This is a genomic window from Pseudomonas promysalinigenes (assembly GCF_014269025.2).
Lineage (GTDB): Bacteria > Pseudomonadota > Gammaproteobacteria > Pseudomonadales > Pseudomonadaceae > Aquipseudomonas > Aquipseudomonas promysalinigenes.
In genome coordinates this window covers 3,482,182-3,539,852 of record NZ_CP077094.1, presented here as the reverse complement: position 1 = coordinate 3,539,852, position 57,671 = coordinate 3,482,182, and the positions used below count along the sequence as shown (strand labels likewise).

Below are 57,671 nucleotides of genomic sequence, written 5' to 3'. Positions count from 1 at the left end.
GCGCCGGGGTATGTGCGGCTACGGGTTGGATGGCCTGTGGCTCAGGCTTGGGCGCAACGGTTGCACTGGGAGCCTGCGCCACGTTGGCCTGCGGCACCTCGACATGGTTGCCGCCGCCTTCGACCTCGATGCGGATCAGCTCGCTGCCGACCGCCATCACTTCGCCCGGCTGGCCGCCCAAGGCCAATACTTTGCCGCTGACCGGCGAGGGGATTTCCACCGTGGCCTTGTCGGTCATGACGTCGGCCACTACCTGGTCCTCAGCGATGATGTCACCGACTTTGACGAACCATTCCACCAACTCGACCTGCGCGATGCCTTCGCCAATGTCCGGCATCTTGATGACGTGCGTGCCCATTCAGACCTCCATGACCCGTTTCAATGCCGCGCCCACCCGCGATGGGCCTGGGAAGTACGCCCATTCCTGTGCGTGGGGGTAGGGGGTGTCCCAACCGGTGACACGCTCGATCGGCGCTTCGAGGTGGTGGAAGCAGTGCTCCTGCACCAGCGACACCAGTTCGGCGCCGAAGCCGCAGGTACGCGTGGCCTCGTGGACCACTACACAGCGGCCGGTTTTTTTCACCGACGCGACGATGGTTTCCAGGTCCAGCGGCCACAAGCTGCGCAGGTCGATGACTTCAGCATCCACACCGGTTTCCTCAGCAGCCACCTGGGCCACGTACACCGTAGTGCCATAAGTCAGCACGGTCACGTCGTTGCCGGGACGGGTGATAGCCGCCTTGTCCAGCGGTACGCTGTAGTAACCGTCGGGCACAGCGCTCTGCGGGTGTTTCGACCAGGGGGTGACAGGGCGGTCGTGATGGCCGTCGAACGGGCCGTTGTACAGGCGTTTGGGCTCCAGGAAGATCACCGGGTCGTCGCATTCGATCGAAGCGATCAGCAAGCCTTTGGCGTCGTACGGGTTGGACGGCATGACCGTGCGCAGGCCGCAGACCTGGGTGAACATCGCTTCGGGGCTCTGGCTGTGGGTCTGGCCGCCGTAGATGCCGCCACCGCAGGGCATGCGCAAGGTCAGCGGGGCGATGAACTCGCCGGCCGAGCGGTAACGCAGGCGGGCCATTTCCGAGACGATCTGGTCGGAGGCCGGGTAGAAGTAGTCGGCGAACTGGATTTCCACCACCGGGCGCAAGCCATAAGCGCCCATGCCAACGGCAGTGCCGACGATGCCGCTTTCCGAGATCGGCGCGTCGAACACGCGCGACTTGCCATACTTGGTCTGCAGGCCTTCGGTACAACGGAAAACCCCGCCAAAGTAACCGACGTCCTGGCCGTATATCACCACATTGTCGTCGCGTTCGAGCATGACATCCATGGCCGAGCGCAAGGCCTGGATCATGGTCAGTGTGCTGGTGGCCATGGCGGTTTCCGGGTTGATGCTGTTGTTGTGATCGTTCATTTCAGACCCCTAGTTCCTGGCGCTGACGGCGTAGGTGCTCAGGCATGTCCTTGTAGACGTCTTCGAACATCGACGCCGCGCTGGGAATGTGGCCATTGGCAAGCGTGCCGTACTGTTCCGCCTCTTTCTGCGCCGCGATCACTGCTGCTTCGAACTCGGCGGTGGTGGCCTGATGTTCTTCCTCGGACCAGTTACCGGTCTTGATCAGGTGCTGCTTGAGGCGGGCGATCGGGTCGCCCAGTGGGAAGTGGCTCCAGTCATCGGCGGGGCGGTACTTGGACGGGTCGTCGGACGTCGAGTGCGGGCCGGCGCGGTAGGTCACCCACTCGATCAGCGACGGGCCAAGGCCACGGCGGGCGCGTTCGGCGGCCCAGCGCGAGGCGGCGTAGACGGCGACGAAGTCATTACCGTCGACCCGCAGCGAGGCGATGCCGCAACCCACACCACGGCCGGCGAAGGTGGTCTGTTCACCACCCGCGATCGCCTGGAAGGTGGAGATCGCCCATTGGTTGTTGACCACATTGAGGATCACCGGGGCGCGGTAAACGTGGGCGAAGGTCAAGGCGGTGTGGAAATCCGACTCGGCGGTGGCGCCGTCACCGATCCAGGCCGAAGCGATCTTGGTATCACCCTTGATCGCCGAGGCCATGGCCCAGCCCACTGCTTGCACGAACTGGGTCGCCAGGTTGCCGCTGATGGTGAAGAACCCAGCATCGCGTACCGAGTACATGATGGGAAGCTGGCGGCCCTTGAGCGGGTCGCGCTCGTTGGACAGCAGCTGGCAGATCATGTCCACCAGGGACACGTCGCGGGCCATCAGAATGCTTTGCTGGCGGTAGGTGGGGAAGCACATGTCGGTGCGGTTGAGCGCCAGCGCCTGGGCGCTGCCGATGGCTTCCTCGCCCAGGCTCTGCATGTAGAACGACATCTTTTTCTGGCGCTGGGCAACCACCATGCGGCTGTCGAAGATGCGTGTCTTGAGCATCGCACGCATGCCTTGGCGCAGCACCTGGGGGTCGATGTCATCGGCCCATGGGCCCTGGGCATCGCCGTGCTCATCGAGTACGCGGACCAGGCTATAGGAGAGGTCGGCGGTGTCGGCGGCGTCTACATCGATTGGAGGTTTACGAACTTTGCCTGCGTCGTTCAGGCGCAGGTAGGAGAAATCTGTCTGGCAGCCTGGCCGGCCGGTGGGCTCGGGCACATGCAAACGCAGGGGGGCGTACTCGTTCATGCTTTTTACGCTCGCTCGGATGTTGTTTTTGTGAGCTCTGAAGCGGTCGCCGCTGACTACCGGCTTGTGACTGGCAGGTCAGCGTCACTTACATCTTAGTGGCAGGGCGAAAGAATTTTTCTCTCAAGTTGATTGCCTTTGTCTGACAGGGGAGATAAACATTCCGCATAAGCACAAAAAACCGGTGAATTTGTCTCATGCGCAAGCTCGATCGTACCGATATCGGCATTCTCAACAGCCTTCAGGACAACGCCCGCATCACCAATGCCGAGCTGGCGCGCTCGGTGAACTTGTCGCCGACGCCCTGTTTCAACCGGGTCAAGGCGATGGAGGAGCTGGGGGTGATTCGCCAGCAGGTCACCTTGCTGTCGCCCCAGGTGCTGGGCCTGGACGTGAACGTGTTCATCCATGTCAGCCTGGAGAAACAGGTCGAGCAGGCCTTGCACCGCTTCGAGGAAGAAATCGCCGAGCGGCCAGAGGTGATGGAGTGCTACCTGATGACGGGAGATCCGGACTACCTGCTGCGGGTGCTGCTGCCGAGTATCCAGGCCCTGGAACGGTTCCTCGATTATTTGACGCGCTTGCCAGGGGTGGCCAACATCCGCTCAAGCTTTGCCCTCAAGCAGGTGCGCTACAAGACCGCTTTACCGTTGCCTGCCAATGGCATGACCTTGCGCGAATAGGCCGGCACAGTCTATGCGAGAGGGTGCTTGATATTTTAAACACCCCTAGCCTATGTTGTGGCCAGCCCATAACAACAAGGACAAGCGTCATGACCACCGCCGCCCACCGCTCGCCTGCCGAGATCCTCCAGGGCATTGACCAGATCGAATGCGTCACCCCCGACCTCAACGGGGTCCCCCGTGGAAAAGTGATGACCGCCGAAGGCTTCCTCGAAGGCCGCCGCTTGCAGATGGCCCGGGGTGTGCTTTTGCAATGCATCATGGGGGGTTACCCTCCAGCGCGTTTCTACGGCAGTGACGACGGTGACCTGGCGTTGGTGGCCGAGCCTGCACAGATCCATCGCCTGCCATGGAGCGAAGAGGGCCTGGCGCTGGCTATCTGTGATGCCAACGAACTTGACGGCATGCCCTCTGGGCTGTCCACGCGGGGCCTGCTAAAAGCGGTGATCGCCCGCTATGCAGCCCTGGGGTTGGCACCGGTGGTGGCGACCGAGCTTGAGTTCTTCGTCTTTGCCCACAACGCCGACCCGCTGCAGCCCTTCCAGCCCCCGCTTGGCAGGGACGGCCGCCGTGAGCTTGGGCATTCGGCGTTCAGCGTCAGCTCCAACAACGGCCTGCGCCCATTCTTCCAGGAGGTCTACCAATGCATGGCGGCCCTGGGCCTGCCACGCGACACCTTCATGCATGAAATGGGCGTGAGCCAGTTCGAGATCAACTTGCTGCACGGCGACCCGCTGCTGCTGGCCGACCAGACCTTCCTGTTCAAGCACCTGCTCAAAGAGGTGGCCCTAAAGCACGGGCTGACTGTGGTGTGCATGGCCAAACCGTTGGCACATACCCCGGGCAGTTCCATGCATATTCACCAGAGCCTGGTGGAGATCGCCAGCGGGCGGAATGTATTCAGCGACCAGAAAGGCGAGGCGACCGAGGCGTTTTACCACTTCATCGGTGGCCAGCAGGCGTGCATGGCCGACTTCACCGCGTTGTTCGCGCCCAACGTCAACTCCTACCAGCGCTTGTGCCACCCTTATGCTTCGCCGAACAATGCCTGCTGGTCCGAGGACAACCGCGCTGCAGGCCTGCGCATCCCTGCCAGCGCCCCGGTGGCGCGACGGGTGGAAAACCGCTTGCCGGGCGCCGACGCCAACCCCTACCTGGCCATCGCTGCCAGCTTGGCCGCGGGCCTGCATGGCATCGAACAGCGCCTGCAGCCCACCCCGGCGATCCAGGGCGAGTTCCAGGTGCCGGAGCACTTGAGTCTGCCTTGCACCTTGCATGCAGCACTGGAGCGCCTCAAGCGCAGTGCGTTGGCCCGGGAACTGTTCGGCAATGAGTTCATCGAAGGCTACGTTGCGAGCAAGACCCTTGAACTTACGGACTTCTTCAACGAAATCACGCCATGGGAGCGACGCGTGCTGGCCGCACAGGCCTGAGCGCGACACCCTTGGCACTGGCCGCGCCGCTGTCAGCCGATTTGGCTGGCGCAGGACTGCATTACGGCCGTTTTGCTTTTATGCTTGCGGCAAGCCAACGCCACCTGACCAGGGAGTTCGACGGGACGTATGCGAAACATCTGGAAGCCCTTTCAGTCGCTGTATTTTGCCGCCTTGATGATGCTGATCGGCTCCGGCCTGCTGAGCACTTACCTGGCGCTGCGCCTGGCGGCCGAGCATGTCGATAGCCTGTGGGTAGGTGCGTTGATGGCAGCCAACTACTTTGGTCTGGCGGTAGGCGGCAAGGTCGGCCACCGGCTTATCGGTAGGGTTGGGCACATTCGAGCCTATGCCACGTGCGCCGGCATCGTCGGTGCGGCGGTGCTCGGCCATGGCCTGACCAGCTGGCTGCCGGTATGGGTCGGGCTGAGGATGATCGTCGGCCTGGGCATGATGTGCCAGTACATGGTCATCGAAAGCTGGCTCAATGAGCAGGCCGACGCCAAGCATCGGGGTGCGGTGTTCAGCGGCTACATGATCGCCTCCTACCTTGGCCTTGTGCTTGGCCAGCTGATTCTGGTGGTACACCCGCAACTTGGCCCTGAGCTGCTGATGCTGGTAGCCATGTGCTTCGCCTTGTGCCTGGTGCCGGTAGCGATGACCCGGCGCATCCACCCAGCGCCGCTGCGCCCGGCACCGATGGAACCAAAGTTCTTCATCAAGCGGGTACCGCAGTCGCTCAGTACGGTACTGGGTTCGGGCCTGATCGTCGGCTCGTTCTATGGCTTGGCGCCGCTGTACGCGTCCAGTCAAGGCATGTCGACCGAACAGATTGGTCTGTTCATGGGTTGCTGCATCTTTGCCGGGCTGCTGGTGCAGTGGCCGCTTGGCTGGCTGTCCGACCGGTATGACCGTGCTGTGCTGATTCGTAGCGTCGCAGTGGGTTTGGCAGTGGCGTCGGCGCCGCTCGCGCTGTTGCCCAGCGTGCCGCTTGAGGTGCTGTTCGGCATTGGCTTCGTGATTTCCCTCCTGCAATTTTGCCTGTACCCGCTGGCGGTGGCGTTCTCCAATGACCATGTCGAGAGCGAGCGGCGGGTTTCGTTGACGGCCATGCTGCTGGTCACCTATGGCGTGGGTGCCTGTATCGGGCCCTTGGCGGCGGGTGTTCTGATGAAAGTATTCGGGGCGCAGATGCTCTACGCATTCTTCGCATTCTTCGCCCTGGTGCTGGTCTGGCGCATCCGGCCAAAAGCCGTTACCGGGCTGCACCAGGTGCAGGATGCTCCACTGGGGCACGTGGCCATGCCAGCGGCCGGCTCGCCACTGTCGGCGGCCCTTGACCCCCGTGTGGATGAGCAGACCGTACAGGACGTGATGCAGACCCCAGTTGCGGCTGAGGATACCGAAGAAGAGGAAAAGGCGGGGGTAGAAGCGGCGCCGGGGCACGTCGAGCGGCCATTGTAATCGAACTGCCAGCAAGCAGGCCCCGTGCCTGATTGCTGGCAGGCGGCAAGGTCACTAGTGCTTGAGCTCTATATTGCGCAGCTGCAGCGTCAGCACTTCGCCCTGTTTGTCGCCGGCATTGAGAAACCACAAACGCAGATTGTCACTGTCCTTGTTGCTGACGTGCCTATAGGGCACAACTGACACCCTGTGGCCCTGCAAGTCGCGCAGGTGGAAATCGATATGCTCGGCGCTTGCCACATCACCGTCCCAGGGTTGCAGCAATTCGATCTTCCATTTGTTGCGCGACTGCGAAAACAGATCGTGGGGCAAGTCCAATAACCTGCCCAACACGTGAGTGCCGTAAAGGCCCAGCCAGCCATTGCCGTTTTTGGCGAGCCTTGCGTCTTGGTACTCCCAGGAAGTGTCGCATTTGATCTTGTAGTAGATGCGGTTACGTCCTTTTTCCACGAAGGCGAACTCGAAGCGTATGGGCTTGAAGCTGGAGGTGCCCCGCAAGTGGTGCTCTGTGCACAGCCAGCCATCGACGTCCAAAGAGAGCGTTGGGTGCACCCAGATGGGGGTTTCAACTACCCCGATACGGCCATAGTGGCAATGCAGTTCAGCGGTGAATGTCGATTGAATCATGCTAGGCCTCGTTCCTGATGCGCCTGTTGCAGGCTTAGGGCGCTCTACAGTAGGAAGTCGGTCAATCACGCGTAATGGGGAAACCCTACGCCAATCGGCAAACGAAAACGCCACCCGGTGGGTGGCGTTCGGCGAGTGCGGCTCGGTTCAATAATCGTCTTTATCGAAACGCCGAGCCTCACGCTGTAACTGGTAGACGAAACTTTCGACCTTGCGCTGGGCTTGACCTGTGAGGTTATGAAAGCGCACGCCAGCAAAGGTGGTGTTGATCCGCTCTTCGAAGTGCAGATGGCGCAGTTCCACCATGGTATCAACCAGGCCTAGCGGGTTGCTGGCCTTGAAGCGTTCGTACACTTGGCCCAGTTGCAGGCGGTCCTCGACGTTACCGTCGAAGCGCAGCTTGCAGCCGGTGGCCGAAATATCCAGCAGCTTGCCGCGCAAGGCACCGTTACCCTTGAGGTAGCTGCCATCGAGAATGATGTCGACCAACTGCGACAGCTTGAGCGCTGCACGGAATGCGTTGCGGCGCTGGTGGTAGGTCATTTCTTCGGGCATCGCACCGCGGTAGCAGCGATGACCATCGACCTCACTGATTTTCAACTGCTGGTCGCATTCCCAGGCGATGCGCACACCGTCGTGGAAGCCTTCGATGCGGAACGCTTCGCCGTTCTCGATGAATTTTTCGCCATCGCGCGGAATCATTTCATCCAGGGCCAGCGCATTGCTGTCACGGTCTACGTGCACCACGTAACTCTGGAACCGCTGGCTGCGCTCGTGGAAGGTGATGATCAGCGGATCGTGGCTTTCTTGTAGTAGGCGCAGGTTGGCCGCGATCTCCAAGGGCGTGTTCAGCACCTTTGGCGGTTGCGGGGCATCGGCTTCATTGAACACGGGTTATCAATCTCCAGGCAAAAACGACACACGCAAGTAACGGCATTTTGCCAGTATGTTCCGTGCCTTGATAGAAATAATCACACCTGGCTGAGCGCCCGGGGCTTGGCTAGTGGGGAGGTGGTGCCACGGCTGTCGTAGAGCGATGGCGCTTCACCGCCCTGAAGGATATTGATCTGGTTGGCCGTGACGTGTTGTTGCACTTGAATCATCCGGCCGTTGGTCTCGTTGACCTTCTGGCACGCCGTCATCAACTGGTTCAGCACTTCGAGCTGCTGCATGATCAGCTCGCCGTTGTCCGACTGAGCGGCCAGTGCCTGCACACCGGCACGGTTGGCACTAAGGCCAAGGCTGGTGAGCAGGTTGTTGCGACGCATGCCTTGCTGCTCGAGCAGAACGATCAGCGACTGCTTGCGCGCCAGGATACCCTCCAGCGGAGCCATGTCGCGGCCGTGCAGGGCGATCGACTCCTGCTGGAGCAGGTCGAGCAGTTCCTGGGTCGGTGCGATGTCGTCTTCGATCAGTTGCAGCAAAGTGATGTCGTGCATGGCTAACTCTTTGGCTTTACATAGCGTCCGTGAAGTCAGCGCGACGAACGGTCAGCGCTGGGCTTCGAAATCGAGCAGTTTGCTGGCGACACGGCCGGCGTCGACCTGGTAGCTGCCGTCTGCGATGGCCTGCTTCAACTGCGCCACGCGGGCACTGTTGACGACGGGCTGGTCGCGCAGCTTGTCGCTGACCTGTTGCAACTGCTGGGCCTCTTGGCTGAGGTGTACCGCTTCTCCGCTGGCGCTGGCGCCTTTGGGCGCTTCTTTGGCTTCGCCGGTTTTTTCGGCGTTGCCGGACGTGGCGTTGCCACGAACGCCACCCGTGATGGACGGAGAGTTGTTCAAACGACTTAAGTCGATGGCCATGATCGCAAACCTCTGGGTATTTGGACGCTTGCCTTGTTTTCGGCCAACCCGAAATAAACTTTAGGCATTAATGCGTAGCCGCCTGTCAGCAAGCCCGCGAACCCGTTTGCGCACAGTTTAGGAAAAGCCGCAGCGCACTGCCAGCGTAATCTACATGGCGACCTCGACGTGGCCTGGGCCGGTCACCCGGGCTTTGACCACCCGCTGCGAATTGAGGTTGCGCACGCGGATCTGCTCGCCTTCACCACCTTTGGCCAGCGCTTCGCCGGGCATGCGCACGCTCAGCGAGCCACTGCGCGCGGTAATCACGACATGATCGCCCTTGCGCACCACCTCAGCCTGTTCAAGGTGCTGCGGCGTGAGTACCTGGTCGAGCACTGTGGGGCGTAGCATTTTCATGCCCACCGCCTGATCCAGTTCGGTGAGAAAACCCTGGTTCAGCGTGCCGACATCGCGCTCGCGCAACGCGACATCGTTCTCGCCGACCACGTTGTCACGTTTGAGTGGCCGAGTGACCACCACCACCTCGCGAAATAGCTTCACCGTTGCCGGTACGAAGATGGTCCAGGGCGCGCTGCCGTTGCAGCGCACCCGCACGGTCACCCGCCCCAGCGGTTGTGCAGGGCTTTCCAGCGACGCGTCCAGTTGCTGACTGCACAGGGGCATGCGTAGGCGCGGGTCGAGCGGGTTGACCTGAATTTCGTAGCGCCCTGGGGTTTGCGTGGTCGCCAGATAGTCCTCGACACTGAATTCAAGAAACCCTTGGGTGACACCGATAAGCTGTTCAGGCAAGGTAACCGCGTCCGCCAGTGTGCGAGCGCCAGGTGCCAGCAGGCATAGCGTGGCGAGCAAGCCGCTCAGCAGGTGCGTCAGTCGTCGGAAATTTGTCGTTTTCGTGTACATGACGCTCAAAAAAGCAAAGCCCGTGCCGACTTGCTGAGCAAGTGGCACCAAAAAGGCAGAAAGCATAAGGAGTCAGGCATGGCGGGGGTAATGGATTCAGTCAACCAGCGTACGCAGCTGGTTGGGCAGAATCGCCTGGAATTGCTGCTGTTCCGTCTCAATGGAGCGCAGCTTTACGGCATCAACGTGTTCAAGGTCCGCGAGGTGCTGCAATGCCCTGAGCTGACCCTGTTGCCCAAGTCTCACCGAGTTGTGCGAGGTGTGGCCAACATTCGCGGGGCGACCATCCCGATCCTCGATTTGTCGATGGCGACCGGCTTGCCAGGCTTGCAGGAAGACACGCGCAACAGTTTCGTGATCATCACCGAGTACAACACCAAGACCCAAGGGTTTCTGGTTCATTCGGTCGAGCGTATCGTCAACATGAACTGGGAAGAGATCCATCCACCACCCAAGGGCACTGGGCGCGACCATTACCTGACGGCCGTTACCCGGGTCGACAACCGCATGGTCGAAATCATCGACGTGGAGAAGGTGCTGGCCGAGGTGGCACCGTCGTCCGAATCGGTGTCTGCCGGTGTGGTCGATGCCGAGGTGCAGGACAAGGCCACTTTGTTGCGCGTGCTTACCGTCGACGATTCGTCGGTGGCGCGCAAGCAGGTCAGCCGCTGCCTGCAGACGGTGGGGGTGGAGGTGGTTGCACTCAACGATGGTCGTCAGGCCCTGGATTACCTGCGCAAGCTGGTGGAGGAGGGCAAGCGGCCGGAAGAAGAGTTTCTGATGATGATTTCCGACATTGAAATGCCGGAAATGGACGGCTATACGCTTACCGCAGAGATCCGTAGCGATCCGCGTATGCAAAAATTGCACATCTGCCTGCATACTTCGCTGTCCGGGGTATTCAACCAGGCGATGGTCAAGAAAGTCGGTGCCGATGATTTCCTCGCCAAATTCAGGCCGGATGACCTGGCCCAGCGCGTGGTCGACCGAATCAAGGCAACGCATTGAAGCAGCCGGGGGCAGCCCCCCGGCACCAGTGATTGAAAAGAGGCGGCAGTAGTGTCTACGGGTAATTTGGAATTCGAACAGTTCAGGGTATTCCTGGAAAAAGCCTGTGGCATCCTGCTGGGGGAGAATAAGCAGTACCTGGTTTCCAGCCGTCTCAACAAGCTGATGGAGCAACAGGGTATCAAGAGCCTCGGCGAGCTGGTGCAGCGCATTCAGACCCAGCCGCGCGGCGGCCTGCGTGAGCAGGTGGTGGATGCGATGACCACCAACGAGACCCTGTGGTTTCGCGATACCTACCCGTTCGAAGTGCTGAAGAACAAGGTCATACCCGAGTTCATCAAGAACAACCCCGGCCAGCGTCTGCGCATGTGGTCGGCGGCCTGTTCGTCGGGGCAGGAGCCGTATTCGATCTCGATGGCGATCGACGAATTCGAGCGCAGTAACCTTGGCCAGTTGAAGATGGGGGCGCAGGTTGTCGCCACCGACCTTTCCGGTTCGATGCTGACCAATTGCAAAAGCGGTGAGTACGATAGCCTGGCAATCGCTCGTGGGTTGTCCCAGGAGCGCTTGCAGCGTTATTTCGACACTAAAGGGCCCGGCCGGTGGGCGGTCAAGCCGGCCATCCGTAGCCGAGTCGAGTTCCGCGCTTTCAACCTGCTCGACAGTTACGCGAGCCTGGGCAAGTTCGATATCGTGTTCTGTCGTAATGTGCTGATCTACTTCTCGGCGCAGGTGAAGAAGGACATCCTGATGCGCATCCACAGCACCCTAAAGCCTGGGGGGTATCTATTCCTAGGTGCCTCGGAGGCGCTGAACGGGTTGCCAGACCATTACCAGATGGTCCAGTGCAGCCCCGGTATCATCTACCAGGCCAAGTGAGTGCGATGGCCGGCAATGCAAATTGCCGGCTTTTTTTATTTGCCCATGCCTGCCCTCTCGCGGTTCAACCCGCGAATCGTGGCGTTGCGGTTTGACGTCAAATTTTTGATTTGCCGCTTTTGCCACCCCTCAATTGCCGCTTTTCCCTCGCCAAGCGGAAGCACTTTGCCGCTTTTCTGGCATCGGGCCAGCAGCTGAATACACCGCAGCCCAGTGTTTGCGCAGTTTGAGGTCTTTGGCACAACCCTTGCTATGACTTGCTCAACGAAATTCCGGCCAACCTTCGAAGGTTTACCCGATTATGAGCATCAGTTTCGACAAGGCGCTTGGCATTCACGAAAAAGCCCTGGGTTTTCGCGCCCAGCGTGCCGAAGTGTTGGCCAACAACATCGCCAACGCCGACACACCCAACTACAAGGCGCGTGACTTGGACTTCTCTTCGGTGCTTGCCGCCGAGAGTCAGAAGCAGCAAAGCGGGCGCTTTGCCATGGACCGTACCAATAGCCGGCATATCGAGGCCCAAGGGCTGGCAATGGCTGACGACAGCTTGCAGTACCGCGTGCCAACTCAGCCCTCGGTGGACCAGAACACCGTGGATGCCCAGATCGAGCAATCGAACTACACCGAAAACGCCATCGGGTTCCAGGCCAGCTTCACCCTGCTCAACAGTAAATTCAAAGGGCTGGTGTCGGCCCTGCGCGGAGAGTAATTCATGTCCCTTTCCAGTGTTTTCAACATCGCCGGCAGCGGCATGAGCGCGCAGAACACTCGCCTCAACACCGTCGCCTCGAACATCGCCAACGCCGAAACCGTGTCCTCGAGCATCGACCAGACCTACCGTGCTCGCCACCCGGTATTTGCCACCACCTTCCAGAACGCACAGAACGGCACCAGCCAGTCGCTGTTCGAGGATCAGGGCGAGGCGGGGCAGGGCGTGCAGGTCAAGGGCATCGTCGAAGACCAGAGCAACCTGGAGGCGCGTTACGAGCCTAACCACCCGGCGGCGAACAAGGACGGCTACGTCTACTACCCCAACGTCAATGTGGTGGAAGAAATGGCTGACATGATCTCGGCCAGCCGCGCGTTCCAGACCAACGCCGAGCTGATGAACACCGCCAAGAACATGATGCAGAAGGTTCTGACCCTGGGTCAGTGATAAGGAATCGCGACGATGGCCATCGATACTTCGACCACCGGTGTCAACCTCAATGACGTGCTGGCGGCCTCGGGTGTAAGCACCGGTACCACCAAGAAAACCGCCACAGACACAACTTCCCAGACGGGCAACAGCACGCTGGGCAAGGACGCGTTCTTGCAGCTGCTGGTGACCCAGATGCAGCACCAGAACCCACTCGACCCGCAGGACAACGGTGAGTTCGTCGCCCAGTTGGCACAGTTCAGCAGCCTGGAAGGCATTACCTCGCTCAATGAATCGGTTACCAACATCACCAGTGCCATGGCCTCGTCCCAGGCCCTGCAGGCTTCTTCGCTGGTCGGGCGCTCGGTGATCGTGCAGAACGACAAGGCCGTGGTCGACACCGCCGATAGCTTCAATGGCCAGTTCGTCGTACCCCAGGCCATCGATGGGGCGAAGATCACCGTCAAAGACAAGGACGGCAACACCGTCAAGACCATCGAGGTGGGCGAGCAGAAAGCCGGCTACGCCGACTTCATCTGGGATGGCACCAACGCCAGCGGTGAAAAGGTCGATCCGGGCACCTACACCTTCACCGCCAGCACCACCGTCGACGGTCAGTCGGTGCAGATGAATACCCTGCTGCCGGCCAAGGTCACCAGCGTCAGCTTCAACACCACAGGCGAGATGGTGCTCAACCTCGCTGGCGTCGGCAAGGTTTCCCTCGCTGACGTACAAACCATCGGTATCTAAGGCCAGAACGGCACAAGGAGCAACAGCATGTCTTTCAATATCGGCCTTAGCGGTCTGTACGCAGCCAACAAGCAACTGGACGTCACTGGCAACAACATCGCCAACGTCAACACCACAGGTTTCAAATCGTCCCGTGCCGAGTTCGCCGATGTCTACGCCGGTGCCAACCGCCTGGGCGTAGGCAAGAACCAGGTCGGTAACGGTGTGCGCCTGGCCGCGGTTTCCCAGCAGTTCACCCAGGGTGACGTGAACAACACCGGCAACGTGCTGGACATGGGCATCCAGGGCCAAGGCTACTTCGTACTGTCGGACAACGGTTCGATGGTCTACACCCGTGCCGGCGCCTTCCAGAACAGCAAGGACAACTACGTCGTCACCTCCGATGGCCTGCGCCTGCAAGGTTATGCGGCGGATGCCAACGGTACGATCAAGAAGGGTGTGCTGACCGACCTCAAGATCGATACCTCTGCCCTGCAACCCAAGGCCACCAGCCTGATCGACCAGGGTATCAACCTGAACTCGTCGGCCAAATCCATCCCGCTGCCTTCCACGCCGCCGGTCGCAGGTGAGATCGTCTTCGACCCAACCGACGAAACCTCGTACAGCAAGTCGTTCTCGACCAAGGTCTACGACAGCCAAGGCAACGAACACACCATGGAGCAGTTCTATCGCAAGACCGATACGAACGAGTGGACCATGTACACCCTGATCGATGGCCGCAACCCGATGGACCCGACCACCGATACCCCATTGACGGGCACCATCAGCTTCAACAGCGATGGCAGCGTGGCCTCGATGACCACTGACACCACCGGGCTACCGGCGGGGGCGGAGTGGAGCGTGACCAACAACACCTTCACGCTCAAGGGCTGGATTCCAGCCACTCAGGATGCCAGCGGTAACTGGATCGCCAACGGTTCCACCGAGAACACCACTGGCATGCGTCTGTCGATGAACAGCACCACCTCGTACAATACCGAGACCGCGCGCATGTCGCAGTCCCAGGACGGCTACGCCACCGGCATTCTCTCCAGCCTGAGCATCGACTCCACGGGTGTGCTGTTCGCCAGTTTCAGCAACCAGCAATCCCGGGCCATTGGCCAGGTGGCGCTGGCCAGCTTCGCCAATGACCAGGGCCTGCAGCAAATCGGTGGCACCCGTTGGACGGAAACCTATTCCTCGGGCATTCCGGGCATCGATTCGCCGAAAACCGGCACCCTGGGCAGCGTTGAGTCCAACTCGCTGGAAGCCTCCAACGTCAACCTGACGCAAGAACTGGTCGAGTTGATCAAGGCGCAGAGCAACTACCAGGCAAACGCCAAGACCATCTCTACCGAAAGCACCATCATGCAGACCATCATCCAGATGACCTGATGATGACGCGCTGGGGCCGTCGAGCGGCCCCGGCGATCTGGAGCACCCATGAACAAGCTGGCCATCCTGTTGCTCGCCGCCTTCTACCTGTATCAGGCCCACGCCGGCACCGCGCCTTGGTGGCGTTGGGAAAGCCAGGCGGACGGGCGGCTGGTGTGTTCGCAATGGCCGCCGGGGCAGGGCTGGAAAAAATTCGCCGGCCCTTACAGCAACGGCGGTTGCCGCGAACCGTAAGGCGTTGCCGCTATCGGCAAACCGGCGCCGGATAACCGGCGGCAGGCAGCTGGCAAACCCTGAATAAGCCCGTGAATACGGGCTTTTTCATGAATTCGAAAAGTTGGTTCGGAACTTGCTTTAAAGCCTGCACAGCAGCGGCGAGCGGCAATCGATCGTCAGTGCAGCGGAGGATGACTGTGGACAAGATGCTTTACGTGGCCATGACCGGCGCCAGCCAGAACGCGCTGGCGCAAAAGGCCCACGCCAACAACCTGGCGAACGTTTCCACCAATGGCTTTCAGCGTGATCTGGAACAGGCACGCTCCATGCCGGTGTTCGGTGACAGCTTTCCGTCGCGGGCATTTGCCATGACCGAGCGCCCGGCTACCGACTTCAGCGAAGGGCCGATGGTCGAGACCGGGCGTGACCTGGACGTGGCGGTGAGCGGCCAGGGCTTTATCGCCGTGCAGGCGCCCGATGGCAGCGAAGCTTACGTGCGCACCGGCAGCCTGAACATCGATGCCCTTGGCGTGCTGCGAGCTGGCAATGGCATGCCGGTGATCGGCAACGGTGGCCCTATCGCCATTCCACCAGAGCAGAAAGTCGAGGTCGGTGCCGATGGCACCCTCAGCATCCGCTCGATGGGTGAAGGCCCGCGGGTGATGGCCGAAGTCGACCGTATCAAGCTGGTCAACCCGGACATCAAAACCATGACCAAAGGTCTGGATGGCTTGATTCACACCCAGAGCGGCCAACCGGCGGCTGCCGACGTCAATGTGCGGGTGGTGTCGGGCTTTCTGGAAGGCAGCAACGTCAATGCCGTCGAAGAAATGACGTCGGTGCTGGCGCTGTCCCGCCAATTCGAGCTGCACGTGAAAATGATGAACGCGGCCAAGGAAGGCGATGAAGCCATGGCGCGTGTTTTGCAAATCGGCTAACCAACTGTGAACGGGTGCCGTAAAACAGGCGCACGAGGAGAATACTGATGCTTCCGGCTCTTTGGGTCGCTAAAACCGGCCTGTCCGCCCAGGACACCAACCTGACCGTTATTTCCAACAACCTGGCCAACGTTTCGACCACAGGCTTCAAACGCGATCGCGCCGAATTCGCCGACCTGTTGTACCAGATCAAGCGTCAGCCTGGCGCGCAGTCGACCCAGGACAGCGAGCTGCCATCGGGCCTGCAGGTAGGTACCGGTGTGCGCATCGTCGGCACCCAGAAAAACTTCCAGACAGGCAGCCTGCAAACCACCGAAAACCCGCTGGACATGGCGGTCAATGGCCGTGGCTTCTTCCAGGTGTTGCAGCCCGATGGCACTGTCTCCTATACCCGTGACGGTACTTTCCATCTCAACTCCGATGGCCAGATCGTCACTGCCCAGGGCTTCGCTCTGGAGCCTGCGGTGGTGGTGCCCAACGATGCCCAGACCTTCACCGTCGGCCAGGACGGCACCGTGTCCATCACCACTGCCGGTAACCCCGCAGCGCAGGTGATCGGCAATATCCAGACAGCCGACTTCATCAACCCCGCTGGCCTGCAAGCCATCGGCGACAACCTGTTCCTGGAAACCGCTGCCAGTGGCGCGCCGCAGGTCGGCACACCAGGCCTCAATGGCTTTGGCACCACCTTGCAGCAGACACTGGAGAACTCCAACGTCAGCACCGTTGAAGAGCTGGTGAACATGATCACCACCCAGCGTGCCTACGAGATGAACTCCAAGGTCATCTCCACCGCTGACCAGATGCTGTCGTTCGTCACGCAACAGCTCTAAAGCGCGGTCGCTGCAAGCCTAAGTGCAGGTTCTACTCCCGTTACACCGTGAGGTATGTGTCATGAAGCGTCTGTTGTCTGTGTTCGCCCTGGGGGGGGCGGTGGTGTTGGCTGGTTGCGTCGCGCCGACGCCTAAGCCGAACGACCCGTACTATGCGCCGGTTCTGCCGCGCACCCCGCTGCCGGCGGCTGCCAACAACGGTTCGATCTACCAGGCCGGTTTCGAGCAGAGCCTGTACACCGACCGCAAGGCGTTCCGTGTGGGTGACATCATCACCATCACCCTCAACGAGCGCACTTCGGCGAGCAAGAACGCAGGGTCGCAGATTCAGAAAAACAGCAAGGCCGACCTGGGCTTGACCTCGCTGTTCGGGGCCAACCCCAATACCAACAATCCGTTCGGCGGCGGCGACCTGTCGCTGTCGGCCGGGTACAGCGGGGACCGCACCACCAAAGGCGACAGCAAGGCCACCCAAGGCAACACCCTGACCGGCTCGATCACGGTCACCGTGGCTGAAGTGCTCCCTAACGGCATCATCGCCGTGCGCGGCGAGAAGTGGATGACGCTCAACACCGGCGAGGAGTTGGTGCGTATCGCCGGGCTTATCCGTGCCGACGATATCGCCACCGATAACACCGTGCCGTCCACCCGTGTGGCCGACGCGCGCATTACCTATTCCGGCACAGGCTCCTTCGCCGATGCCAGCCAGCCCGGTTGGCTGGACCGCTTCTTCATGAGCCCGCTTTGGCCCTTCTGAGTACGGATGAACATGTTCAACCTAAGGCAGCTGATTGCCGCGACCCTGCTTCTGTCCTGTGCGTTCGGTGCCCATGCCGAGCGCCTGAAGGACATCGCCAGCATCTCTGGTGTGCGCTCCAACCAGTTGATCGGTTACGGCCTGGTGGTGGGGCTCAATGGCACGGGTGACCAGACCACCCAGACCCCCTTCACCTTGCAGACCTTCAACAACATGCTGTCGCAGTTCGGCATCAAGGTGCCGGCAGGTTCGGGCAACGTGCAGCTCAAGAACGTCGCCGCCGTGTCGGTGCATGCCGACCTGCCGGCATTTGCCAAGCCGGGGCAGTTGGTGGACATCACCGTATCATCGATCGGTAACTCCAAGAGCCTGCGTGGCGGCAGCCTGCTGATGACGCCGCTCAAAGGTATCGACGGCAATGTCTACGCCATCGCCCAGGGCAACCTGGTGGTCGGCGGCTTCGATGCCGAAGGCCGTGATGGCTCCAAGATCACCGTCAACGTTCCGTCGGCCGGCCGCATTCCTGGCGGAGCATCGGTCGAGCGCGCGGTGCCTAGCGGCTTCAACCAAGGCAACAGCCTGACCCTGAACCTCAACCGCCCCGACTTCACAACAGCCAAGCGCATCGTCGACAAGGTCAACGAACTGCTCGGCCCAGGTGTGGCCCAGGCCGTGGACGGCGGCTCGGTACGGGTCAGTGCGCCCATGGACCCAAGCCAGCGCGTGGACTACCTGTCGATCCTCGAGAACCTGGAGATCGACCCTGGCCAGGCCGTGGCCAAGGTCATCATCAACTCGCGTACCGGTACCATCGTCATCGGCCAGAACGTCAAGGTCTCGCCAGCGGCGGTAACCCACGGCAGCCTGACCGTGACCATTACCGAAGACCCGATCGTCAGCCAGCCGGGGCCGTTCTCCAATGGCCAGACGGCAGTGGTGCCGCGCTCGCGGGTCAATGCCCAGCAGGAAGCCAAGCCGATGTTCAAGTTCGGCCCTGGGACCACCCTGGATGAAATCGTCCGTGCGGTGAACCAGGTGGGCGCAGCGCCCAGCGATCTGATGGCCATCCTCGAAGCCTTGAAGCAGGCCGGCGCCTTGCAGGCCGACCTGATCGTGATCTGAGGACGCCGCCGATGAACTCGAAAAGCCTCGTCTCCAGCCACGCCGACAGCGGTGCCTACACCGACCTGAACCGCCTGAGCTCGCTCAAGCACGGTGACCGCGACAGCGATGCCAACGTGCGCAAGGTGGCTCAGGAGTTCGAGTCGCTGTTTATCAGCGAGATGCTCAAGGCCTCGCGCAAGGCCAGCGATGTGCTGGCCGACGACAACCCGATGAACAGCGAGACGGTCAAGCAGTACCGTGACATGTACGACCAGCAGTTGGCCGTGAGCATGTCCCGCGAGGGTGGCGGCATCGGTTTGCAAGACGTGCTGGTGCGCCAGCTGTCGAAGAACAAGAGCACGCCGGTCAACACCAGCCCGTTCCCACGTATCGAGGGCAGTGCGCCTGCGCTGTGGGGCAACAAGGTGGCCGAACCTGTGCACGCCACCCAGGCCGCTGCCACGCGTAATGACGTCGCCGCGCTCAATGCCCGGCGCCTGGCGCTGCCGGGCAAGCTCACCGACCGCCTGCTGGCCGGTATCGTGCCTTCGGCCACCGGCCCGGCCGCGACCACCAATACGGCAGCCGTGCCGGCCCGTGACGGGCAGCAAGTGGCTACCGCTATCGCCATTCCCGACAACGGCCTGCGCATTACCGGCCGCGCGGTGGCGCAGCCGCCGCTGGCACCGAAGAAGGCCTTCGCAGGCAGCGACGAATTCGTCGCCACCATGCTGCCGATGGCCGAGCAGGCTGCCAAGCGCATCGGTGTCGACCCGCGCTACCTGGTGGCTCAAGCCGCCCTGGAAACCGGCTGGGGCAAGTCGGTCATGCGCAACAGTGACGGCAGCAGCAGCCACAACCTGTTCGGTATCAAGGCCAGTGGTAACTGGGAAGGCGATTCGGCGCGGGCGATCACCAGCGAATTCCGAGACGGTCAGTTCGTCAAGGAGACGGCGGCGTTCCGTTCCTATGACTCTTACCAGGACAGCTTCCACGACCTGGTAAGTCTGTTGCAGAACAATTCACGCTATCAAGATGCGGTGAAGTCAGCCGATAACCCAGAACAGTTCGTGCGGGAGCTGCAAAAGGCCGGGTACGCCACCGACCCGAACTACGCCAGCAAGATCTCGCAGATCGCAAGACAGATGAAGTCGTACGAGCAATACGCAACGCTCGGTACCACAACGAAACTTTAAGGGCATGGAACCATGGCGAGTCTGATCAACATTGGTATGTCGGGGCTTGGCGCCGCACAGTCGGGGATGTATACCCTGGGTAACAACATTGCCAACGCCGATGTCGATAGTTACTCGCGCCAGCAGAACGTGCAGAAGACCAAAGGCGCCCAGCAGGTCGGCCAGGTGTTCATCGGCTCTGGCACTACGCTGGCCGACGTACGCCGGGTTTACAACGCGTTCCTTGAGAACCAGTTGCGTACCACCACCTCGCTGAGCAGCGACGCCTCTTCGTACCTGAGCCAGATCACCCCGCTCGATACTGCCCTCTCGAGCAGTGACACCGGTATCACAGCTGCCTTGCAGAGCTTTTTCAGCGCCATGCAGGATGCTGCCGCCAAACCGACCGAGGACGCATCGCGTCAGCTGCTGTTGACCAGTGCGCAGTCGTTGGCCAAGCGTTTCAATACCCTCTCGGCGCAGTTCAACCAGCAGAACAGCGATATCAACGCCAACATGGCGTCGATCGCCGACAAGGTCAACGCCCTGACCAAGTCGATTGCCGACCTCAACGCTCAGATCTCCAAGATGACTGCCATCAACGGCCAGCCCAACGACCTGCTCGACCAGCGCGATGGCGCGGTACGCGAGTTGTCGTCGTTGATCGGTGCCGATGTGGTCGAGCAAAAGAACGGCAATTACGACGTCTACCTGAAGAACGGCCAGGCCCTGGTACTGGGCAATACCACGCAAACGATCGGTGTCGAGCCTAGCGCCAGCGACCCAACCCGCATGAGCCTGATCCTCAATCGTGGCTCGACCAAGATGGACATCACCAACAGCACCACCGGTGGCGAGCTGGGCGGCCTGATCCGCTATCGCAAGGAAACGCTCGACCCCGCGCTCAATGAGCTTGGCCGCGTGGCGTTGGTGGTGGCAGATGCCATCAACAGTCAGTTGGCCCAAGGCATCGACAAGAACGGTGACTTCGGTGCCACCCTGTTCAGCGATATCAACAGCGCCGCGGCCATTGCCCAGCGCAGCATCGCCCGGTCTGGCAACAGCGCAGGCTCTGGCAACCTCGATGTGACCATCAAGGACACCGGCAAGCTCACCACCAGCGATTACCAGGTGACCTTCACCAGCGACAAGCAATACACCGTGCGCAAGCTGCCAGATGGCACCGACATGGGCAGCTACAGCCTTGACGACGATCCTGCACCGGTGATCGATGGGTTCAGCCTGGCGCTCAACGGTGGCGCCCTGAGCGCCGGTGACAGCTTCAAGATCACCCCGACACGCAATGCCGCAGCCGGCATCGACACCGTGCTGACCGATCCCAAGCGCCTGGCCTTGGCCGCGCCCCTGACGGCAACCAGCGGTTCGGGCAACAGAGGCACTGGCGTGATCACCCAGCCGACGCTGACCTCGGAACTGGACATCTACGATTCCGCGCAACGTTCGCAGCTGCAGACAGGCCTTAAATACTCGACCCCGGTGAAGCTGGTGTTCGGCGATGACAGCACCTCGCCGCAGGCGTACACGATGTACGACGCCAAGGGCAACAGTATCGGTAGCGGTACGATCATCCCCGGCCAGGACAACAAGCTGCAGCTCTCGGTGCCGATGGTCGATGGCGACGGCAATTCGCTGGGCAGCAACTTCACCTTCGAGATGAGCGTTTCCGGTGCTCCCAAGGATGGCGATAGCTATACCGTGGCGTTGACCGGCGCAGGCTCGGCGGACAACCGCAACAGCCAGTCGGTGATCGACCTGCAGACCAAATCCACCGTCGAGGTGGGTGCCAATGGCAAGGGCATCAGTTTCACAGATGCCTACGCCAAGCTGGTCTCCAACGTGGGTGGCAAGGCCGGCCAGGCGCAGATGGACAGCGATGCCACGACGGCGCTGCAGAAGTCGGCCAAGGATGCCCGCGACAACCTGTCGGGCGTGTCGATCGACGAAGAAACTGGCAATTTGATCAAGTTCCAGCAGTACTACACCGCGTCGTCGCAGATCATCAAGGCGGCCCAGGAAACTTTCGCCACCCTGATCAACAGTCTTTGAGGAGCCCTAGATCGTGAGCGTACGCATCTCTACCGCACAGTTCTATAACACCAACCAGGCCAACTACCAGAACAACTTCGCCAAATCGGTGAAGAGCCAGCAGGAGGCCAGTGATGGCATCCGCGTTCGCTCGGCCAAGGATGATCCGGTGGGGGCTGCGCGCCTGTTGCAGCTGGAGCAGCAGCAGAACATGCTCAAACAGTACTCGGGTAACATCACCAGCGTGCGCAACTCACTGGGCACCGCTGAAAGCACGCTCAACTCCATCAGCACCATCCTGCAGCGTGTCAACGAACTGGCGGTGAGCTCGGGCAACGGTACGTTCACCGACTCCGACCGCAAGGCCAATGCCGACGAGCTGGCGTCGCTGCAAGACCAGCTGTTCACCCTGATGAATAGCAAGGATGAGAATGGCAAGTATATTTTCTCCGGCTCCAAGGGTGATACCCAGCCGTATGTGCGCAATGCCGATGGCACCTACAGTTACCAGGGTGACCAGAGCAAGCTGAACCTGCAGGTGGGCGACATGCTCAGCCTGGCTGCCAACGAAACCGGTTACGATGCATTCGAGCAGGCGCTCAATACCAGCCGCAGCGAAACCAAGCTGGTTTCGCCAGCGATCGATGACGGCCGTGTGAGCCTGTCCAACGGCCAGGTGTCGGGTAGCTCGACCTACAACGACCGCTTCCGCAGCGGTGAGCCTTACAGCATCGAGTTCACCAGCAGCACCCAGTACAAGATCACCGACGCCAGCGGTAATGATGTGACCCTGGAAGCCAGCCAGGGCGGTAAGTTCGACCCCAAGGGCGACAACACCACCATCAGCTTCCGCGGCGTTGACATGCGCCTGGACATCACCTTCAAGGATGCAGACAAAGGCAACGAGGATGCCGCCATTGCTGGGCATACCTTCACGCTCAGTTCCAAGGCTGATCAGGTATCCGGTACCCGCAGCCCTGGCAACAGCTCCAGCGAGCAAGTCACCAGCGCGACCATCACCGACCAAGCTGCCTACAAGGCTGCATTCCCTACCGGTGGTGCAGTGCTGAAATTCACTGGTACCAACACCTTCGAGCTGTATGCCGCGCCGATCACCGACAGCAGCCGCCCAGTGGCTTCAGGCACCTTGGGAGGGCCGAGCGGTACCACGGCTTCCGCGGCGGGTGTCAGCTTCGAGCTGTCCGGGGTGCCGGCTGCGGGCGATTCGTTCGGGGTCAAGGTCGACACGCATCAGACCCAGAACGTGCTCGACACCATCAGTCAACTGCGTACAGCGTTGAGTACGCCGGTGGACAACGACCCGGTGGCCCGACAGAATTTTCTGGCATCGGTCGATTCGGCCATTGGCAACATCGTGAGTGCCAGCAACCAGGTATCGTCCTCGATCAGCGCCATTGGTGGCCGGGGCCAGGCGTTGGATGTGCAGGCTGAAACCAACGATGCGCTGAACACCGAGAACACCAAGACCCAGAGCTCGATTCGCGAGAGCGATCCGGCCGAGGTGATGCTGCGGTTGCAGATGCAGACCAACATGCTGCAAGCGTCTTTACAGGCTTATGCAAAAGTTGCCGGCCTCTCGCTGGTCAACTACATCTGACAGCCCCCTCGTTATATCCACTCACGCATTGCCTGCCGGTAATGCGTGAGCGCGTTCCCCAAGGTACCTCAACGTGAACCCATCGGCTCTGGTCAGTATCGCCATTGCGGCATTCAATCCTGATTTTCTGCGCAATGCCTTGATGAGCGCGGTCAACCAGGATTACCCGCACTTCGAAGTTCTGGTCTGTGATGACAGTCGTGGCGATGCGATAAAGCTTATCGTTGACGAGGTAATGGCCGAAACCGGCAGACCGATCCGCTACCAGCGCAACCCACAGACACTAGGATTTGCCCGCAATCTGCTGGTGTGTCTTGAGCTTTCGCGCGGCGCGCTGATCAAGTTTCTTTGCGATGACGACCTGTTGTTCACCGAGTGCGTGAGCCTGCAGGCCGCAGCGATGAACAGCCACCCGGACGTGAGCCTGTCAATCTGCCAGCGATTGCTGTGTGCCGCCGACGATGCATTGCTGCCTTCACGGATGCTCAACATGGTGATGTGTCCGGACGATGCCGTGGTGAAAGGGACCGATTTGCTCGATGCCCTGGAGTTGCAGGCACCCAATCTGTTCGGTGGCCTGAGCGGTGCGTTGATGCGGCGCTCGTTGGTGGAGGAGTTTCTGCCCGCGCTGGTCATGGAGGGCCAAGGCTTTGCGGCACGCTTGGACCTGGCACTGTACATCTGCCTGCTACGCCGGGGAAACCTGGGGCACCTCGACCGTTTCCTCTGCCTGGAGCGGCTGCACCCGGCACGATTGAGCCACCAACCCAGCATGACCTTGGCGTTCCCGATCGAAACCGACTGGATCAAGGCAATGCTCGGTGAGCGCACCAGCGAAGCTGCTCCGGCCAAAGGCTGGGTCAGGTATCTGCCTTTCTGCGACTACGTCGACGATGCCAGTGCGCAATGGCAGGAGTATGACCTAAATGGCTTAGGGGCTTTGCAGTGGGCCCGTACACAACAGCAGGTAGGCAGTGATTGCCTGTCTCTGGAGCAGGTCTACAGCCAGTGGCTGGAGTGCCGCGTACTCTCGGACGCGCAGCTGAAGCTGTTGCCCAAGCGCTTTGGGCAATGGCCCTCGCAGCCCAGGATAGTGCCGGTAGTCTGGGCCGATGAAGGCCAGGCATCGGCGCTGCGCATGACGCTCGAAAGCCTGAACGCGCAATCCTATCCAGCTGCCACTTGCTGGGTGGTAGGGCCGACGCAGGCATTGGGCGCAGACGAGGCGGGTGTGGAATTTCTGCAATCGCAAAGCGATGGCATGGCGACGCTGCAAGCTCGCCTTCAGCAGGCTGAGGGCGTTGACTGGGTGCTGCTTTTGCGTGCCGGTGACCGCTTGGTCCCCCATGCGCTGGCGATCATGGCCGAACGCATGGTGGTGCGCGACCGTGTGTGCCTGTACATGGACGAAGACAGTCAGGACGCGCTGAGCGAATCCACACCATTGTTCAAGCCCGACTTCAACCTCGACCTGATGCGCAGCATGCCCTATGTGGGGCGCGTGCTCGCATTCAAATGCGATGCATTGCAGCAGGTAGGGGGGCTCAACGCTGACTTCGGGCTGCTGGCTCCCCATGATCTGCTGTGGCGGCTCGCGGAGCAGCATGGCCTTCAGGTGGTCGAACATGTTGATGAGGTACTGGTTCATTGCGCATGGCGTTTCGACGATTGGTTGAGGGACCCGCGCTGCGTCCTGCAGGCACCTCGGGTGACTGACGCCCACTTGCAACGGCTGGGCGTGGCAGCTGATGTCGTTTGCGCTGACGGGCTTGCCCTCTGCCGCGTGGCTTACCAGCACGCAGGTTCTGCCTCGGTCTCGATTCTCGTCACTGTTGGCGACAACCTTCAGGTGGCCAGGCGTTGCGTCGAGTCATTGTTCGAACACACCGCCTACGGCAACTTCGAAGTGCTGTTGATTGCTGCGCCAAGCGTGCCGACAGAGCTGCGCCAGTGGCTTGAGGCAATGCGCAGCCTTGGCAGCGAGCAGTTGCGGGTGATCGAAGTTGCTCAAACCAGCAAGGTGGCCCAGTTGAACGAGGCCAGCGGCTTGGCGCGCGGCGAGTATCTGCTGATGCTCGATAGCACCTGCGTGGCCTTCGACGCGGGTTGGCTCGCTGAGCTTGTGGCCCAAGCCCGGCGTCCGGAAGTTGGCGCGGTTGGCCCGAAACTGTGTAGCGCAAACGGCACGGTGGTCGGTGCCGGGCTGGTGCTGTCGCTGCATGGCGAAGCTGGCAGCCCGTTCGTGGGAATGCCCGCTGATAGCAGTGGTTACATGCACCGCCTGCAGGCGGTGCAGAACTGGAGCGCCTTGAGCCTGGACTGCCTGTTGCTGCGGCGGGAACTGTTCGAAAGCCTCGGTGGGTTCGACGTCGACCGATTGCAGGGCGGCTTTCAGAATGTGGACATCTGCCTACGGCTGGGAGAGCAAGGTTATCTGTTGGTGTGGACGCCCAACGCCTTGCTGGCTTGCATGGCGGCGGCCAGCGATGGTCACCCAGGTGCGCATGACATACGCGCCCTGAGGGCGCACGACCAGGCAGTGTTGCATGAGCGCTGGCTTGCCAAGCTGGCCCGTGACCCTGCCTACAACCGCAATCTCAGCCTGAAGATGGCAAGCTTCACCCTGGAGCCTGGGCTGCGCCAAGGGTGGGATCCTTTCATCAAGCGTGTGTTGCCGTCGGTGCTGGCGTTACCGGTCAACTCTTCTGCGGTGGGTCACTACCGTGTCTCTCAACCGTTCCTGGGCCTGGAGAGCGCCGGCTGGATACAAGGACGTCAGGATTACTCCATGCCGGAGCTGATCCAGCTCGAGCGCGAAAAGCCCGACGTCGTCATCTTCCAGTACCGCAGCAAAAAGAGCTCGGTCGATGAAATGCAGCGCCTGGTGCGTGCTTCCAGTGCCAGGCATATCTATGAGATCGACGACTACATCATCGATGTGCCCAAGCGCAACGATCACTCGCGCAATATTGCCGGGGACATTCGTGAACTGGTCGCCCGCGGCATCTCGTTGTGCGACCGAGTGGTGGTGTCCACCGAGCCGTTGGCCGACGCTTTGTCGAGCCTTCATCACGATATCCGCGTAGTCCCCAACATGTTGGCCGCTCGGCTCTGGGCAGGGCTTGCCAGCGAGCGCCAGACCACGGCCCGACCGCGGGTGGGCTGGGCGGGGGGAACCAGCCACAGAGGCGACCTGGAGTTGCTCCAGGATGTGGTGAAGACGCTGGCCGATGAGGTGGACTGGGTATTTTTTGGCATGTGCCCAGATGCATTGCTGCCGTACGTCAAAGAATTCCATCAGGGTATCCCTATGGCGCTGTATCCGCAGAAGCTTGCCAGCCTCAACCTCGACCTGGCGCTGGCACCGCTTGAGCAGAACCTGTTCAACGATTGTAAAAGCAACCTGCGCTTGCTGGAGTACGGGGCCTGTGGTTTCCCCGTGATCTGCTCGGATACCAAGGCGTATGCAGGATACCTGCCGTGTACCCGGGTGGCTGGCAATGATGCGCAGCATTGGCTGGAGGCGATACGCATGCACCTGTCTGACCCGCAGGCCAGCTACCAGCAGGGTGATGCTTTGCGTGAAGTGGTACTGCGCGACTACGTACTGACCGAGCGACACCTTCAACACTGGGCCAACGCCTGGCTGGCCGACTAAGCGCCTGCGCCTGGCTCCGGCAGCGGCGGTGGCAGAACTGAATTTGATTACCGGGTGCATTATGACTGGACACACAACCGACAATACCTTGGCGCTGGGCGATATCACGGTGTTGCTGCTGGGCAGTGGCGACCTGGATTATCGCGCTCGGGCCAGCGCCTATGTGAAAAGCCTGGGATGCAAGCTGGCGGTGCTTGAGACGGCGACCGGCGAGCAGGCGCACCAAGCGCTGGCCAGTGTCCTGGCGACCCTGGGAACCCCCTTCGTGGTGCTGGCCAAAGACAGTGACTTTCTCTTGCCGCACGGCTTGCAAGTTGCTCGCGACTGGCTGTGTGAGCACCCAGAAAGCCAAGGTGTTCAGGGCTACGTATTGGGCATGCGCCCTGGCAACGCTATGGTCGCTTACCACCGGCAAGGTCTGACAGCCCACCGTCAGCCCGGACGTGATGCACGGGAAAGGGTTCTGGAACACGCGCTCAGCGGCCTGCAGCCTTGGCGTGCGCTGCTGCGGGTGCAGGCCCTGCGCCGCGCCCAGGCCGAAGCTGCGTTACGCATGGCTGATGAGCACTGGCTGCTGGGGCTGTCTTTTGCTTTGCTGCGCCAGGCTGACCTTGAGGTGCTGGAACATACGCTGGTAGTCAGCGAATGCCAGCAACAGCAGTTGGACCCTGACAGTTTGCTGCCAGCTGTGCGTAAGCTGCGCCAGTGGGACGAGCAAGCCCAAGCGGTTTTCGATGATGATGAAGGCTTTGCCATTGTGCGCCAGTTCGCCCTGACCGGTGCTGGCGCGGTAGAGGAGCCGCTGCTGTTCACCTCGCCCTGGACCAGCGTCATCCAAGAGCCTCAGCGCAGCTTCGAGGCCCGGCAGTGGGTCGAACTGCCTTACTACTCTGCAAGATTGTTCACCCAGCTGACGGCCATCGAATTCCTGCTGCATGCGTGGCCTGCCGGCCAGGCGCAGGTCAGGGCGGTGGAAGGTGCCTGGGTGCGCCAGCATGAACTGCTCGTGCGTCATGCCAATGACAACCAGCAGACGCTACGTGGGCGGTACTGGCAGGCGCTGGGGATCAATCTTTTTGCACCGCAGGTCTGCCGGCAATTGCTGGCGGTATTGACCGACGAGGATGAGCAGGCGCGTGGCGAGCTCGAACAATGGTTGCAGCGCCTGCAGGAAGTGGCCGCCCCGGCGCTCAGCGACCGTCTGGCGCGAACGCCTTCCGGTCAGGTCATGCAGACGCTGGCCGAGGCGACGTTGAGCGCCGACGACCGCAAGCGTGTGTTCAAACGGCTCGATGGTGCCCGCAAGATCGGCATCGCACTGATGGTGCTGGACCTCGATGATGACAACGAAGCCCTGCAGCAGACGTTTGACAGCGTGGCGCAAAGCGGCCTGCGCGATATGCGCATTGTCGTGCTCAAAGCCGGTGCCCTGCCGGCTATCACCACGGCTCGTGACACGCTGCATTTCATCAAAGTGACAGCGGACAATGTCGTCACCCATCTCAATCAGGCACTGGCGCAATTACCCAGTGAGTGGGTGCTGCTGCTGCAGGCCGGTGATGAGCTGGCCGGCAGTGGTCTGCTTCGCCTGCAACTGGAACTGTCTCAGGAAAATACCTGCACGGCCGTCTGCGGGAATGATGTGCAACGTGACAGTGATGGACGGCTGTTCGTGGTCCAGCGGCCTTCTGCCGATATCGATCTGCTGCGCAGCCGCCCGGACTTGATGGCGCCACACTGGTTGATCCGCCGAGAGGCGGCCCTGAATGTGGGTGGTTTCAGCGCTGCATGCCCGCAGGCCCTGGAGTTCGACCTGCTTCTGCGCCTGGTCGAACACAATGGGTTGGGCGGGCTCGCGCATGTCGACGAGTACCTGGCGGTTGGGCTCAATCGCCGTGACACAATGTTGGCGCAAGCCAGCGTCACCCTGGACCGTCACCTGGCTCAGCTGGGCTATCGCGCGCAGGTGTCTGCCGATGAGCTTGGGCAACTGCAAATCGAGTTCCGTCACCCGGGCACGCCTTTGGTGAGCATCCTGCTGGCGGCGGGCGAGGACATGCAGCAACTGGCTACCAGCTTGGCGAGCATACAACAGCGCACGCGCTATCCGCGTTATGAGGTGTTGGTAGTTACTCATGGTGAGCTGGGTCAGCAAGCCAATCTGGGAGCCAAGGTGCGGATGCTGGCCTGCCCATCCGCGAATCTGGCAGAGCGGCTCGATCTGGCGGCGGGGCAAGCACGGGGCGAGTACCTGGTGCTGATGAGTGACCGCAGCCAGGTGTCCAACCCAGGTTGGATCGAAGGCTTGCTCAATCAGGCTCAGCGGCCGGAGGTTGGCGTAGTCGGTTGCCAGATGCATGACGGTGATGGCTGTGTGAGCCATGCCGGGTACGAACTGCTGGAGGGGCAGCGTGTGCATGCCAGCTGGTTGGGGCGTGAGCTTGGCGAGTCGAACGGCACGTTGAGTCTAGGGGTAGTGCGTGGCTGCCATGCCGTCAGCGCCGATGGCCTGATGGTGCGCAAGGAGGTCGTCGAAGCGTTGGGCGGTTTGAGCCAAATGGCTCCAGTGGATCTGGAGCTCTGCGTTCGGGTGGCTCAGGCCGGTTTGTTGGTTTTGATGGCGCCTCAGGCACAGCTGTACAACCCGACTCTGCCTATCGTCCCGGATGGCGATTGTCGGGCCCTGGCGGCGCGCGCACCCTGGGCATTCGCCCGCGCAATTCCAGTAGATGGCGCCCAAGGGCTTGCCATGCCTAGCTGTGATGGCGCGCCCCATTGGCTCAAGACGCTGCTCTGATTGATCCAGAGCAATCAAGCCGGGCATCGCCCGGCTTTTTTGTGCGCGTTGGCAGACATCTTGCTTTGAGCCTTTGCAACCGGGCGGGTGTTGGATTTCTGACTGCTTCATGGCCCGTTCGCTGCAGTGACAAGGAGCAATCTTGAACGACTCTCGACGCATCAAGGGTGAGCGAGTAGCCATCGACTACGATGCAACCCGCGCTTTTTTTGAAGCGCGCGGCAAGCGCGATTATGCCAACGTGCTCAGCGCCACCATGTACCAGGATAACGACCCGGAGCTGGTCGAGCGGCGTGATCAAGCTGAAAAGGCGGCGATGGCCAGTATCCTGGGCCTGAATCAGGCTCGGCGAATTTTCGACATCGGCTGCGGCACCGGGCGCTGGGGCTGGTTTCTGGCCGAGCACTGTCAGGAACTCGACTATCTGGGCGTCGATTTTTCCGCCAGCCTGATCGACAAGGCCAAGGCCGAAGCTGCAAAGCGTCAGTTACCCGCCTTGCAGTTCCAGGTGATGTCGGCCACCGACATTCAGCCGCTGGCACTGCAGGTGTCGGCGCCTTTCGACCTGGCGCTGATTTCGGGCTTGCTCATTTACCTCAATGACGCCGATTGCATCAAGGTATTGGGTGATGCCGCCCGCCTGTTAGCTCAAGGTGGGAGGATCTACCTGCGTGAACCGGTCGGCGTGGCTGATCGCTTCACCCTCGACCGCTTTTATTCCGAGGAGCTCGCCGATCAGTACTCGGCCATCTACCGCACGGCCGCCGAACTGCGCCAACTGATGGATGTAGCGTTCGATGGCCTGGATATGTGCGTGGAGCATGACGGTTTTCTGTTTTCGGACAGCCTGGAAAAGCGTGCCGAAACCCGGCAGTACTTCTTCGTTCTGCGACGTAGTCAGGGAGCTGCGCAATGACCACGGCCTACTGCTTCGACCTCGATGGCACGCTCACGCGCCAAGAGCTTTTGCCGCTGATCGCAACCTCGGTGGGGCTGGAAGACGAAATCAGTGCGTTGACCCAGGCGACCATAGAGGGCCTGCTGCCCTTCGACAAGTCCTTCAAATTGCGCGTCAGGCTACTGCGGGATGCGCGCCTGGACTGGATTCATGCCGCACTGGACAGGCATGTCGAGTTCGACCCGGCAATACTCGATTTCATTGCCCGCCACCCCGAGCAATCGTTCATCGTCACCGGCAACCTCGACCTCTGGGTCAAGCCGGTTCTCGACAAACTGGGCGTCCACAGTTTCACCTCGCTGGCCCGGCTCGACGGGCAAGGGCAGTTGGATGGCGTGGAGCACATCCTGCACAAGGGTGATGCGGTCAGCAGCCTGCGCTCGCGCTTCGATCGCATCGTTGCAGTGGGCGAAGGCATGAACGATGTGCCGATGTTCGAAGCTGCTGACTGGCGAGTGGCGTTCGGTGGTGTGCATCAGCCCAACAAGGAGCTGATGAAGCTCAGTGATTTCGTTACTTATGATGGGAAGGCCCTATGTCGCCTGTTAAGCACGCTGTAATCTGCGCCGCCGGGATTGGCTCGCGGCTGGGGCTCAACAAGCCGAAATGCCTGGTGGAAGTGGCGGGGCGCACATTGCTCGACTGGCACCTGGAGCGTCTTCAGTGGGCCGAGACGGTCTGGCTGGTGGTGGGTTACCAGGAAGAAGATGTCATCGCCCACGCCATTTCCCTGCGGCCTGACCTGATTGTGGTGCGCAACCCTGATTACGCGCGGACCAATACGTTGCAGAGCATCTACCGTGTGTCGCGCCATCTCGATGAGCGCATGCTGGTGCTGGACGCCGACACGGTCATGGATGCGCGGAGTTTCGAGTCGTTCCTTCAGGCCTCGCAGACTCACGAGCAACTGATCGGCGTATCGCCCTACATCACCAGTGATGGTGTTCGCGTGCAGCTCGATGCGTCCGGCAGCCAAGTGCTGGGCTTTACCCGCGAGCCGCATTACGCCATGGAATGGACCGGCATCGCAGTGATCAAGCCGCAGTTGGTGATCAACCAGCCGATCTTCGTCTATCAGGCCCTGGAAGCCTGCCTACCCCTGCCGGCATTCGAACTCAAAGCGTTCGATATCGACACCACGGCAGACCTTGATATGGCACGTAAAGTCTTTGCAACCCAGTGGGGCGAACATGAGTAATAATTCACAAGGCCAGATCGCCCGTCATTTCTGGAGCCAGACCGAGCGTGGCAAGATCGGCCCCGCCGAGCTTTATGAGCGCCAGCGCCAATGCCTGCTGGAGCAAGTGCTGCCCGGCCTGCCTGAAAATGCCCAACTGCTCGACATAGGCTGTGCGGACGGCGACTTCAGCCTGCTGTTCGCTCGCCACGTTGGGCGAGTGGTGGCGTTCGATGTGGGCGAACGGCTGATCGAACAGGGCCGCGCCAAGGCGCGGGAGCAGGGCATCGACAACATCGAGTTTCAGGTCGCCGATGTGTTCGAGTTTTCCTCGCCCCAGCGCTTCGATGTGGTCAGCCTGATGGGCGTATTGACCACCATCAGTGACGACACCGCCGCCGCCCGCGTCGTGCTCAGAGCACTGTCGATGCTCAAGCCGGGTGGGCAGTTGATTCTCAAGGACTCGGTGCTGCTGCAAGGCCGCGAAGCCCGCACCCTGCTCAACGATCAGTACGAAGCCAAGTACCGTCCAGAGCCCCAGTACACGGCATTGATCCGCTCATTGGGCCTGCGCGAACAAGCGCGCTACCCGTTACTGACCATGCCTAATTGTGGGCAGACCAGCGTGCTGTACGTCTTCGGCACTGTGCTGAGCCAACCGGCATCGCTGCCGATTGCCGATCTTCGGGTTGCCTGTTACGGCAGCATGCCGTTTCACTTCCGCTCGCTGCGCCCGCTCGCGGCCTGTTTCCAGAACAGTCTGTTGAGCCTTTCGATTGACGAAGTCATGGCCTGGAAGCCCCAGGTCATCGTCGTCGCCGATGGTTGGTCGGTAGAATTCTGGCGTGAGTACTGCGATGCGCATCAGGTGTTGCTGATCGGTATGCGCCACGGCTCGGTGACGCGTTACGGGTACGCCGAACCGCAGTACAACCATGCCGACTACATGTGCGGCAGCGTCTGGGATATCGAAGACACCTTGCTCTCGGACGTGCATCCACGGCACGGCTTCCTGCTGACCGGTAATGCCTGGGTAGACCAGGTGTTCAGGCTGCCAGCGCGCCAATGCCTAAACGATGAGCCGACCATCCTGTTCGCCCCGACCTACAACCCGGAAATCAGCGCTGCGGTATTCTTCGGCGACCGAGTCGTACCTCTGATTCGCTCAGTCTATCCGCGAGCGAAAATCATCATCAAACCGCACCCGGCCATCGTTCAACACGAACACAGCTTCGTCGTGGACAAGGCGCTGTTCCGCAACCTGATGGCGCAGTGGCGTGAACAAGTTGCCGCCGACCCGCGTGTGGTGCTGGTGGATGACCCGGGGGCAAGCATCGCCGACAGCTTTGCCGAAGCTGACATTCTGGTGGCCGACCGCTCATCGTTGCTATTCGAGTTCATGGTACTGGACCGCCCGATCCTGCTGTATTCCAGCGAGGCTAGGGTAGGCCACTGGGAATACAACCCGGACGCCCCTGGCAATGCCTGGCGGGATATCGGCATGGAGTTCGGTGACGATCAGGCGTTCCTCGCGCTGCTTGCCGATGCAGCCAATCTGCATCGAAGCCACTGCCGTGATGCACAGCGTGCGCGCGTGCAGCACCTGTATGGTGATTATCGCGATGGTCGCTCGGCCGAACGGGTGGCGTCCGCCATCGCCCAGGTGCCCCGGCTGCATGTGGTAATCGACGGCCAGCACCGCGAGCAGGCGGCGCGCCTGCGTGAAGCATTCGATCAGCGCTTGGCGTTCAAGCGCATCAGCGTTATCGGCAGCTCTGATGGGAGCGTTTCCCCAGCACAGTGGGTCGAGCAGCGGCTGGTTGAGCCGGCGGCTGACTTGGCCTACCTGATGGTCGATGCTGGCCTGAGCTGCGAGCTTGGCAGTGCCCATCAGGTCAGCCAGGGGCTGGCGGCGCTGGCCAGCGGCGAATGCGCCGCCATGTCGTTGAGCCTCGCGGCCGCCGCAGCGCCTGAGCCGCCAAGTACGGACAGCGGCGTCTGGATTCGTCAACAGCTACGGGCGGCGCTTGAACGAACTCAGGGCCTCAGTGCACTGAAGCTTTTGCCGGCCCATGCAGTGCAACGCCTGCTCGTGCAGCTGCCGGCGGTTGTTGACCACGAGGTCTTCACTACGTTGTGGCAAGTGGCTGGGGCTAGCGAGCCGGTGGCGCCCTGGCAGCACGACACACTCAACGTCGTGCTCGACAGTTCGGTGCTGCCCATTGTCGGTGGTCAAGCCGGCCAGTTCTTGGCGGGGCCGAATGCGCGCTTGCAACTGGTTTCGCCGATCATTGAGCACGCACCGTCGGTAAACGGCCTCGAACTGCTGATCAGCGCGGCGCGGGGACAGCAGTACGATGTCTATCCGTTCATCACGCAGGTTTGGGTCAATGGACGCTGTGTACGGGATGTGACGGTCGGCGATGCTGGTGCACTGCGCCTGCGACTGCCGTATGAGCCTAACGAGCGTGGCATCACCGACGTCGAGCTACGCAGCTCGGGTTGCTTCGCTGGCATGCCTGGGCTTGCCGGCCCGCTGTCGCTATACATCGCTTTTGCCCAGGCAACGCCTGTGGTTGCGCCTGAGCGCGCACGGATTCATCAGATCTTCTATTCGGATGAAACGCGGGCGAAGCTGGAACCGGGCTACATACCGCTGGACAATGTCGGGCAGCGCCCCGATTGGGCCGAATACTGGCCGATGCGCAATGTCTTGCTGAATGCGAGCCTGGATGAGAACACCTTCTATGGCGTGCTCTCACCGCGCTTCAAGGACAAGACCGGGCTTGAGTCGCGACAGGTGCTGGAGTTCGTTGCCTCGGCGCCAGACGATGCCGATGTTCTGTTGTTCCCGGTGTTCTATCCAGACGGGGCCCGCTACGAAAACACCTTCATCCAGGGCGTGGTTCACCATCCCAATATCTGGCCGGTGTTCGTCGAAATGGCCCGTCGCCTGGCGCCTGGGGTAGATTTGCAAACCCTGGTGATGGATGCCTCCCAGGTACAGTTCTGTAACTACTTCATCGCCAAGCCGCGATTCTGGCGTCGCTGGTTCAGCCTGGCGGAGACCATCTTCCAAAGCGCTGAACAATGGCGCACTGGCGAGTGGCCAACCGCGTACGGAGAAGCGTTGAATACTGCCACTTTGCATCGGGGAACCGAGGGGTATGAATGCAAAGTCTTCGTCATGGAGCGTTTGGTTTCGCTGATCCTGGCTACCGAGCCGCAGTGGCGTGTGCACCTTTTCGAAGGGCTAAAGCCCGCGCAGACCGGCGCGCAGCTCAATGCCGACCTGCTGCGCCTCGATCAGCTCAAGACAAGCTTGCGCCAGGCAGACACCCCTCAGACCCGGCAGGCATACGCAGAGTTACGCGAAACGGTGTTTGGCACCCTGTTCGCCTCGCAGATCGCCGAGATCACTGCCAAGGGAGGCCAGGTGGCGACTGCCCAAGAGCAGATTCAGGCAGCGCTGGCGCAGTTCCCGGCTTTACCTGTGGAGCCCGATATGTCGCAGTGGCTCGCCGAGCGCGTACCTGATGCGGTGCAGCAACGCTTGATCAGCGAGCGCTTGACCCGCGGGCGGGCGCCAACGATAGCGGTGCTGGTGGTCAACCATCAGGCCAGCTGTGAAAGCCTCGCTGTGACCGCCAAAAGCCTGAGCCCTGCGCACAATGCTTACCCTGCAATCGAGCTCATCGAACTTGCCGAGGGGCCGATACCCGAGCAGGTCGAGCAGATCGTGCGCAATGGCACCTTCGACTGGTTCATGCTGGTGGAGGCCGGTTGTGAGTTCACTGCCAGTGGACTGATGATTGCCGCGCTGGACCTGATCGACGCAGAAGGTGTGCGTGCGGTCTACGGCGATGAGATGCGGCGTTTGCCAAACGCAGAACTTCAGTTGGCCGTGCGGCCAGACATCAATTTGGACATGCTTCTGAGCCTGCCGGGTGTGCTCGCGCGCCATTGGTTGTTCAACCGTGAGGCGGTGCTGGCAACAGGCGGTCTGCGGATGGACAGTGCAGAGGCGTTCGAACTTGACCTCATTCTGCGGCTGATAGAAGACAAAGGGCTGCAAGGGCTGGGGCACATCAACGAACCCTTGTTGATCAGTGCCGCCACTCCGCTGGTCGATAGCCCTGAGCAACGCGCTGCTATCGAGCGGCATCTACTGGCCAGAGGCTTCGAGGGCGGCACTGTCTCGGCCCGGCTGCCGGGGCACTACGACCTGGATTACGGGGTCGGCGAGAGTGCGCTGGTGAGTATTCTGGTAGCCACCGAGGACGGCCTGGAGCGCCTGCGCCGTTGCCTGGACACCCTGCTCGAGAAGACCACCTACCGTCGCTTCGAGATCCTGTTGCTCGACCAGGGGCAAGATGATCCGCAGCTGCAAGCCTGGTTGGCCGGTGTCGAGCAACTGGACGCGACGCAGGTTAAGGTGCTGCGCTTTTGCAGCGATCTCTCTACGGTCCAAGTGCGCAACTTGGCGGCCGAGCAGGCGGCGGGTGAGTTGCTGCTCTGGTTGCATGCCGGTATCGCCGTGCTGGAGGACGACTGGCTGCAGCAGTTGGTCAATCACGCTTGCCGCCAGGAGGCGGGTGCGGTAGGGGCCAAGCTGCTTGCCAGTGATTGCACGGTGCGCCATGGTGGCCTGATCCTGGGCATGCATGGGCCGGTTGGTCGTGTATTCAAAGGGCGTCCAATGCTGGCGCCGGGGTATCAGCAACGTTTGCTTGTTGACCAGAACGCGGTGGCGGTCAGTGGCAAGTGCATGATGCTGGGCAAAGCGCTGTTCCATGAGTTCGGCGGTTTCGATGAGTCACCGGAGCTGGCGTGCTGGGCGGATGTCGACCTGTGCCTGCGCTTGCATGCGGCCGGCTACCTCAATGTCTGGACGCCTCGTGCGGCATTGCTGATCAGTGAGACGGCCGAACCTGCTGTTACGGTGGAGCAAGAGGATGCCCTGTATGCACGCTGGCTACCGCTGCTGGCACGTGATCCCGCCTACAGCCCGCATTTGCGCCTCTCTGGGCCAGAATACAGCGTTGTTCCGTCTGCGCTGAGCTGGCAGCCCCTGGCCTCTTGGCGCCCGCTGCCTAGGGTGTTGGCCTGCGTGGAAGATGTGCAGGAGGGCGATGAGCAGCGAATCATACAACCGCTGCAAGCGTTGAGCCGTGAAGGCCTACTGGACGCAACGTTGGTGCAAAGCCGTTTGTCGTTTGCCGAGATTAAGCGCTTTGCGCCGGATTGCGTAATCGTGCGCCGCCCCATCGAAGCTGAGCAGATCGAGTGCCTGCGGCGCCTGTCAGCGTTTTCGCATGCGTTCAAAGTGATTGATCTTGATGCGCAAGCCTGGGGGCAGCTTTCGGTGGATCGACAACGCTTCGGGCATCTGCTTCAAGGTCTGAATGCAGCCATGGCGCATGCCGATCGCTTGGTGGTTGCCAACCCTGCGTTAGCGGAAACGTTCGCCGAGGCACATCGCGATATACGGGTGGTCGAAAGCCGCTTGTCGCCAGCGCAATGGCAGGGCCTGCGCAGTCGGCGCGGGGTAGGCCACAAGCCGCGGGTAGGGCTGGTAGGGGGCTGGCTGGGCACCGCCGAGGAGGCATTGCTGACCGAAGTAGCCAGCATGCTCAAGCAAGAAGTGGAATGGGTTGTGCTCGGTGCCTGCCCCCCAGGCTTGCAGGCTGATGTGCAGACGGTCACTCCGATTCTGGGTGCCGTCGATTACCCAAGGTTGCTCGCAGGGCTTGACCTTGACCTGGCGCTGGCTCCGCTGGCTGAGGGGCCCATCAGCGCATGCGCCGGCAACCTGCGCTTGCTTGAGTTTGGGGCTTGTGGCGTGCCAGTCATCGCCAGCGATGTGCGTGCATACCAGGGGCCGCTTCACGTTACGCGGGTGCAGAACCAGCCAGCTAGCTGGGTGGAGGCGATCCGCATGCACCTGCATGACCAGGCTGCAAGTGCTGCGATGGGTGAGCAGTTGCGCGAGCAGGTCCTGGCCGACTGGATGCTTGAAGGCGATCACCTGTTGGCTTGGCAGCGTGCTTGGTTGGCGTGAGGCCTCCTGAGTGACCTGGCAACTGATTGCGCCCCGGCTATGCCGGGGCGTTTTTTTGCTTTTGGGCTTATCTGACCACTCTCTACGACCAGGATTCGACAAAACGCGTGACTTGGAAGTCACGACGGGCATCTTCACTGTTATCATCGTTACATTCGTTAACGTCTGCGCCCGTGAACCGTCCGCCCATCGTTTCGATTCAACCGCGGCTGGGCCCGCGCGCAGGGGCATGTTGCTGACATTGAATTGGGAAGCCATATGATTGGCATTAAAAGCATCGCCAGTTACGTGCCGACTGAAGGCGTGGATAACTACGCCCAGGGCGCGAAATTCGGCAAAGATCAGGATTTCATCTTCGGCAAGATCGGATCTACGTTCTTGCCTCGCAAGGCCGAGGCTCAAGAAACCTCCGACCTGTGCGTTGAGGCCTGCAAGAAACTGTTCGCCGCCAATCCTGCGTTGGACCCGGCCTGTATCGACGTGGTGATCGTCGTGACTCAGAACGGTGACGCCGAGGGTTTGCCCCACACCGCTGCCATCGTGCAGCACAAGCTGGGGCTGTCCACGGCGGTTGCTGCGTTCGATATTTCTCTGGGTTGCTCGGGCTACGTCTACGGCTTGTATGCGATCAAGGGGTTCATGGAAGCGGCTGGTCTGAAAAATGGCTTGCTGATTACCGCAGACCCTTACTCGAAGATCGTCGACCCCGAAGATCGCAACACCACCATGCTGTTTGGTGATGCCGCCACTGCTACCTGGATGGGCCATGGTGCTACCTGGCAGTTAGGCAAATCGCTGTTCGGCAGCGATGGTGCCGGTGCCGAGCATCTGCGCACGACCGATGGCAAGTTCTTCATGAACGGCCGCCAGGTTTACAACTTCGCCCTGGTCAAGGTGCCTGCACACCTGCAGCAGTTGCTCGACACCAGTGAATTGAAGGCCGAGGACATCGACCTCTATTGCCTGCATCAGGGTAGTGCGGCGATCGTCGATGCGGTTTCCGCGCGCTTCCTTGAAGGCGAGCACAAGCAGCGCTTCGTCAAGGATATGGTCGAAACCGGCAATACAGTGTCCTCGAGCATTCCGTTGCTGCTGGAAAAGCACGTCGTGGGCTCGCAGCATCGCCGTGTTGCGCTGAGTGGTTTTGGCGTGGGCCTGTCGTGGGGGTCAGCGATCATCGAGCGCTCGGACTGACCGCAGGTAGTCTTGCTGAACGCCGCCGCCTTATGGCGGCGTTTTGTTTTCCGGGCTATGGTTTTTTGAGCGTCTGTAATCTGGCGTCAACTCCTTGAATTCATTGGGCTGGCAGGATGCCAGCAATTTTTTTGAAAAATCTCCTAAAGCAACCCGCCCTGACGACGATAACAATTACGAAGGTTCTCTGTGCCACACCCGGCGATTTGCCAAGGCCGGAAGCCGTAGTACCCAATCCAACGAGGAATTCGTCATGGCTTTGACTGTTAACACCAACACTACCTCCCTGGGCGTTCAGAAGAACCTGAACCGTGCTTCCGATGCACTGGCCACTTCGATGACCCGTCTGTCCTCCGGCCTGAAAATCAACAGCGCCAAAGACGACGCCGCTGGCCTGCAGATCGCTACCCGCATGACCTCGCAGATCCGTGGTCAGACCATGGCAATCAAAAACGCCAACGACGGTATCTCCATCGCCCAGACCGCTGAAGGCGCGATGCAAGAGCAGACCAACATTCTGCAGCGTATGCGTGAACTGGCTGTTCAGTCGCGTAACGACTCCAACAGCACCGATGACCGTATCGCCCTGGACAAAGAGTTCCAGTCGATGGCTTCGGAACTGACCCGTATCGCCAACAGCACCCAGCTCAACGGCAAGAACCTGCTGGACGGTTCGGCTTCGACCATGACCTTCCAGGTTGGCTCGAACACCGGCAGCTCGAACCAGATCACCATCGACCTGAACCAGAAGTTCGACGCCTCCTCGCTGGGCATCGGCTCGGGCATCAACATTCAGGGTTCGAGCAGCAGCGTCTCGGAAACCAACTACAGCGCCGCCATCGCCGCTATCGACACCGCTCTGCAGACCATCAACACCAACCGTGCTGACCTGGGTGCCGTTCAGAACCGTCTGACCAGCACCATCAACAACCTGCAGAACATCAACGAGAACGCCGAAGCCGCTCGTGGCCGTGTACAGGACACCGACTTCGCCGCTGAAACCGCTCAGATGACCAAGCAGCAGACCCTGCAGCAGGCATCCACTTCGGTTCTGGCCCAGGCCAACCAGCTGCCATCCGCTGTACTGAAGCTGCTTCAGTAATCGCCGATGGTGACCGGCGGGGGAGTGCTTGATCGGCGCTTCCCCGCCTTTGCATTGCGAGGTGGTAGAGATGGACATGAGCGTCAAGCTGAATTTGTCTTATCCGGCCGCAAAACCGGCCGAGCAGGCCGTCGATAAGCCGGTTAACCGGCCGTCGGAAGAAGCTAAGCCTGCAGCCACTGGCGAAAAGGCCAAGCAGGACGCGCAAGATGCCGATAAGGTCAAAAGCGCGGTAGCGGAAATCGAGAAATTTCTCAAAGCTACCCAACGCAACCTTGAGTTTTCCATGGATGAGGAATCCGGCCAGATTGTGGTCAAGGTCATTGCTACAGACAGTGGTAAGCTGATTCGCCAGTTGCCTTCGGAAGAAGCGCTGCGAATTGCTCACAGTTTGAGTGATGTCAACAGTGTTCTGTTCGACGCCAAAGTATGATGGGCGGCGAACATCAATGAAGTGATACATGCTGGCGCTGCAGGAGTAGCGCCGGCCCGTTGAAAGAGGGATTACGGCATGGCAAGCGCACTCACCCCAACAACCGGCCTGGGCTCTGGTCTCAACATCACCGAGATCGTGAACGCGCTGGTCAAGGCTGATACATCCGCCAAGCAAACCCAGATCACCCGGCAAACCAGCAACAACACCGCGTTGATCTCGGGGATCGGTTCTTTGCGCAGTGCTCTGACGGCGTTCCAGGACGCCATGAAGAAGCTCAACGACAAGAATGCTCCCTCCTTCAACGCCTATTCTGCGAAGTCGGCGAACGAGGCCGTGGTCAAGATCACGTCGAGTAACTCGGCGGTGGCAGGAAACTACGATGTAATCGTGGACAAGCTGGCGACCGGTTCGAAGGTTGCAAGCCAACAGTTCGCAGGTGGGGCAAGCAGCTCCATCAGTGCTGGTAAATTGACCATCAGCCAAGGTGGAAAAACCTACGATCTCGATGTTGCCAGCGGTGCAACGTTGCAGAGCGTGCGTGATCAGATCAACAAGGAAATGAGCGCAAACGGCATTACCGCCAACATCGTCAACGAACAAGGCGGTTCGCGCCTTGTGCTCAGCTCCACCACCACCGGCGCCGGTTCCGATATTTCCCTGAGCGGTATCGCCGAGCTGGAAATCGATGGTACTTCGCAGATGTCTGGCACTGGCGCGGGGTACATCACTGCCCTGGCCCAGGATGCCGAACTGACCATCGATGGCTTGAAGGTCACCAGTGCGACCAACACCGTCGATAAGGCCATCAGCGGCCTGACGCTGCAATTGACTGGCGTCAGCGCCAGGACCGGCAGCGGCAGTACGGGTTCGCCAACTGCGGTGACCGTTGCAGCGGACAACGACGGCCTGAAAAAGTCGATTCAGAGCTTCGTCGATGCTTACAACACAATGCAGAAAGCGATCACTTCGCTGACTTCCACCAGTCGTGACAGTGATGACAACCTGATTCTTGGCCCACTCACCAATGACCCAACCACCCGCTCTCTGCTGGGCGATGTGCGCAAAGTCCTGAGCGAAGTCGGTGCCGGCGATAGCCTGACGACGCTGAGTCAGTTGGGCATCAATACCCAGAAAGACGGCACGTTGGAGTTCAATAGCATCAAGTTCACATCTGCGATGGACGACAAGAAGCTCGGCGCAGAAGTGCAGAACCTGTTCACCGGCACCAATGGCATTTTCGAGCGCATGAACAATGCCATCGATCCGTACAACAAGACCGATGGCAGCCTTGCGACGCGCAAGTCCAACCTGGACAAGGCGGCCAAGCAGCTTTCTGATCAGCAGGAGGCGCTTGATCGCCGGACAGAGTCGCTGACAGCGTCGCTGACCAAGCAGTATGTCGCGCTGGATACTGCCCTTGGCAAAATGAAAGCCCAGGCCGACCAAATCACCTCGATCTTCGAAGCGATCAACGCTCAAGCTAAAAAGTCCTGATTAACTGAGCCTGCCAAAAGCCCGGCGGCATCCCTCGATGCGCCGGGCTTTTGCGTAGGGTCGCTAAAGTTTTTTGACGTCCAGGCGATACACAAGTTACAAGCAACCCATTTCGCTGCAACGAGGTAGATCCATGAACCCGATGTTGGCCCTTCGGCAGTATCAGAAAGTCAACGGCGTGGCGCAGACATCCGAAGCCAGCCCGCACCGCCTGGTGCAGATGCTCATGCAGGGCGGCCTTGATCGTATGGCTCAGGCCAAAGGCGCAATTGCCCGCAAGGATGTCGCCCAGAAAGGCATCCTGATCGGCAAAGCCATCGACATTATCGGTGGCCTGCGCGAAGGCCTGGACCTGGAAAACCACGCCGACAGCCTGGCCGAGCTGGACAGCCTGTACACCTACATGAGCCGTCGCTTGATCGAGGCCAACGCCAAGAGCGACCCCGAAATCATCGATGAAGTGGCGCGCTTGCTGATCACAGTCAAGGAAGGTTGGGACGCCATCGCCGACCAGTCGGCTTCCTGAGCCAGGAGCATGAGATGAGCGAAGTAATCGAGCGAATCGAACAGACCCGTCAGCTGCTGCTTACCGCGTTGCACAAGCGTGACTGGAGTGCAGTGGGCGAGCTGGATCTGGAATGCCGCCTGCGCATCAATGATGTGCTCGATGAAGCGGTCGGCCAGGAAGCCGATGTGCGCGACAGCCTGGAGCAACTGTTGGTCGTCTACCGGCAATTGATTGACGTTGCAAGTGGGGAGCGTCAATCAATAGTCGACGAGATGATGCAAATCCGTCAGGCGAAAAATGCCGCCAAGGTATACCATCTGTTCACGTGACCACAGATGTGCAAAAAGCCGTGCGCCATTAATTTGACTGCACGGGTTTTTTTGACTTTACTAGTGGCTGTTTTCGAATTTCAGACGTCCGAACACTGACCATTCAGTCGGAGATGTCGAGCATGCCCCTCACAGGGCGCCGATATGACTAGGGAAGTTGCTATTGCATGTGGCGTGAAACCAAGATTCTCCTGATCGATGACGACAGCGCCCGCCGCCGCGATCTGGCGGTGGTCCTGAACTTCCTCGGCGAAGATAATCTTCCGTGCTCCAGCCAGGATTGGCAGCAGGTCGTGGGCGACCTGTCTTCGAGCCGCGAAGTGCTATGCGTGCTGATCGGTACTGTCAGTGCTCCGGGCAGTGTGCTTGGGCTCCTTAAGACAGTGGCTGGGTGGGATGAGTTCCTTCCGGTTTTGCTGATCGGTGAAAATTCTTCTGCGGAGTTTCCGGAAGAACTGCGCCGCCGGGTACTTTCCAACCTCGAGATGCCGCCGAGCTACAGTCAGCTGCTCGACTCGCTGCACCGTGCCCAGGTCTATCGCGAGATGTATGACCAGGCCCGCGAGCGCGGACGCCAGCGTGAGCCGAACCTGTTCCGTAGCCTGGTCGGCACCAGCCGTGCCATCCAGCATGTGCGCCAGATGATGCAGCAGGTCGCCGATACCGATGCCAGCGTGCTGATCCTTGGCGAGTCCGGTACCGGCAAGGAAGTGGTGGCGCGCAACCTGCACTACCATTCCAAACGCCGCGAAGCACCGTTCGTGCCGGTCAACTGCGGCGCGATCCCGGCTGAGTTGCTGGAGAGCGAGCTGTTCGGTCACGAGAAGGGCGCGTTCACGGGTGCCATCACCAGCCGTGCCGGGCGTTTCGAGCTGGCCAACGGCGGCACACTGTTCCTCGACGAAATTGGCGACATGCCATTGCCTATGCAGGTCAAGTTGCTGAGGGTGCTGCAGGAGCGCACCTTCGAGCGAGTGGGCAGCAACAAGACCCAAAGCATCGATGTGCGGATCATCGCCGCGACTCACAAGAACCTCGAAACCATGATCGAGGATGGCACTTTCCGCGAAGACCTGTACTACCGGCTCAATGTCTTCCCGATCGAAATGGCGCCACTGCGCGAGCGAGTGGAAGATATTCCGCTGTTGATGAACGAGCTGATTTCGCGCATGGAGCACGAGAAGCGCGGTTCGATCCGCTTCAACTCGGCCTCGATCATGTCGCTCTGCCGCCACGGCTGGCCGGGGAACGTCCGCGAGCTGGCCAACCTGGTAGAGCGCATGGCTATCATGCACCCGTACGGGGTTATCGGGGTATCGGAGTTGCCGAAGAAATTCCGTTATGTCGATGACGAGGACGAGCAACTGGTCGATAGCCTGCGCAGCGATCTGGAGGAGCGGGTGGCGATCAATGGCCATACGCCGAATTTCAGCAATCATGCGATGTTGCCGCCTGAGGGTCTGGATCTGAAGGACTACCTTGGCAGCCTGGAACAGGGGCTTATCCAGCAGGCTTTGGACGATGCCAATGGCATCGTTGCGCGCGCGGCCGAACGGTTGCGGATTCGTCGGACCACTTTGGTCGAGAAAATGCGTAAGTACGGGATGAGCCGACAGGGTGGTGAGGATCAGGCGGAAGAGTGATTGAGCCTTTGGGGTGTATGCCTTGAGGTTGATGTTGGGGCGCAGATCGAGCGCCGCCCGCGCGGCGCATCGCGAGCTACGCTCGCTCCTACGTTTGTTTTCGGCCAGTGACGCCTGTGACAGGCGCGCGCGACCGCCTGGTTCATACGACGCTATCTCGCGCCATGCACCAAGGCGTCCGCGCGCAAATCCCGCAGGATCAATTGGCCCGAAACAAACGTAGGAGCGAGCGCAGCTCGCGATGCGCCGCGCGGGCGGCGCTCGATCTACGCCACACCACAGTCCTCGAACGATTCACCCTCGCACGATTCACCCCCGAGCATTCCCCCATCCCCGGCACGGCTATTGCTACAACCCTGGCATCACACCGTTTTTATGACGGTCAGCCACGCGAGAGAGCAAGATGCCCCAGGCCGCCCACTTTTCCCGAGCCCCCGATCAGCAGTCGAGTACCCCGGTCGAGCAGGAGAGTCGACAAGGCCTTGAGCAGGCATTTGCCCTGTTCAATCAGGTATCCAGCCAGCTCAACCAGTCTTACGGCATGCTCGAAGCCCGGGTCAGTGAGCTCAAAGGCGAGTTGGCGGTCGTCGGTGCACAGCGCATAGCCGAGCTGAACGAAAAGGAGCGCCTGGCCAACCGCCTGCAAAATCTGCTCGACCTGCTGCCAGGTGGGGTGATCGTGATCGATGACCAAGGCAGGGTGCGAGAGGCCAACCCGGCGGCCTGCCAAATGCTGGGTGAGCCTGTGGTCGGTCAGTTGTGGCGCCAGGTGATTGCGCGCAGCTTCGCCCCGCGCAAGGACGATGGCCACGAGGTCTCGCTGCGCGATGGCCGCCGCCTGTCTATCGCCACCCGCTCGCTGGACGCCGAGCCGGGCCAACTGGTGTTGCTCAACGACCTCACTGAAACCCGCCGCCTGCAAGACCAACTGGCCCGGCACGAGCGCCTGTCTTCCCTGGGGCGTATGGTTGCTTCGCTGGCGCACCAGATTCGCACGCCGCTGTCGGCGGCCATGCTCTATGCCAGCCACCTGGCCGATGGCGAGCGCGAGCTCGCGCCAGAAACCCGCCAGCGCTTTGCTGGCAGCCTCAAGGAGCGGCTGCACGAATTGGAACACCAGGTGCGCGACATGCTGGTGTTTGCCCGTGGTGAACTGCCGCTGGGCGATAGGTTGACCCCCAAGGCTCTGTTCCAGGCCCTGCAGCAAGCGGCTCAGCCTCATGTGCAGGGTCATGCCGTGCGCTGGCAGTGCGATAGCCACCTGGGGGAGTTGCTGTGCAACCGCGACACCCTGGTGGGCGCTTTGCTCAATCTGATCGAAAACGCACTGCAAGCCAGCGACAACCCGGCCCGGCTCAAGGTGCACCTGTTCCGCCGCGAGCGCACCTTGCATTTGAGCATCAGCGATGCCGGCAGTGGCATCGATGCCGAGCTGCTGGGGCGCTTGGGCGAGCCATTCCTGACCACCAAGGCCACCGGAACCGGGCTTGGGCTGGCGGTGGTCAAGGCCGTTGTGCGTGCCCATCAAGGTTCATTGCACCTGCGCTCCAAGGTTGGGCGTGGCACCTGTGTGAAGGTTGAATTGCCGTTGATCGACGGGCAGGCAACGGAGGTTATGTAATGGCGATCAAGGTGCTGCTGGTCGAGGATGACCGCGTATTGCGCCAGGCCCTGGGCGATACCCTGGAAATCGGTGGCTTCGCCTTCGATGCAGTGGGCAGCGCCGAGCAGGCGCTGGAGGCGGTGGCCGGTGAGGTTTACAGCCTAGTGGTCAGTGACGTGAACATGCCGGGTATGGACGGCCATCAATTGCTGGTGCAGCTGCGCCGTCATCATCCTCAATTACCAGTGTTGCTGATGACCGCCCACGCCGCTGTGGAGCGGGCCGTGGAGGCCATGCGCCAAGGGGCCGTGGATTATCTGGTCAAGCCGTTCGAGCCACAGGCCTTGCTGAGCCTGGTCGAACGCCACGCCGCCGGGCGTTTGACGGTGGCCGACGATGAGGGGCCGGTAGCGTGCGAACCCGCCAGCCTGCAGCTGTTGGAGCTGGCAGCACGGGTAGCTCGCAGCGATTCGACCGTGCTGATATGTGGTGAGTCAGGTACCGGCAAGGAAGTGCTTGCGCGTTACATCCATCAGCAGTCGCCACGTGCAGCGCAGCCATTCGTGGCGATAAACTGCGCGGCCATTCCGGACAACATGCTCGAGGCCACGCTGTTTGGTCACGAGAAAGGCGCCTTCACCGGGGCAATCGCGGCCCAGGCTGGCAAGTTCGAACAGGCTGAAGGCGGTACCTTGCTGCTCGACGAGATCTCCGAAATGCCCCTTGGCTTGCAGGCCAAACTATTACGTGTACTGCAGGAGCGCGAAGTGGAACGGGTAGGGGGGCGCAAGCCCATCGCGCTGAATATCCGCGTTTTGGCTACCAGCAACCGGGATATGGCGAGCGAAGTGGCAGCAGGGCGTTTTCGCGAGGACCTTTACTACCGGCTGTCGGTGTTCCCACTGGCGTGGCAACCGTTGCGCGAGCGCCGTGGCGATATTCTGCCGCTGGCAGAGCGCTTGCTGGCGCGGCACGCTGCGAAGATGCAGCATGCGCCAGTACGCTTGTCTGCCCAGGCGCGTGATTGCCTGCTGGCGCACACGTGGCCGGGTAATGTGCGAGAACTGGACAACGCGCTGCAGAGGGCGTTGATTCTGCAGCAGGGCGGCGTCATTGAGGCGGCGGATTTTTGTCTGGCGGGCGCCATTCCATTGTCGGCGCTGGGCCAAGCTGCTGCACCGCCACTGCCTGCTGAAGGACTTGTCGAGTCCGCAGGCCTGGGCGACGACATGCGTCGCCATGAGTTTCAGAAAATCATCGATACCCTGCGCGCCGAGCGTGGGCGGCGCAAGGAGGCAGCCGAAAAACTCGGCATCAGCCCGCGTACCCTGCGCTACAAGCTCGCGCAGATGCGTGAAGCCGGGCTCGATGTGGAGGCCAGCCTGTTCGGCTGAAACATTCATTTAAGAGTTGGCGCTGCGGGCTGGCACACGTGTTGCTAGTTCAGGGCTATCCGCCGCATGACTGTCAAAAAAATGCGGCCGCCGGAGAGAGAAGTTCATGAGCCAAGGTGTTGAATTCAACCGTCTGATGCTGGACATGCGGGCCATGCAGGCCGATGCCATGTCGCTGCCTAAAGCCACCGCCGCCGCCGAGCTGGCGCCTGGCCAGAGCACCTTTGCCGATATGCTCGGCCAGGCCATCGGCAAGGTCAATCAGACCCAGCAGGCATCGAACCAGCTGGCCAACGCCTTTGAAATCGGCAAGAGCGGTGTGGACCTCACTGACGTGATGATCGCCTCGCAGAAGGCCAGCGTGTCCATGCAGGCCTTGACCCAGGTGCGCAACAAGCTGGTTCAGGCGTACCAAGACATCATGCAGATGCCGGTTTGAGGGCGGAAGTAAGTCATGGCTGATGCAGTCGTCGATAACGCACCTGCCAAGAGCGGCGCGTCAGGTTCCAAACCGCCACTGTTGAACATGGCGTTTCTGGAAAACATCTCGCAGATGCCCATGCTGCGTCAGGTCGGCCTGCTGGTCGGCTTGGCGGCGAGCGTGGCGATCGGCTTTGCCGTGGTGCTCTGGTCGCAGCAGCCTGACTACCGGCCGTTGTATGGCAGCCTGGCCGGCATGGATACCAAACAGGTCATGGATACCCTGGCCTCTGCAGATATTCCCTACCGTGTCGAGCCCAACTCCGGTGCGTTGCTGGTCAAGGCCGACGACCTCTCCCGTGCGCGCCTGAAGCTGGCAGCGGCAGGCGTGGCGCCGAGCGATGGCAATGTCGGCTTCGAGTTGCTCGACAAAGAACAAGGCCTGGGCACCAGCCAATTCATGGAGGCCACCCGCTATCGCCGCAGCTTGGAAGGCGAGTTGGCGCGTACCGTTTCGAGCCTGAACAATGTGAAGGCCGCGCGCGTGCACCTGGCCATCCCAAAGAGTTCGGTGTTCGTGCGCGACGAGCGCAAGCCCAGCGCTTCTGTGCTGGTAGAGCTCTACCCTGGCCGTTCGCTGGAAGCAGGCCAGGTCATGGCCATCGTCAACCTGGTCGCCACCAGCGTGCCTGAGTTGGACAAATCGCAAGTCACGGTGGTTGACCAGCGTGGCAACCTGTTGTCCGAGCAGTTGCAGGACACAGCCTTGACCATGGCTGGCAAGCAATACGATTACAGCCGCCGCATGGAAGGTATGCTGACCCAGCGTGTGCACAACATCCTGCAACCGGTGCTGGGCAATGACCGCTACAAGGCCGAGGTGTCGGCCGACCTGGACTTCAGCGCGGTCGAGTCCACCTCCGAGCAGTTCAACCCCGACCAGCCGGCGCTGCGCAGCGAGCAGGCGGTCAACGAGCAGCGCGCCAGCAGTCAGGGCCCGCAGGGTGTACCAGGTGCGCTGAGCAATCAGCCGCCAGGCCCTGCTTCCGCGCCGCAGACCACCGGCGCTGCGGCAGGTGCGGCCGGAGCCATCCAGCCTGGTCAGCCGCTGGTCGATGCCAACGGTCAGCAGATCATGGACCCGGCCACCGGGCAGCCAATGCTGGCGCCGTATCCTTCCGACAAGCGCGAGCAGACCACCAAGAACTTCGAACTCGATCGCTCGATCAGCCACACCCGCCAACAGCAGGGTCGCCTGACTCGGCTGTCGGTGGCAGTGGTGGTCGATGACCAGGTCAAAGTCGATGCCAATGGGCAAACCACCCGCGCCCCATGGGGTGCCGAAGACTTGGCGCGCTTCACCCGCCTGGTGCAGGACGCGGTAGGCTTCGACGCCAGCCGTGGTGACAGCGTGACGGTAATGAACGTGCCCTTCGCCGCCGACCGTGGTGAAGAGATCGCCGATATCGCGTTCTATCAGCAGCCGTGGTTCTGGGACATCGTCAAGCAAGTGCTCGGCGTGCTGTTCATCCTGGTGCTGGTGTTCGGCGTGCTGCGTCCGGTGCTCAACAACATCACAGGTGGCGGCAAGCAAGCTGCTGCGGACAACGACATGGAACTGGGCGGGATGATCGGTCTGGATGGCGAGTTGGCCAACGACCGTGTCAGCCTCGGTGGCCCGTCAAGCATTCTGTTGCCGAGCCCCAGCGAGGGCTACGAAGCACAGCTCAACGCAATCAAAGGCCTGGTGGCCGAAGACCCAGGCCGCGTGGCCCAGGTCGTGAAAGAGTGGATCAACGCCGATGAGTGACAATCGAGCCATTACCGCCAAGCTGAGCCGTGTCGACAAAGCCGCGATCCTGCTGCTGTCGCTCGGTGAAACCGATGCTGCGCAAGTGCTGCGGCACATGGGTCCCAAAGAAGTGCAACGGGTCGGTGTGGCCATGGCGCAAATGGGCAATGTGCACCGAGAGCAGGTCGAGCAGGTGATGAGCGAGTTCGTCGAAATCGTCGGCGACCAGACCAGCCTGGGCGTGGGCTCCGATGGCTATATCCGCAAGATGCTCAATCAGGCGCTTGGCGAGGACAAGGCCAACGGCCTGATCGATCGCATCCTGCTTGGTGGCAATACCAGTGGCCTGGACAGCCTCAAGTGGATGGAGCCGCGGGCCGTGGCCGACGTGATCCGCTACGAGCACCCGCAGATTCAGGCCATCGTGGTCGCATACCTGGACCCCGACCAGGCCGGTGAAGTGCTGAGCAACTTCGACCACAAAGTGCGCCTGGACATCATCCTGCGTGTCTCTTCGCTCAATACCGTGCAGCCTGCGGCCCTGAAGGAGCTGAACCAGATCCTCGAGAAGCAGTTCTCGGGCAACTCCAATGCCGCGCGCACCACCTTGGGTGGTATCAAGCGTGCCGCCGATATCATGAACTTCCTCGACAGCTCCGTGGAAGGCGCGCTGATGGATTCGATCCGCGAGATCGACAATGACCTGTCGGAGCAGATCGAAGACTTGATGTTCGTCTTCAACAACCTGGCCGACGTAGACGACCGTGGTATCCAGGCGCTGCTGCGTGAAGTATCGTCCGACGTGCTGGTGGTGTCGCTCAAAGGCGCGGACGAGCGGGTCAAGGACAAGATCTTCAAGAACATGTCCAAGCGTGCCTCGGAGCTTCTGCGCGACGACCTCGAAGCCAAGGGCCCGGTGCGGGTCAGTGATGTGGAGACGGCGCAGAAGGAAATCCTCACCATCGCCCGTCGCATGGCCGAGGCCGGCGAGATCGTGCTCGGTGGCAAAGGTGCCGAGGAAATGATTTAAGGCCACCGCTTGCTCCCCACTGGCTGCCCGTTGTGGGAGCGGGTTCACCCGCCTAAGCCTCGGTGCGGGATATCGCGATTGTCGCTGCCGACGCATTGGCTGATACATCCGCGCTGACAAGCGTTGGCCTCGGCTGAACAGGGTTTTGAGAACAACACAGCATGCCCAGCAAAGAATCCCACCCTAGCGATCTGATCCGCGCCCGCGACCTAGAGGGCGTGGACGTCTGGGCGCTGCCCAGCTTCGACCCGCAGCCTGAGCCTGAACCTGAGCCGCAAGTGCTCGAGGAAGAAGTCGAGGAAGTGCCGCTGGAGGAAGTTCAGCCACTGACCCTGGAAGAGCTCGAAGCAATCCGCCAGGAAGCCTACAACGAGGGCTTCGCCACCGGGGAGCGCGAGGGCTTTCACAGCACCCAACTGAAAGTGCGCCAGGAAGCCGAAGAAGCGCTCAGCGCCAAGCTGGCGAGCCTGGAGCAGTTGATGCAGCACCTGATGGAGCCGATCGCCGAACAGGACACGCAGATCGAACGCAGCCTGGTACACCTGGTCGCGCACATGGCGCGCCAGGTCATCGGCCGCGAACTGCGCAGCGACTCAAGCCAAATCACCCGTGTGCTGCGTGAAGCGCTGAAGCTGCTGCCGATGGGCGCCGACAATATTCGCATTCACCTCAACCCACAGGATTTCGAGCAAGCGCTGGCCCTGCGCGAGCGTCATGAGGAGCGCTGGAAGCTGCTTGAGGACGAAGCCTTGTTGCCCGGCGGTTGCCGGATCGAAACGCTGCACAGCCGCATCGATGCGACCATGGAAACACGTATCGACAAAGCTGTAGCGCAGCTGTTCGATCAGTTGCACGATCAGGCGCTGCACCCGGCGGCTGCGGACCTTTCGGTTGAGTTGGACAGCAACGATGCGCCTTGACCGCACCAGCTTCGCCAAGCGCCTGGGCGGCTACGCCGACGCGATCACGCTGCCGGTGCAGGCGGTGGTCGAAGGCCGCCTGCTGCGCATGGTCGGCCTGACCCTTGAAGCCGAAGGCCTGCGTGCGGCGGTAGGTGGGCGCTGCCTGGTCATCAACGACGACAGCTACCACCCGGTGCAGGTCGAGGCCGAGGTGATGGGCTTTGCTGGCAACAAGGTATTCCTCATGCCGGTGGGCAGCATTGCCGGCATCGCGCCAGGGGCGCGGGTGGTACCACTGGACGACAGTGGTCGTTTGCCCATGGGCATGAGCATGCTTGGCCGCGTGCTCGACGGCGCCGGGCGCGCCCTCGATGGCAAGGGTGGCATGCGCGCAGAAGACTGGGTGCCGATGGATGGGCCGATCATCAACCCGCTTAATCGTGACCCAATCAGTCAGCCGCTGGATGTGGGCATTCGCAGTATCAATGGCCTGCTGACCGTCGGCCGTGGCCAGCGCCTGGGCCTGTTCGCCGGTACCGGTGTGGGCAAATCAGTGTTGCTGGGCATGATGACTCGCTTCACCGAGGCGGACATCATCGTGGTCGGGCTGATCGGCGAGAGGGGCCGGGAAGTCAAAGAGTTCATCGAGCACATCCTCGGCGAGGAAGGGCTCAAGCGGTCGGTGGTAGTCGCCTCGCCCGCTGACGACGCACCGCTGATGCGTCTGCGTGCAGCCATGTACTGCACCCGGATTGCCGAATATTTCCGTGATAAAGGCAAGAACGTCTTGCTGCTGATGGACTCATTGACCCGTTTCGCCCAAGCTCAGCGCGAAATCGCGTTGGCTATCGGCGAGCCCCCGGCTACCCGTGGCTACCCTCCATCGGTGTTCGCCAAACTGCCCAAACTGGTGGAGCGCGCCGGTAATGGTGAGCCCGGTGGCGGGTCGATCACCGCGTTCTACACCGTGCTTTCCGAAGGGGATGACCAGCAGGACCCTATTGCCGACTCGGCTCGGGGTGTGCTCGACGGTCACTTTGTGTTGTCCCGGCGGCTGGCCGAGGAAGGCCATTATCCGGCAATCGACATCGAAGCCTCGATCAGCCGGGTCATGCCCCAGGTGGTGGATGCCGACCACCTGCGCCAGGCGCAGAAGTTCAAGCAGCTGTGGTCACGGCTATCGCAAAGCCGCGACCTGATCAGCGTGGGTGCCTACGTCGCCGGTGGCGATCCGGAAACCGACCTGGCAATTGCTTTGCAGCCTCGGCTGGTCGACTTCCTGCGCCAGGGGCTGGATGAAAATGTCGGCATGCAGCAAAGCCGCAGCGAGCTGGCGGCGATCTTCACGCCTCCGGCCAAGGGCTGATGAGCCATGAGCCTGCCCGGACGCGCTGCCCGCCTGGCCCCTGTGGTCGACATGGCCGAAGAGGCCGAACGCAAAGCTGCTCAGCGCGTGGGGCACTTCCAGCAGCAGGTGGTACAGGCCCAGGCCAAACTGGCTGAGCTGGAGTCGTTCCGCGAAGGCTATCAAGCGCAGTGGATCGACCGCGGCGGGCAGGGTGTGAACGGTAGCTGGCTGCTCAACTACCAGCGCTTTCTGGCCCAGCTGGAAACTGCCATGACCCAGCAGCGCCAGAGCCTGATCTGGCACGAAAACAACCTCAAAAACGCCCGAGGCACCTGGCAGCAGGCCTACGCTCGGGTCGAGGGCCTGCGCAAGCTGGTGCAGCGCTACATGGACGAGGCTCGCCGCGCCGAAGACAAGCGCGAGCAGCGGTTGCTGGATGAGTTGTCGCAGCGGTTGCCCAGGCAAGGTCATTTGTAGCCTGGGCCGCGCGTAGCGCTATTAGCGAAGTGCCGTCCTCCTCGCGGCTTAAACCTCTACCACAGGTTTGAGCTCACATCCGAGTGAGGCGGGTGGACCCGCGAACAAGCCGCTGCAGGCTAGCTTGCTACCCCTGCGTTGGCCTGCTAAACCTTGAAGAGTTGCATTCGCCATCATCGAAGGAATCGCTAGCATGGCAGTCGAGACTGATTTTTCGCAGGACGGCAAAAAACTCACGATCAAGGTCAAGGGCCGTTTCGACTTCGGCAAGCATCAAGAATTTCGTGATGCCTACGAACGTCAACCGCAAAAGCCCGACTCTGTGGTGGTAGACCTCAAGGATGCTACCTACTTGGACAGCTCTGCGCTGGGCATGCTGCTGTTGCTGCGCGACCACGCCGGCGGTGACGATTCGGACGTGCGTGTGGTACATGCCAGTTCCGATGTTCGCAAGATCCTGGCCATCTCCAATTTCGAAAAATTGTTCGATATCAGTTGAGTGCCCAGATGCCGGCCGAACAGGCGTTGACCGTGCTGGTGGCAGAGGATGGAGCAGTCGATCGTCTGCTACTGGCACAGATTGTCCGTCGCCAGGGCCACCAGGTATTCACCGCGGAAAATGGTGAACAAGCCGTCGCGCTGTTTGCCCAGCAGCGCCCGCAGCTGGTGCTGCTCGATGCCCTCATGCCGGTGATGGACGGTTTTGAGGCCGCGCGGCAGATCAAGGCACTGGCGGGCGAAGCGTTGGTGCCGATCATCTTCCTGACCTCCCTCAGCGAGGAGGACGCCCTGGTGCGATGCCTGGAGGCCGGCGGTGACGACTTCATGGCCAAGCCCTACAGCGCAGTGATTCTGGGCGCCAAGATCCGCGCGATGGACCGCCTGCGCCGCCTGCAGGCCACAGTTCTGGAGCAGCGCGACCAGATCGCTCGCCACCATCATCACCTGCTCAACGAGCAGCGGGTGGCCAAGGCAGTTTTCGACAAGGTCGCACACTCCGGCTGCATCACCGCGCCGAACATCCGTTACCTACAGTCGCCCTATGCTTTGTTCAATGGTGACCTGCTGCTGGCCGCGTTCACCCCAGCCGGTGACATGCACGTGCTGCTCGGCGATTTCACCGGCCATGGGTTACCCGCCGCTGTCGGGGCAATGCCACTGGCTGAAGTGTTCTACGGCATGACCGCCAAGGGCTACGGCCTGGCGCAGATGCTGCGGGAGATGAATGCCAAGCTCAAGCGCATTTTGCCGGTCGACATGTTCTGCTGTGCGCTGTTGCTCAGGATGAGCGTGCAGCGCGGCGCGGTCGAGGTATGGAATGGCGGCATGCCCGATGGTTACCGGCTGTCGGCCGATGGCGCGTTGCTTGGGGCGATGGCCTCGCGGCACTTGCCGCTGGGCATTTTGCCGCCTGAGCGCTTTGACGATAGCACCGAAGTGCTACCGCTTGCTGCAGGGGAGCGGCTATTGCTGCTCTCCGACGGTGTGGTCGATACCGCCGATGAGCACGACCGGCTTTTCGGCGTCGAGCGCCTGCGTGATGTGCTGGCTGCCAACCGCGTTCCGGCCCAGCTGTTCAACGAGGTGATGCAGGCGCTGGAGCAGTTCGGCGGGCGCCCCCGGGATGACATCAGCCTGTGCGACATTGCCATGTTCACGGCGCAAGACCGAGTGCCAGCGCCGACCTTGTACTCCGACAGTGGCCGTTCCAGTCCGCTGGACTGGTCGCTCGGCTTCGAACTGCGCGGCGAGAGCCTCAAACGGTTCAACCCGGTACCCTACCTGGTGCAGTTGTTGCAGGAGATTCACGGTCTACGGCCCAGCACCGGTGCCTTGCACAGCGTGCTCAGTGAGCTGTACTCCAATGCCCTGGAGCACGGTGTGCTAGAGCTCGACTCGAGGTTGAAACGTGATGTGCAAGGCTTCGCCGACTACTATCAAGAGCGTGCCCGGCGCTTGGCCGAGCTGACGCACGGGTTTGTGCGCATCGAACTTAAAGTTGAACCGCTAGGCGCAGGTGGGCGTCTGACCATCGAGGTGCGGGACAGTGGTGCAGGGTTTGATGTGTGCGGTGAATTGTCGCGCCCAGAAGCGGATCAGCAACTGAGCGGACGCGGGCTGAAACTGGTGCAGCGCCTGGGCAGGAACGCTAGATGGAGCGACGGTGGCCGCTGTGCCTGCGTCCATTTCGAGTGGTGAAACGGCTGGAGAGCCGCCGCACGGCTCAGGCATAATCTGGCTTGATCAGGGAGTGAACAAGTGACTGACATGCATATTGACCACAAAGTACTCAGCGATTTGCAAGAGGTCATGGAAGATGGCTACTTGCAGTTGCTGGAAACCTTTCTGGAAGACTCCGAGCGGCGTCTCAGCCAGCTGCACGAGGCCAAGAGTGCCGACGAGCTGGGCATGGCTGCGCATAGCTTCAAAGGCAGCAGTAGCAACATGGGCGCGGTGGGCCTGGCCGACTTGTGCCAACAACTGGAGGAGCGGGTTAAGGTGCGCCCTTTGTATGGTATCGAAGACCTGATCAATCGGATCGATCTCGAATACCTCGAAGTGCAACACTTCTATCGCGCGGAGCGTGAACGGGTTTCAGCCAGCCAACTGTAGTTGGCGCGACTTTTGCCTATCTGTAGCCAGACAATAGTCCAGTTTCTGGCGCGGAGACCGTTTCATGCCTGTCGCACCCAACCCTTTGCTGCAAACCAACACCCCAAGCAAGCCTACAGGTGCTGGTGCCCCTCGGGCAGACAAAGCCCTGCAGCCGGTGGGTGAGCCAGGTGGCGGGTTCGATCAGGTCATGGCCCGGCAAAGCCACGACCCTGTGTCTTTGCGCAAAGACAAGGCTGTGCAGGCCGGCCCCAAGGACAAGCCCGACTTCGCAAGAGATGGCAAGCCGCAGGCTGCCGACAAGCCAGCAATTGCCGATGACGGCAATAAGTTGCCGGCTGACGATGCGGCCCAAGCCGCTGCTGATCCTGCGCCCGCCAATGACTCAGGGTCGCTCGACGCCAATCTGGTCGCGGGCCAGGTAACCGATGCCCAACCTGGCGCACAATTGCTGCAGGCTCAAGCCGAAACCGTAGCGCCCATGTTGCAGGCCGCCAACCAAGCGCCAGCGGCTGACATCGCCGAGCCGTTGCCGGAGCAAGCCGAAACAGAGGCCTTTGACCCGGATGCCGACCCGCTGGCTAATCTGCCAGGGCTGCGCCTTGCCCTTGAACAAAATGCACAGGCCAAAGGCACCTCATCGGCGCATGCTAGCGATGGAGCCAGAGCACAGGGTCAGGAGACTCAGGCCGGCGTCAATCCATTGGCGACCTTGGTCGACAACATCGAAGAGCAAGCCGGTAAATCCGAAACTGGCGACAAGGCTTTTGGCGCCCTGCTCGAGGATGGGCTCAAAGACACCAAAACCGCCAGTAGCGATACTCGGGTCGATGACTTCGCCAACCGCCTCGCCAATCTGACCCAGGCCGTGACAGCCAAGGCTGCCAATGCGCTGCCGGCAAGTGCCAATCCGTTGCATCAGCCACTGCAAATGAACCAGAGCGCCTGGGCTGAAGGTTTGGTCAACCGGGTAATGTACTTGTCGAGCCAAAACCTCAAGTCGGCGGACATCCAGTTGGAGCCCGCCGAGTTGGGTCGGCTGGATATCCGCGTGAACGTTGCGACTGACCAATCCACCCAGATCACCTTCGTCAGCGGCCATGCCGGTGTGCGAGATGCTTTGGATAGCCAGGTGCACCGTTTGCGCGAGCTGTTCGCCCAGCAGGGGTTGGCGCAGCCAGACGTCAATGTGGCCGATCAGTCGCGCCAGCAACAGCAGCAGGCGCAGCAAGATGCCTCGCAACTTTCGGGGGTGGCCGCACGCCGTGCCCAAGTTGGTGGGGGCGAGCAGGGCGAGCTTGGTGAAACGGGCCGGCCGGTCGAGCAACAGGTG

The 57,671-nt window shown here is 61.0% G+C and carries 50 protein-coding genes (2 of these 50 only partly in view); 42 read left to right on the top strand and 8 right to left on the bottom strand.

Annotation, left to right across the window (positions count from 1 at the left end):
- The 3 genes in view from HU725_RS16175 to HU725_RS16165 are tightly spaced (at most 1 nt apart) and all read right to left on the bottom strand, a layout consistent with a single transcriptional unit that may run on beyond the window.
- Nucleotides 1-358 carry the 5' portion of a dihydrolipoamide acetyltransferase family protein gene (locus HU725_RS16175; protein ID WP_186478788.1) on the bottom strand. It extends 911 nt beyond the left edge of the window, so only the first 358 of its 1,269 coding nucleotides appear in the window; it begins with the start codon at nt 356-358; its stop codon lies off the left edge, out of view.
- Complete coding sequence (locus HU725_RS16170; RefSeq protein ID WP_060476961.1) at nt 359-1,417, bottom strand: alpha-ketoacid dehydrogenase subunit beta; 1,059 nt, start codon at nt 1,415-1,417, stop codon at nt 359-361.
- A 1-nt stretch (nt 1,418) separates the two neighbouring features.
- Nucleotides 1,419-2,651 carry a 3-methyl-2-oxobutanoate dehydrogenase (2-methylpropanoyl-transferring) subunit alpha gene (locus HU725_RS16165; RefSeq protein ID WP_186478789.1) on the bottom strand — a complete coding sequence of 411 codons (1,233 nt, stop codon included), beginning with the start codon at nt 2,649-2,651 and terminating at the stop codon, nt 1,419-1,421.
- Between the two features lie 197 nt (nt 2,652-2,848).
- Between HU725_RS16165 and bkdR the strand changes: the two genes are divergently transcribed.
- The 3 genes from bkdR to HU725_RS16150 all read left to right on the top strand — a co-directional run bounded on the left by bkdR (nt 2,849) and on the right by HU725_RS16150 (nt 6,231).
- Entirely contained in the window at nt 2,849-3,334 is a 486-nt protein-coding gene (gene bkdR / locus HU725_RS16160) for a Bkd operon transcriptional regulator BkdR (protein WP_060476959.1), read from the top strand.
- A gap of 191 nt (nt 3,335-3,525) precedes the next feature.
- A complete protein-coding gene (locus HU725_RS16155; RefSeq protein WP_186478829.1) occupies nt 3,526-4,767 on the top strand; it encodes a glutamine synthetase family protein in 1,242 nt (413 codons plus the stop codon).
- A 129-nt stretch (nt 4,768-4,896) separates the two neighbouring features.
- On the top strand, nt 4,897-6,231 hold the full coding sequence (locus HU725_RS16150) for an MFS transporter (RefSeq protein ID WP_186478790.1): 1,335 nt from the start codon (nt 4,897-4,899) through the stop codon (nt 6,229-6,231).
- 54 nt (nt 6,232-6,285) lie between these two features.
- Here HU725_RS16150 and HU725_RS16145 read toward each other — a convergent pair whose 3' ends face one another.
- From HU725_RS16145 to flgA, 5 genes are all read right to left on the bottom strand, one after another.
- Entirely contained in the window at nt 6,286-6,858 is a 573-nt protein-coding gene (locus HU725_RS16145; RefSeq protein ID WP_060476956.1) for a hypothetical protein, read from the bottom strand.
- A 147-nt stretch (nt 6,859-7,005) separates the two neighbouring features.
- Complete coding sequence (locus tag HU725_RS16140; protein WP_060476955.1) at nt 7,006-7,749, bottom strand: flagellar brake protein; 744 nt, start codon at nt 7,747-7,749, stop codon at nt 7,006-7,008.
- An 80-nt stretch (nt 7,750-7,829) separates the two neighbouring features.
- The gene (locus tag HU725_RS16135; RefSeq protein ID WP_060476954.1) at nt 7,830-8,297 is read right to left on the bottom strand and encodes a flagella synthesis protein FlgN; all 468 of its coding nucleotides are present in this window, start codon (nt 8,295-8,297) and stop codon (nt 7,830-7,832) included.
- Between the two features lie 51 nt (nt 8,298-8,348).
- The gene (flgM, locus tag HU725_RS16130) at nt 8,349-8,663 is read right to left on the bottom strand and encodes a flagellar biosynthesis anti-sigma factor FlgM (RefSeq protein ID WP_060476953.1); all 315 of its coding nucleotides are present in this window, start codon (nt 8,661-8,663) and stop codon (nt 8,349-8,351) included.
- A gap of 150 nt (nt 8,664-8,813) precedes the next feature.
- The gene (gene flgA / locus HU725_RS16125) at nt 8,814-9,566 is read right to left on the bottom strand and encodes a flagellar basal body P-ring formation chaperone FlgA (RefSeq protein ID WP_060476979.1); all 753 of its coding nucleotides are present in this window, start codon (nt 9,564-9,566) and stop codon (nt 8,814-8,816) included.
- Nucleotides 9,567-9,644: 78 nt separating this feature from the next.
- Here flgA and HU725_RS16120 point away from each other — a divergent pair, with 78 nt between their 5' ends.
- The 39 genes from HU725_RS16120 to HU725_RS15930 all read left to right on the top strand — a co-directional run.
- Nucleotides 9,645-10,574 (top strand): chemotaxis protein CheV, encoded by a 930-nt coding sequence (locus HU725_RS16120; protein ID WP_186478791.1) that lies wholly within the window; start codon nt 9,645-9,647, stop codon nt 10,572-10,574.
- A 51-nt stretch (nt 10,575-10,625) separates the two neighbouring features.
- Complete coding sequence (gene cheR, locus HU725_RS16115) at nt 10,626-11,453, top strand: protein-glutamate O-methyltransferase CheR (RefSeq protein WP_186478792.1); 828 nt, start codon at nt 10,626-10,628, stop codon at nt 11,451-11,453.
- 301 nt (nt 11,454-11,754) lie between these two features.
- Entirely contained in the window at nt 11,755-12,162 is a 408-nt protein-coding gene (gene flgB / locus HU725_RS16110; RefSeq protein WP_060476950.1) for a flagellar basal body rod protein FlgB, read from the top strand.
- A 3-nt stretch (nt 12,163-12,165) separates the two neighbouring features.
- On the top strand, nt 12,166-12,609 hold the full coding sequence (gene flgC, locus HU725_RS16105; RefSeq protein ID WP_060476949.1) for a flagellar basal body rod protein FlgC: 444 nt from the start codon (nt 12,166-12,168) through the stop codon (nt 12,607-12,609).
- 15 nt (nt 12,610-12,624) lie between these two features.
- A complete protein-coding gene (gene flgD / locus HU725_RS16100) occupies nt 12,625-13,341 on the top strand; it encodes a flagellar hook assembly protein FlgD (protein ID WP_060476948.1) in 717 nt (238 codons plus the stop codon).
- A gap of 27 nt (nt 13,342-13,368) precedes the next feature.
- Nucleotides 13,369-14,715, top strand: coding sequence for a flagellar hook protein FlgE (gene flgE, locus HU725_RS16095; protein ID WP_186478793.1), 1,347 nt, complete (start codon nt 13,369-13,371; stop codon nt 14,713-14,715).
- A gap of 48 nt (nt 14,716-14,763) precedes the next feature.
- On the top strand, nt 14,764-14,949 hold the full coding sequence (locus HU725_RS16090) for a hypothetical protein (RefSeq protein ID WP_060476946.1): 186 nt from the start codon (nt 14,764-14,766) through the stop codon (nt 14,947-14,949).
- 179 nt (nt 14,950-15,128) lie between these two features.
- Nucleotides 15,129-15,869 carry a flagellar basal body rod protein FlgF gene (locus HU725_RS16085; protein ID WP_060476945.1) on the top strand — a complete coding sequence of 247 codons (741 nt, stop codon included), beginning with the start codon at nt 15,129-15,131 and terminating at the stop codon, nt 15,867-15,869.
- Nucleotides 15,870-15,916: 47 nt separating this feature from the next.
- A complete protein-coding gene (gene flgG, locus HU725_RS16080) occupies nt 15,917-16,702 on the top strand; it encodes a flagellar basal-body rod protein FlgG (protein WP_060476944.1) in 786 nt (261 codons plus the stop codon).
- A 61-nt stretch (nt 16,703-16,763) separates the two neighbouring features.
- Nucleotides 16,764-17,459 (top strand): flagellar basal body L-ring protein FlgH, encoded by a 696-nt coding sequence (gene flgH / locus HU725_RS16075; RefSeq protein WP_060476943.1) that lies wholly within the window; start codon nt 16,764-16,766, stop codon nt 17,457-17,459.
- Nucleotides 17,460-17,471: 12 nt separating this feature from the next.
- Nucleotides 17,472-18,581 (top strand): flagellar basal body P-ring protein FlgI, encoded by a 1,110-nt coding sequence (locus HU725_RS16070; protein WP_060476978.1) that lies wholly within the window; start codon nt 17,472-17,474, stop codon nt 18,579-18,581.
- Between the two features lie 11 nt (nt 18,582-18,592).
- Nucleotides 18,593-19,759, top strand: coding sequence for a flagellar assembly peptidoglycan hydrolase FlgJ (gene flgJ / locus HU725_RS16065; RefSeq protein ID WP_186478794.1), 1,167 nt, complete (start codon nt 18,593-18,595; stop codon nt 19,757-19,759).
- Nucleotides 19,760-19,771: 12 nt separating this feature from the next.
- Nucleotides 19,772-21,805, top strand: a complete 2,034-nt coding sequence (gene flgK, locus HU725_RS16060; RefSeq protein WP_060476941.1) for a flagellar hook-associated protein FlgK — start codon at nt 19,772-19,774, stop codon at nt 21,803-21,805.
- 13 nt (nt 21,806-21,818) lie between these two features.
- Complete coding sequence (locus tag HU725_RS16055) at nt 21,819-23,402, top strand: flagellar hook-associated protein 3 (protein ID WP_186478795.1); 1,584 nt, start codon at nt 21,819-21,821, stop codon at nt 23,400-23,402.
- A gap of 73 nt (nt 23,403-23,475) precedes the next feature.
- Nucleotides 23,476-27,060 (top strand): glycosyltransferase, encoded by a 3,585-nt coding sequence (locus tag HU725_RS16050; RefSeq protein ID WP_186478796.1) that lies wholly within the window; start codon nt 23,476-23,478, stop codon nt 27,058-27,060.
- Nucleotides 27,061-27,121: 61 nt separating this feature from the next.
- Nucleotides 27,122-29,857 (top strand): glycosyltransferase family protein, encoded by a 2,736-nt coding sequence (locus tag HU725_RS16045; RefSeq protein WP_186478797.1) that lies wholly within the window; start codon nt 27,122-27,124, stop codon nt 29,855-29,857.
- A gap of 142 nt (nt 29,858-29,999) precedes the next feature.
- Nucleotides 30,000-30,773, top strand: coding sequence for a class I SAM-dependent methyltransferase (locus HU725_RS16040; RefSeq protein WP_186478798.1), 774 nt, complete (start codon nt 30,000-30,002; stop codon nt 30,771-30,773).
- A complete protein-coding gene (locus HU725_RS16035) occupies nt 30,770-31,375 on the top strand; it encodes an HAD-IB family phosphatase (protein ID WP_060476936.1) in 606 nt (201 codons plus the stop codon). Before HU725_RS16040 ends, HU725_RS16035 begins: the two co-directional genes overlap by 4 nt.
- Nucleotides 31,351-32,013, top strand: coding sequence for a phosphocholine cytidylyltransferase family protein (locus tag HU725_RS16030; RefSeq protein ID WP_186478799.1), 663 nt, complete (start codon nt 31,351-31,353; stop codon nt 32,011-32,013). Before HU725_RS16035 ends, HU725_RS16030 begins: the two co-directional genes overlap by 25 nt.
- Complete coding sequence (locus tag HU725_RS16025) at nt 32,006-38,053, top strand: methyltransferase domain-containing protein (RefSeq protein WP_186478800.1); 6,048 nt, start codon at nt 32,006-32,008, stop codon at nt 38,051-38,053. The genes HU725_RS16030 and HU725_RS16025 overlap by 8 nt, the downstream gene beginning before the upstream one ends.
- 258 nt (nt 38,054-38,311) lie before the next feature.
- Nucleotides 38,312-39,247, top strand: coding sequence for a ketoacyl-ACP synthase III (locus tag HU725_RS16020; RefSeq protein ID WP_060476933.1), 936 nt, complete (start codon nt 38,312-38,314; stop codon nt 39,245-39,247).
- A 253-nt stretch (nt 39,248-39,500) separates the two neighbouring features.
- On the top strand, nt 39,501-40,349 hold the full coding sequence (locus HU725_RS16015; RefSeq protein WP_186478801.1) for a flagellin domain-containing protein: 849 nt from the start codon (nt 39,501-39,503) through the stop codon (nt 40,347-40,349).
- 70 nt (nt 40,350-40,419) lie between these two features.
- The gene (locus tag HU725_RS16010) at nt 40,420-40,782 is read left to right on the top strand and encodes a flagellar protein FlaG (protein ID WP_186478802.1); all 363 of its coding nucleotides are present in this window, start codon (nt 40,420-40,422) and stop codon (nt 40,780-40,782) included.
- Between the two features lie 78 nt (nt 40,783-40,860).
- Nucleotides 40,861-42,279 (top strand): flagellar filament capping protein FliD, encoded by a 1,419-nt coding sequence (gene fliD / locus HU725_RS16005; protein WP_186478803.1) that lies wholly within the window; start codon nt 40,861-40,863, stop codon nt 42,277-42,279.
- Between the two features lie 133 nt (nt 42,280-42,412).
- The gene (gene fliS, locus HU725_RS16000; RefSeq protein WP_060476929.1) at nt 42,413-42,805 is read left to right on the top strand and encodes a flagellar export chaperone FliS; all 393 of its coding nucleotides are present in this window, start codon (nt 42,413-42,415) and stop codon (nt 42,803-42,805) included.
- Nucleotides 42,806-42,819: 14 nt separating this feature from the next.
- Nucleotides 42,820-43,116 (top strand): flagellar protein FliT, encoded by a 297-nt coding sequence (fliT, locus tag HU725_RS15995; protein ID WP_060476928.1) that lies wholly within the window; start codon nt 42,820-42,822, stop codon nt 43,114-43,116.
- Between the two features lie 167 nt (nt 43,117-43,283).
- Nucleotides 43,284-44,759, top strand: coding sequence for a transcriptional regulator FleQ (fleQ, locus tag HU725_RS15990; RefSeq protein WP_186478804.1), 1,476 nt, complete (start codon nt 43,284-43,286; stop codon nt 44,757-44,759).
- Nucleotides 44,760-45,162: 403 nt separating this feature from the next.
- The gene (locus HU725_RS15985) at nt 45,163-46,380 is read left to right on the top strand and encodes a sensor histidine kinase (RefSeq protein WP_186478510.1); all 1,218 of its coding nucleotides are present in this window, start codon (nt 45,163-45,165) and stop codon (nt 46,378-46,380) included.
- Nucleotides 46,380-47,756 (top strand): sigma-54-dependent transcriptional regulator, encoded by a 1,377-nt coding sequence (locus tag HU725_RS15980; protein WP_186478509.1) that lies wholly within the window; start codon nt 46,380-46,382, stop codon nt 47,754-47,756. The genes HU725_RS15985 and HU725_RS15980 overlap by 1 nt, the downstream gene beginning before the upstream one ends.
- Before the next feature lie 106 nt (nt 47,757-47,862).
- On the top strand, nt 47,863-48,195 hold the full coding sequence (gene fliE / locus HU725_RS15975; protein ID WP_060476924.1) for a flagellar hook-basal body complex protein FliE: 333 nt from the start codon (nt 47,863-47,865) through the stop codon (nt 48,193-48,195).
- 15 nt (nt 48,196-48,210) lie between these two features.
- The gene (fliF, locus tag HU725_RS15970) at nt 48,211-49,986 is read left to right on the top strand and encodes a flagellar basal-body MS-ring/collar protein FliF (protein WP_060476923.1); all 1,776 of its coding nucleotides are present in this window, start codon (nt 48,211-48,213) and stop codon (nt 49,984-49,986) included.
- The gene (gene fliG, locus HU725_RS15965) at nt 49,979-50,998 is read left to right on the top strand and encodes a flagellar motor switch protein FliG (protein WP_027921181.1); all 1,020 of its coding nucleotides are present in this window, start codon (nt 49,979-49,981) and stop codon (nt 50,996-50,998) included. Before fliF ends, fliG begins: the two co-directional genes overlap by 8 nt.
- 161 nt (nt 50,999-51,159) lie before the next feature.
- On the top strand, nt 51,160-51,918 hold the full coding sequence (gene fliH / locus HU725_RS15960; protein WP_186478508.1) for a flagellar assembly protein FliH: 759 nt from the start codon (nt 51,160-51,162) through the stop codon (nt 51,916-51,918).
- Complete coding sequence (gene fliI, locus HU725_RS15955; RefSeq protein WP_186478507.1) at nt 51,908-53,266, top strand: flagellar protein export ATPase FliI; 1,359 nt, start codon at nt 51,908-51,910, stop codon at nt 53,264-53,266. Before fliH ends, fliI begins: the two co-directional genes overlap by 11 nt.
- Before the next feature lie 6 nt (nt 53,267-53,272).
- Nucleotides 53,273-53,725 carry a flagellar export protein FliJ gene (fliJ, locus tag HU725_RS15950; protein ID WP_186478506.1) on the top strand — a complete coding sequence of 151 codons (453 nt, stop codon included), beginning with the start codon at nt 53,273-53,275 and terminating at the stop codon, nt 53,723-53,725.
- A gap of 193 nt (nt 53,726-53,918) precedes the next feature.
- Nucleotides 53,919-54,224: an STAS domain-containing protein gene (locus tag HU725_RS15945; protein WP_060476918.1), complete on the top strand. Its 306-nt coding sequence runs from the start codon at nt 53,919-53,921 to the stop codon at nt 54,222-54,224.
- Nucleotides 54,225-54,232: 8 nt separating this feature from the next.
- Nucleotides 54,233-55,924, top strand: a complete 1,692-nt coding sequence (locus tag HU725_RS15940) for a fused response regulator/phosphatase (RefSeq protein WP_186478505.1) — start codon at nt 54,233-54,235, stop codon at nt 55,922-55,924.
- 60 nt (nt 55,925-55,984) lie between these two features.
- Complete coding sequence (locus tag HU725_RS15935) at nt 55,985-56,338, top strand: Hpt domain-containing protein (RefSeq protein ID WP_060476916.1); 354 nt, start codon at nt 55,985-55,987, stop codon at nt 56,336-56,338.
- 64 nt (nt 56,339-56,402) lie between these two features.
- Nucleotides 56,403-57,671, top strand: partial view of a flagellar hook-length control protein FliK gene (locus tag HU725_RS15930; RefSeq protein WP_186478504.1) — the 5' portion only. Its footprint extends 36 nt past the window's final position; 1,269 of the gene's 1,305 nt are visible here — the first part of the coding sequence; it begins with the start codon at nt 56,403-56,405; the stop codon falls past the right edge of the window.

Coding starts and splice junctions, on each gene's coding strand:
- HU725_RS16170 (WP_060476961.1), bottom strand. CDS start 1,417: ATGAACGATCACAACAACAGCATCAACCCGGAAACCGCCATGGCCACC.
- HU725_RS16165 (WP_186478789.1), bottom strand. CDS start 2,651: ATGAACGAGTACGCCCCCCTGCGTTTGCATGTGCCCGAGCCCACCGGC.
- bkdR (WP_060476959.1), top strand. CDS start 2,849: ATGCGCAAGCTCGATCGTACCGATATCGGCATTCTCAACAGCCTTCAG.
- HU725_RS16155 (WP_186478829.1), top strand. CDS start 3,526: ATGACCGCCGAAGGCTTCCTCGAAGGCCGCCGCTTGCAGATGGCCCGG.
- HU725_RS16150 (WP_186478790.1), top strand. CDS start 4,897: ATGCGAAACATCTGGAAGCCCTTTCAGTCGCTGTATTTTGCCGCCTTG.
- HU725_RS16145 (WP_060476956.1), bottom strand. CDS start 6,858: ATGATTCAATCGACATTCACCGCTGAACTGCATTGCCACTATGGCCGT.
- HU725_RS16135 (WP_060476954.1), bottom strand. CDS start 8,297: ATGCACGACATCACTTTGCTGCAACTGATCGAAGACGACATCGCACCG.
- flgM (WP_060476953.1), bottom strand. CDS start 8,663: ATGGCCATCGACTTAAGTCGTTTGAACAACTCTCCGTCCATCACGGGT.
- flgA (WP_060476979.1), bottom strand. CDS start 9,566: ATGTACACGAAAACGACAAATTTCCGACGACTGACGCACCTGCTGAGC.
- HU725_RS16120 (WP_186478791.1), top strand. CDS start 9,645: ATGGCGGGGGTAATGGATTCAGTCAACCAGCGTACGCAGCTGGTTGGG.
- flgB (WP_060476950.1), top strand. CDS start 11,755: ATGAGCATCAGTTTCGACAAGGCGCTTGGCATTCACGAAAAAGCCCTG.
- flgC (WP_060476949.1), top strand. CDS start 12,166: ATGTCCCTTTCCAGTGTTTTCAACATCGCCGGCAGCGGCATGAGCGCG.
- flgD (WP_060476948.1), top strand. CDS start 12,625: ATGGCCATCGATACTTCGACCACCGGTGTCAACCTCAATGACGTGCTG.
- flgE (WP_186478793.1), top strand. CDS start 13,369: ATGTCTTTCAATATCGGCCTTAGCGGTCTGTACGCAGCCAACAAGCAA.
- HU725_RS16090 (WP_060476946.1), top strand. CDS start 14,764: ATGAACAAGCTGGCCATCCTGTTGCTCGCCGCCTTCTACCTGTATCAG.
- flgG (WP_060476944.1), top strand. CDS start 15,917: ATGCTTCCGGCTCTTTGGGTCGCTAAAACCGGCCTGTCCGCCCAGGAC.
- flgH (WP_060476943.1), top strand. CDS start 16,764: ATGAAGCGTCTGTTGTCTGTGTTCGCCCTGGGGGGGGCGGTGGTGTTG.
- HU725_RS16070 (WP_060476978.1), top strand. CDS start 17,472: ATGTTCAACCTAAGGCAGCTGATTGCCGCGACCCTGCTTCTGTCCTGT.
- flgJ (WP_186478794.1), top strand. CDS start 18,593: ATGAACTCGAAAAGCCTCGTCTCCAGCCACGCCGACAGCGGTGCCTAC.
- flgK (WP_060476941.1), top strand. CDS start 19,772: ATGGCGAGTCTGATCAACATTGGTATGTCGGGGCTTGGCGCCGCACAG.
- HU725_RS16045 (WP_186478797.1), top strand. CDS start 27,122: ATGACTGGACACACAACCGACAATACCTTGGCGCTGGGCGATATCACG.
- HU725_RS16035 (WP_060476936.1), top strand. CDS start 30,770: ATGACCACGGCCTACTGCTTCGACCTCGATGGCACGCTCACGCGCCAA.
- HU725_RS16030 (WP_186478799.1), top strand. CDS start 31,351: ATGTCGCCTGTTAAGCACGCTGTAATCTGCGCCGCCGGGATTGGCTCG.
- HU725_RS16025 (WP_186478800.1), top strand. CDS start 32,006: ATGAGTAATAATTCACAAGGCCAGATCGCCCGTCATTTCTGGAGCCAG.
- HU725_RS16020 (WP_060476933.1), top strand. CDS start 38,312: ATGATTGGCATTAAAAGCATCGCCAGTTACGTGCCGACTGAAGGCGTG.
- HU725_RS16015 (WP_186478801.1), top strand. CDS start 39,501: ATGGCTTTGACTGTTAACACCAACACTACCTCCCTGGGCGTTCAGAAG.
- HU725_RS16010 (WP_186478802.1), top strand. CDS start 40,420: ATGGACATGAGCGTCAAGCTGAATTTGTCTTATCCGGCCGCAAAACCG.
- fliD (WP_186478803.1), top strand. CDS start 40,861: ATGGCAAGCGCACTCACCCCAACAACCGGCCTGGGCTCTGGTCTCAAC.
- fliS (WP_060476929.1), top strand. CDS start 42,413: ATGAACCCGATGTTGGCCCTTCGGCAGTATCAGAAAGTCAACGGCGTG.
- fliT (WP_060476928.1), top strand. CDS start 42,820: ATGAGCGAAGTAATCGAGCGAATCGAACAGACCCGTCAGCTGCTGCTT.
- fleQ (WP_186478804.1), top strand. CDS start 43,284: ATGTGGCGTGAAACCAAGATTCTCCTGATCGATGACGACAGCGCCCGC.
- HU725_RS15985 (WP_186478510.1), top strand. CDS start 45,163: ATGCCCCAGGCCGCCCACTTTTCCCGAGCCCCCGATCAGCAGTCGAGT.
- HU725_RS15980 (WP_186478509.1), top strand. CDS start 46,380: ATGGCGATCAAGGTGCTGCTGGTCGAGGATGACCGCGTATTGCGCCAG.
- fliE (WP_060476924.1), top strand. CDS start 47,863: ATGAGCCAAGGTGTTGAATTCAACCGTCTGATGCTGGACATGCGGGCC.
- fliF (WP_060476923.1), top strand. CDS start 48,211: ATGGCTGATGCAGTCGTCGATAACGCACCTGCCAAGAGCGGCGCGTCA.
- fliG (WP_027921181.1), top strand. CDS start 49,979: ATGAGTGACAATCGAGCCATTACCGCCAAGCTGAGCCGTGTCGACAAA.
- fliH (WP_186478508.1), top strand. CDS start 51,160: ATGCCCAGCAAAGAATCCCACCCTAGCGATCTGATCCGCGCCCGCGAC.
- fliI (WP_186478507.1), top strand. CDS start 51,908: ATGCGCCTTGACCGCACCAGCTTCGCCAAGCGCCTGGGCGGCTACGCC.
- fliJ (WP_186478506.1), top strand. CDS start 53,273: ATGAGCCTGCCCGGACGCGCTGCCCGCCTGGCCCCTGTGGTCGACATG.
- HU725_RS15945 (WP_060476918.1), top strand. CDS start 53,919: ATGGCAGTCGAGACTGATTTTTCGCAGGACGGCAAAAAACTCACGATC.
- HU725_RS15940 (WP_186478505.1), top strand. CDS start 54,233: ATGCCGGCCGAACAGGCGTTGACCGTGCTGGTGGCAGAGGATGGAGCA.